This window comes from Enterococcus sp. 6D12_DIV0197 (genome assembly GCF_002174385.1).
GTDB classification, from domain to species: Bacteria; Bacillota; Bacilli; order Lactobacillales; family Enterococcaceae; genus Enterococcus_D; species Enterococcus_D casseliflavus.
Genome location: NZ_NIBN01000001.1, coordinates 3274283 through 3330738 on the forward strand (window position 1 = coordinate 3274283; position 56456 = coordinate 3330738).

Genomic DNA, 56456 nt, shown 5'->3' on the forward strand with positions numbered 1-56456 from the left:
TGGTCAATCAATTAAAGCTTTAGTAGGATCGCAAGGAGATGGAATGACTGTCTCTTATACACATCTAGATGTGTATAAGAGACATTTTGTAATATCTTCTTCTTTATTTGTTGAATTTTCTAATTCTTTTAGGAAATAAAATAAATTTATACCAAAATCAAACTCCTGACCTATAGTCATTGAACTTACATCAAATGTGAGATTTTTAACTGTGTCTACAGTTTCTTGTAAAACATTTAAAATTTCGTGTATTGAGTTCACACTATAATTTTGAATCAATTCATCAATTATTTCTTTACGAGCCTCAGCTTTGGTTTCAGATTTAATTTTCTTAATTTGCTCACTCGATAGCCTCCACTGAAGAAAGCCTACAAATACTAAAACAACACCTAATATACCTAAAAACCACATTAAATACATATCTTGTTTTTCCATCATTAAGGTTACAGTTTCAACATATTCATTGCTACTCAAAATAACACATCCCTTCAGTATATGATAATAACATTCATTGAAACCAAAATGAATACAGGATCTCTAAAACTCAATTTCATCCAACATATCAAAGGCATCATCGTAATCGTAGTCAATTATTTCATCAGCACGCCATAGGCAGTATTCAAACGCCTTGAAGCCGTCTGTCTTACGACGAACTTCTTCTTTTTTCTTATATGATTTATTCCCATCACCGTTAGTCTTAACTAGTACATTGTTTGTGTACCAGCGCATGAGAGGATTATCACCAAAGATAATGTGATTATTGGCAAATGCATCTTCAATCCTTGGCGCTAGTAAATTATCAGCTGCTGTTGGATTTCTAATCACTTCGATTTCAAATCCTTCCTCCAAAAACAATGGTCGCAATAAATCCATTCGGAAATTATCGGCTACTATTTTCGTTATGCCGTATTTTTCACGTTGTTCAACAAACCAGCCGACAACTGTTTTAGGATCGATTGTGGGCCCATCTATGACCGTCAGCAACCCTTTTTCTTCCCATTCCCTAATTGGTGCAAATTTTTCTTTTGTAGTTTCAGAAGCTTTACGAGAATACCCGTAGTAAATGTCCACAAATTGCTTTCTAACGAACGAATGGGTCTTGAATACATAATCATCCCCATCACGAAACAAAAGCCCACAAGCGGCGAAATCACGCAGACTGGCATAGTCTAAACCGCCAATGGCTTGTTTGCCGATTAGGTTTGTTGGGAATGGTCTGTTTGTTGCCAGAATCTCTTCACGACTAGCCACCGATCGTTCTAGGTCTGTGACAGGTAAATTCATACGTTTAGTCATGAACTCTTCTCGGTTGCTTGGGTCGTCTTCCAAATCCTCGTATTCTTCCATAACAGTTTCGTAAAGATTGTCCGCATATTCAGATAGTGGCTGATGAAACATAGGATTGGCTAATTCCCAGTTGTCAGGATCATTGACCTGCTCCTCTGAGTCCAGTTTGCAAATGAAAGGAAAAAGAGCATTGAAACGGACCGAACCGCTCAACACTCTTTTCGCTTTTTCTTTCATGTTGTCCAAGAATCCCTCACGAACATAACCGTCAGTCCCCACATAAAACTCCCTTGGGTTCGGACGTTTACCAAGCCCACTAATATGAACTTTTACATCTTTGTTCGATTCGTATCGATGGATTTCATCAAATGCTACTGCTCCGTCACGTAATCCATCTTTTGTATCGCCGTTACTAGTACGAAATTTTATCTTGCTTCCAGTCTTTTTGCTGGTGATCACTGACTTTCCATATTCAAAAGCTTTTTGTAACGTCTTATTCCGTTTGATTGTATTGTATATCTCTTCGAATGAAGTTTTCGCTTGATCCTCACTATTGGCAACGATTGAAACGTTGTAGTCCATGATGCCGTGCATTTCAGTCTGAAGGAAATTCAGCACGACTGATAACAATCCGTTTTTACCACCGCCACGACCAAACATCCAAAGAAACTTACGGTAAACATTCCGGTCATTCTTTTTTAAATAAAAAAAGATAAAAGCGATTAAGAACTTCTGGAATGGCTGCATTGGGAAATACCATTTCTCACCATAAGCAATGCACTTATCAATCATCGCATCATCGAAGTAAACATCATCCCGACTAAGAACATCACGTTCTAAATACTCAATTAAATATGCTCGCTCTTTGTTAAACTTTATTTTCCCTGATTTGAATTGCTCGATATAATAATCAACGTGTTTTTGATGAATCATGTTAGATCACTCTCATCGTAATCATCTTGATTATCAGTGACTACTTTACCGTTCAAATCATCAAGGTTAAGGTCTTTACCAAGAGCAATAATTGCACGAGAAATCGTAACTTTTTGAGCGATTGCTGGGTTAGTTTTAAGATACGTTTGAGTGCCGTTAAAGCCTTCGACAATTGGTCCGTATTGCTTAACAGCTTTATCCATTTTTCGATAAAGCCTAACTAAATCAAGGTATCTCTCAACTTTTTCAAGTTCCATCTGATCGTTTACGTCAATCTGTCTCAGCAACTGTTTCTTTAAATCTGACATCTTCAAAGGCTCTCACCCCCCTAGCAAAAAAAATTTAGTCATAAATTTGGACAGTTGACCCCTCCCACCGGTTCCCTAGATTGGGATTTTACCCCAAAATATTTCGACCGGGGGTGTGTTAGTCCCCACTTTGGTTTAATTTTCTATCCATTTTTGGGATTCTGTTTTCCTAGGTTGTCACTCACCACCATTCATCATCCCACTTTCTTTTCTTTGGTTTCCCACGATAGTTCATCCGATCATGTCGCTTGTTGTGACAGTCCTTGCATAATGTTCTTAGATTGTCTGGATCAAACGCCAACTCTGGATTTGTTTCTAACTCTTTGATGTGATCGACCTCCAGTATCGAATCATACTGTGTAGTCAGTCTGCCTTCGGCTTTACACCACAAGCATTCGTAGTGATCTCTCTCAAGTATCGCCTTCCTTAAGTTACGCCAATTGGTCGATCCATAAAACCTAGCTCGATCCGCTTTGGTTTTGACAACAGGTATCATTGTTCTTTGGCTAATTGCTCTGTGTAGATAGTGATCAACGCACGCTGCACTTGTAAGATTCCATCTACTCCAAGCTGAGTAACATCCAACTTCATTCGCTCTTTCAGAAGGTTTGCATTAACAGGCGCCTCAAGCGATCGCTTTATCGTGTAATAGTTCAGTGCTGCAAGTTCATCTACCTTCAGTCCGTATGCCGTAATGATCTTCCAGAACAGATCAGCAATAGCATCCGTGTCCTTCTCTTCTCGCAACTGAGTTAGTAACTTGATAAAGTCGTCTTGCTTTTCTGAAACAGATTTCTTTTTATGATCTTGTGGTTTCTTCATGTTGATCACTCCTTTTTTATGTACAAAAAAAGACCTACGAAAGGTCCTTAATTTGAGGTTCATATAGATATATATCTAGGTTTTCTTGATTGAGTTCCTGAATAAAGTCATCTAGGTTTATAGAGCCTTTCTCTTTAGATTTAAGCCCTGAAATTGAAGCTTGCCAACTTGACAAGAATACTGTTCTGTCTTCTGATGCTTTTGATATCTTTGAAATTAATTTTTCGAGTCTGCGTTTTTCATTCTCATCACCATAATATATCTTATTATTTTCTGTAACGAAAAAAATCTCTTGTTGATCTTTTGAAATCACAATAATTTTGAACCTCAAATTTTCTTTCAGCTTTTGTTTAATAAGTTCAAACTTAATAGAATCCTTTTTGTTTAACAGACTAATTATATCCATAATTTACAACTCCTTTTTATTAATTATAACAAAATCTTTTTCTTCGTATATATATTATATTCACATATGGTAGAATACGTAGTTATAATAGATATTACTTAAATCAAGAAAGAGGTAATTACACTGTCTCTTATACACATCTAGATGTGTATAAGAGACAGGGTTAATCCATTTAAAAATATTAGAAACCACTTTTTGGCTCCTGGTCAATCAATTAAAGCTTTAGTAGGATCGCAAGGAGATGGAATGATGAACCTTGTCGACTCAAGAAAAATAATTATTAATTACCATGACTTTAGTAAAAAGAAATATAAAGAGATATTAGAATTCGATGAATTAGAATGGTCAAGATTATTACAACACCCAAGAGTTAGTGTTAACCATTCTTCTAAAGATATGACTCAAGCCATTAAAAACTTAGAACAGACTATTTCTCATACTGCACAAGAAACAATTACACATAAACTTTAGGACCCAGTCAATTTAATAACTGAGCCCTAAAGTCAAAGAAGTTCCGCGATAAGGAGACTACCTCCTTTCGGTATTTGGATTAGTGTGAGTAGTCCAACAACCGGCTCTCCGTTTCTTCTACGCTATTACTATATCTTATAAAAATCAATATGTCGGCTTAAAATAGGTACAGTACTTTCATAGTACCTTTTATAAATCCATCATCACTGGATCTTGTATAGCTATCTTATATTTTAACTTTGTCTTATTGATAATATATTCATCTACAAAGGTAAGAGACTTCCTTAACTGAGAATGACGACTTTTAATATAGGAATAACTGTAGGATAAATCTTCAGATATCTCTTCTAATGTTTTCCCCTCAACGTATTTTAGTCTAATTATATCGTTATCCAGACCTCCGAATGATTCAATCAAAGTTGTTGTTTCCTTCTTCTGCTCAATAAGGAAGTTAATTTCCTTTTCCAATAACATTATTTTTTCTTCTAACTGGGCTGATCTTGAATTCTTCTCAAGGCGGATATTTGAAAGGTCCCCACTGACCCAGCGTTCTAACTCTAGTTTACTTTTGTTAAGATTCCACTTAAGGTAAAGTATTTGATTTTCTAACTCTTGGTAGTCTTTTAGCCATTGAAACCTCACAAACGCCACCCCTTTATGGTAAAATAGTCTTGTCACAGGTCACTTACCCAAAAAGTAGTGGCTTTTTTATTTTCCTTCTCTATCGTCCATCTTCTTTCCAACAATTACTGCAACGACCATTATCATTACGAATCCTGTGAACCCTAAAACTGCAACTGTCATAATCATCCTCCACTTTCCATCGCATCTCGTACCAGCGGATCATTGATAATAATCTTGTACTTCATCTGCTCATGCTGCAGCTGTTGTTCTAGATTTACGATTTGCTCTTGCTGGTTGATTATTGTATAGGATAGCCAACTTGTGGCTGAAATCGCTGCTAGTAATAATACAAGGATAGTTTTACGATTCATCGGCTTGCTCCTGCTTTAAATTTGCTACCAATTTATCAAAATCAATTGGTTCGCTATATTCATGAAATAAATCTAGTTGATCTACAATCGGTTCACTTTCTCTCCGGATTAGCTTTTCAAATTCCATTTGATCACGAGCCTTCTCGTATTTTTCATCAACTGGAATAAGTTCAACCAAATCCTGAAAGTTAACTCTCTTGTTTGGATCATAGCTTTCAAAAAACTCATTCCATGTAACCTTTACTCGTCTGCCGTTATCGTCTTTTACATAAACTAGGTAACCACGAGTATATTTCATGTAAAATTGTTCTTCTTCCATTATTTCACCTCTAAATGACGATCCTTTAAAACTTGATGTAGAACCAAGGACACTCGGTTTATCATGTCTTCGTCTTGATCTTCAAACCCGGCTTCATAAAAAATAGCGTGTGTCAGCTCATGTACAAAAGTTTGTTCTTTTCGAGATTCAGACAATGAATCAAGAACTTGGATGGTAGTCTCAGGATAGAGACAGACCCCTTGAAAGTTTCTGTCTCCATCAATTTCTACAAACGGCACTTCTTCAACTTTATATGTCATACCAGCTACTTTGATGCTATTTGGTATCATGTTTGCTAACCTCAAATCTTTTCCAAAGAAAATTGTCATCAACAACTAGTTTATGAATCAATTGACTTTCCGAACATACATCATGCATATCGATGTTTTCTAACTCTGTATTGTGCTTTTCTTCTAGATCAGTTACGTCGACTTTGTAGAGTTCGATTACATCCTCCAAATTTTCAATATCTTCAGTATCTAGAATGTTTTTAACTTTTACTGATGTTTCTATTTCTTTGTCGTAGTATCCGTGTACTGTTCGAATGTTGCCTTGCTGATGAATTAAGGAAAATCTGTATCTTGGATCAAAATCTATAAATGTCATTTTTATCCTCCATTCCTTTATCGCTGACGATTGCGGAGATAAAAATATTTCCACCTTGCAATACTGTAACGTTTGCTCACTTTTAATAGTACCGATATTCTTTTTGGTATATTCTTTATTGTGTCTCATCATTTCTCTTTTATTCAGTTTTTTTAGATTCGTATTTAGAAAAGAACCCTTTTATTCGACATTTAAGACAGTTTTTCTAAACTTATTTCTAGAGATTTTGAATCCTTTTAATTATCTGTTCTGATTAAAGCATTTCGTCGGATAACTGACTTGGTAAAATGTAAAATATGTTACAATACCTAAAAGGAGGTATTGCTTTGGGAACTTTTTTAGCTTTTATTTGGTATATTTTTATAGGATTTATGCTTTATGGAATCATCAGATTGGCAGTTAAACACGGAATTTCCGATTCCAAAAAAAATAATTTATGATTCTGTTGCTACTCTTTTAGGGTAGTTTTTTTATTTCCACAATTTTGGTGGATAGTAGAATAATTATGATAACCAAATTTCTTTGTATCGCCTTGATCCTTCTTCAACATAGTCATCTATAAATTGAATATCTTCAGCTTCAAAATACTTCAAAAAATCGGAACGTCTCAAATTAAATTCTTGAATTAGTTCTGCACCAGCACCATTGCCATAGTGTTCTATATCAAGTGACATAGCATCTCTCATTGCCGAAAAATATCCCTCGTCGAAATAGTGCTGTTCTTTTTTCGATCTCATAAATACATTCCTTGTATATTTAGATTACTCAATTAATCAGCTATTCCGTTTTAATTAGCTGTTATTTTACCTATAATTGAGTTAGGCGCTGTGGACTAGTACTACTTCCACCAGATTCCTTTGGAATACTGTTGTAGAAAGGCTCTAGCCACAGCTCTTTGTCAAATTGTTAATAAGTTTGTTAGCGCATGGCATCTGTCTGTGACGCTTGATTGATCACAAGGTTACATAGGCAAAGAGTAAGTGGAGCACAGCGTAAATTTAATCTGTCAGGAGTGGTTCTTATGTTGTACGTTGGAATAGACGTTGCCAAGCACAAACATGACTTAGCGGTCATTGATACTGAAGGAACGATTTTTGTCCGTCATCTTCAGATTGAAAATAATCGTGAAGGCTTTACGAAGCTTCAAATGACGCTTGCTAATTTGAAGAAATCTACCGGTGAAGACATTCAAATCGCCTTAGAAGATACCGGTCATTATTGCTTTAATATCTTACGCTTCCTTCGGACGCAAGGCTACCCCACCTACAGCTATAATCCGTACTTAATTAAAGAATATGCCAAAAATCAAAGCTTGCGTAAAACCAAAACCGATAAAAAAGACGCCATGACGATCGCTCGAAAACTACGAACAGATCTTGATAAACAATCATTTAGTGCTAACCCTTCAATGATTGAGTTGAAGTATTTAACTCGACATACAGCCAGATTGAAAGAGGATTGTACGCGAAAAAAAGTAAGCTACACACGCATTCTAGATATTCTCTTTCCGGAACTCGCCCCTTCTTTGGGTTCTTCTTCTGCGAAACACCAATCCTATGTGTACGCAATCTTGAAAGAATATCCTTCTGCTAAAAAGGTAGGAAATGCACATTTAACGAAGCTGACGAATCTTATTTCAGCGCACTCAAAGGGCCGCTTTGGAAAAGAACACGCGGTCAAGCTCAAAGCACTCGCGCAAGCCTCTATTGGCCAAGAGTCCCCTGCATTAGAATTTGAACTCCTTCAAACCATTGATACCATTCAGTATCTTACAACTATGCGAGACAAAGCAGAGAAGGAAGTTGCTCGATTAATGAGTGAAATCGATTCGCCTATTTTAACAATTCCTGGCATTGGCTATAAGTTAGGGAGTGTCCTTCTCGCCGAAATTCGAGATATTAAGAATTTTCGTTCGCCGAATCAGCTGCTTGCTTATGCAGGTGCAGAACCTTCCGTCTCCACTTCTGGAATGAATCAAACGGAAACTGGACGAATGGTCAAACGTGGCTCTTCGCAATTACGCTGGGCACTGCATGAGTCCGCCAGGCTCATGTCTATTTGGTCGCCGTCTATGCGTGTCTATTTCCAGAAAAAACTAGCAGAAGGAAAACACTACAATGTCGCTATTAGTCATGTTGTTCGAAAACTGGTGCGGATCATTTACCAACTACTGAAAGATAATAAACCCTATGAGGAGCAGAAAATGATCGTTAACTGATCTTTTCAAAAATTCCCTTTGCCTAGGGTTTCTTTGTCATGCCTTCAAATCACATCAAACTATGTTATTCAACCTTTTCATTTTTTGCTTGACTTAATATAGTTTGTCTTTCTAGTTTTCTATTTCTTCCGATTCTGGAATTATTTCAGGTCACTGGACTTAACAAAAACGCCGTTGACCATCTTTCCAGTCCGTCCTTTGATCTCGTCATAAGCAAAATTCAAACATTCGTATAAGTCCATATCATTTTGCATTGCCAAGATGATCAAGGTTACTACTACATCGCCAATACCATCTCTTAGTGCATCTCGATCGTTTCTTGCTAATGCAGCTGCAACTTCACCAGTTTCTTCGACAACTTTCAACATTTGTTTGCTAGAATCTGATTTATCCAATCCTTTTTCTTTTGACCATTGTTCTACTAATTCAACTAACTCATTCATGAATTTCCCTCCAATTATTTTGATTAATCGTAATCAACCACCTCGTCAATGGTTCCACTCCAATCCTTATAGCGGTATGTCCTTCCTTGTTTATCTTCATGACCATAACGTAATAAATCGCTCATCGTTCGATTTGCTTTTTTGCACTTCCGACATACGTCTTTCCGAGTGCCTGTGAAAATCACTTCGCCTTTATAAAGAACCTCTACAATTCGCAAATGGGATTGCTCCCCTCTCCAGAGTTCAACACGCAATGCTTCCCGCTCTTCCTCGCTTATTGGATCAATCTCTCGATCATCAAGGTTAGAAAGATAAAGCAATCGTTGTAGTTTAAAAGCACGTTCTCTGTGACGCTTCTTTTTTTCATGTTGTTTCTGCTTCATCGCCTGTTGGTTCTGTTTCATGTTGATCACCTCCTGCATCTGCTGGCTTATACACATATTCATAAGGTTCCCACTTCTTATTTCCGAGAAGGCGATAGTACTTCCCAGCAAGTGTAATAATAAAATGATAGGTATCTGCCTTTTCCGGAACGTAACATCTTGCATAGTATTGACGGTAATTCTTGGAATTGTTAGAAAAATACTCAACCGTCCATCCTCGTACCTCGCAAAACATAGTGAATTCGACACGTGCTACTTTGAAACTGGTTATTCTTTCATCCATAGGATCACCAATTCGTTTTTTTCAGAAAATCGATGTAGCCTGGCGTAGCAATCTGATATTCTTCCAACTCTTCTTCAAGAATGTACTGACGGCCATATTTTGCTTTCATGTTCTGCCAATCACTCCATGGGATAAACCCAACGGTCTTTTTGATCATGCAACAAACACCTGCCATCGCTCCTAATTTTTGATGAAGATCCAATAACGCCTCTTGATTTTGTGTGATCACTGATTTTTTTAATCGATCCGTTGTGGTCATCTTTGCTTCAAAAACAATGGCACGTCCATCCCATAGAGTTCCTTTGTAATCTGGTTGAGCTTTCCCGATCGGATAAACGATCATTCTGCCATCGCCGAGTATCTGCTTCACACGAAACGGTTCAGGTGTTTTTTCAATTAAAGCAATTTCTTTTGTTCTGTAGTACCAACAACCTTGATCAATCATTTTTTCAAAGATATCGCCCAAATCATTGTTGATTCTATTTTGGTAATTTCTTGAAGACATCATTTCTACCTACTTTCTGCATTAGTTCAGTAATAAATCCTTCTTTGTCGTTTTGTCCAAATGTATCTAAAGTTCTTCGGTAAATGCGCTCATAGTGTGCTTTATCTTCAAAGCAAACGAATTGTGAATACCGATCACTCTTAACTATTCCTGTATATGCTGACTGATCATTTAACTTGTTTGATGCAGCATCGCAAATTTGCTGATTTTGAAGAAATCGGATTTGCTTTTCTTCTGATTTGATTTCCAATGTTTTAATACATGGAGAAAATTTCCGTTTGTTTTGATCATCAATGTTTAACATCAAAAAGACTTCCTGCATCATGTCGATACAATCTGATTTATCAAAGCAGGCGACCAGATACGTTTGTTTACTTTCCATTTCTACCTCTTTCTCTATCCATCATCATTTCTGAACAGTTCGATTTTGAAATACCATCCACGATCCTCATCGTAAATTTTCAATATATCTCCTAAAATTCGGTATTGAGGAAACCTCTTAAGAATTTCCTCTGCTCCATCATCATTGGACATACCTAATTTATTTAGTTTTCTAAATGACCAATAATCATCGTTCGTTGTTTCGTGTGGCTCTTTAAGGTTTCGACTCTTGGACCATCGCTTTTGACCTTTCTTCCACTGGCGATTTTCCCATTTCTCTTGACCAGTTAAATAATTGACCAAGCCTTGCATCCCATCTGAATCGTATTGAATGTTTTGCACTTGCTTTCTACCAAGAGGCTGCTTCTTCTTTCCTCGCCCTTTAGACCAAACACTCTCGATTGCATCCCTTGATGGTCCATTGTTTAAAACAATATGGTGATGGATTCGAGTGATATAGCCTACTTCCTCATCGTATTGATAAGAGGTAAACCACATGTACTTGAGTTCGAACCCTTCTTTCTCATAGAGTCTTTTTAGTTTTTTCAAAGTGTTTTCTTGATCACGCTTGGCGTCAGCAGGCTTTTCAGGGAGAAACTGATCGGAGTAAGTGAAAGTGGCATAGTAATCTTTCTCTCCAAAATTTGCATATAGAAACAATGCAGCCTTTCTTTTACTTTGGGCTTGATTCCATCTTGCTTGAGATAAGCCAGTAACTTTTTTTCTCCTGCCTCTGGGTTCTCTACATTTTCGTTCCTGCTCGATCGTCCTACTATACAATCGAATTTCTTTATATGGTCCTGCTTCAACTCTGCGTTCTCTAACAAATGATTTCTTCATGACAAACACCCCAGAATTTTCTACGTCCGTTAAGTTAGTATCTAATACAAGGACGATAAAACGCCGAAATAGCAGCGTTTTTTGCAAAAATAGTCTGAGAATGGTATACTTATCTTGTCGGAGATAAGAAATACCATTCTCAGAAGTCGCCAAATTTGGCGGCTTTTTTTATTGTTCTGAAAACTGGAAAAGAACCTTTTCTTCGGTTTGTTTTCCAAGATGAAAAACATGGTGATACAGAGTCCTTCCACGCAGCTGAAACGTCTCTACTCTGCCTCGCTCAGTTTTCGCTTCAATACTGTATACATAATTCTCGCCACGTTTCCTCATACGAACCTGCATCACAATTGCAGGCATTTTTTCCAAGTAATCGATCGCCTTTGATAACATCTACATCACCTGCAGCTTTCACTCATCTTTGAACAAATTTATCTGCCCAGAATTATTGACATCAATTGGATAAACAACTGGTTCCAATTCTCGTTTCGGCAATCCATGATTTGATTCTGCATCGATGGTAATTCCTCGATGATCACTAGTGACTTTGATTCCAACCTTTATTGAGATCGTACGTTTTGCTTCAATATCTTTTTGAGTATCCTGTAAATCGTTAGTAATTGTTCGAACTTCTGCATCTAGCAAACTGTTGACTTTTGCCATCAACTTATCGGCTAATGTCAGTGCTAACTTGTCATTATTCATATTGAATTCCTCCTTTACTTACTAAATCCGGTAGCAACTTAGGGATGGCCATTTGTAACTTTTGAAACTGATCATCTGAAACAACGAAATATAACGCAATCGTAGGTGTCTCATCGCTATCAAATGAACGATCCTCTACTTCACATGTCGATTCAAACTTATTCCAGATAATCGACTTAATTTTTTGAGTGTATGGCTTAACATACATTCTATTAGTAGTGAAAATAATTTCTCTTTCTTTAAACATCTAGTTATCCTCCAATCATTAATAGGAAACAAATAGCTAACAAAATACCGTTTAACAATAAGCTGGCATAAGCAATCCCTTGTAATTGACGTGCTTTATACAATGGATTGTTATGAAGTGTAGCTAACCATTTTTTATTCATATAATCTTTCCTTTCTGTTGTATAATTTCCTTATCAGTCAGTGGTCGGCTGAATCATTGTTAAGGGGGAATTTAATTGGGAAAATTAGATTTGCTTACAAATGATGCCAAGTTTTTGCTGACATCAATGTACAAATCATATGTTGAGAAACGCAAAGCTGGTTCTTTAAAAAAAGATGCAATATACTTTGGCAATCTAGATGATTTACATCGAGATATTATGCCCGAATGGCCCAGGGAAGATGTAAAATCAACGTGTTTTGAATTAAGAAAGCATGAATTAATTACTGGTGTTCCTGCAGGAGACACGATAGTAAGAATTACTTTGCGCACTGAATCCATAGCCATTATGGAAACTAAATTTAAAGATAGAGTTGATTTAATTCTGGATTACGCAATCAAAATCAAAAGTTTAATTCCCTTTATTTAAACTAAATGGATTCTCTTGCAATTCACTAATTGTTTTTTCCATACCTTCAAGATTTTCCAATACCTCTATTTTCAAATCTATATTAGCCTTGGTATCTTCTGCCAAAATACTGAGGCTTTTTGCTGTACTTTCTAAAGCGATAGTTATACGTTCCAAATAGTTATCCACCTTCCTCACCTCACTTTCATCGTTCTATTTAAATGATTCTGATAAATTAACTCCTGATAACTTTGAAGTTCTCGAGTCGATAAATCTCGTTGTGTTTCGGTGAACGGTTTTTTGCGATCATTAAGTTGATCGTGTAAACTTCTAATTTTTTCTTTAATAAGATCATGTATCAGTAGTTCTTGGGATAATGTGTATTTCATTTGATTCCTCCTATTTCTACATGCTGGCGGGCATTAGATTTTTTTATTGTTTAGGAATCTTTTTATGTCCTCACGGTCAAATCTGGTTTCCTTACCAAAAGGTATTTGTGGTAATCCCTCAATGATCCATTCGTTAATCCGTTCTTCACCAATCCGGAGAATTTGTTTCACCTGCTTCTTCGTTGGATATGGTGGAAGGTCTTCAGCTTTGATCGATTCTCCTACCTTTTGAAGAACCTTAGCAGCAATAACTGCTGCTAATTCTTCCCCAAATGATTCTGGTATTTCTATTGGTGCTGAAATGATTGCCATATTAAATCACCTCAATTTATAATTGATTAATTATGTTTCTCTTGTAGCGTTTTTGCGACTTTACTGCCAAAAAAAATTTGAACTGCTTCCTCTCCAGATAATGGAACAACTGCTGTAATCTTCTGAGCTTCTTCTACTGAAAAACCTTTTCCCTCCCCTTTTAATTTTCTATAGAAAGTACTTCTATTTACACCAATTAACTCCGCTACTCTTTGCTTTGTGTTCCTTTGTTCGATAATTTCATCCAATCTTTCAACATCAACTGGCATGATTTCACCTCCTATTTTTGTCGCATTAATGCAACTCACACTTTTATCATACAAGCGACAAAAATATTTGTCAACACATTTGTTGCATTTATGCGATTAATCAGTTGCATTTTTGCAACACATCTGATAATATTTATTTAAAGAAAAATTTTGGAGGTATTCAAATGGAAGTGGGAGAAAGAATAAAGCAGAGAAGGAAGGAACTAGGATACAATGCTGATTACTTGGCATCTAAGTTAGGTGTTTCAAGATCAACCATCTTCCGTTATGAAAAAGGGGAAATAGAGAAACTTCCTACCGAAGTACTCGAAAAACTAGCGATTTCTCTGAATACAACCCCTGGATATTTAATGGGTTGGACAGAAAAACCTCAAGATAAATTGTTGAACATATATAACCAATTAGATAGCAAAAAACAAGATGAGGTTTATAACTTCGCCAAGTTCAAGCTTAACGAACAAAACAAGAAAATTTTTACTATAGCCGCTCATTCTGATGATCCAAATAAAGAAATAACTGTAAAAGAATTTGATGATCTTAATCGATATCTTGATGAGGCTGATAAAAATTTTGATGATAAGTAGGGTCGTGTATGAATGATTTTGAAAACCTTTTAGATAAAGTTAATTCTGAGGTACCAGTTATTGAGTTACCATTAGAAGAAGATACCGGATATACTGGACTTTATAGAAATAACCGTATCTACTTAGATAAAACTAAATCAGATAGAAAAAAGAAAGTTGTCTTGGCTGAAGAATTCGGACATCATAAAAGAACCATTGGAAATATTCTTAATTATAAAGACCCTGAGGCGTGGAAAGAAGAATGGAGAGCTAGAAGATATGGAATTGAACTATTAATAACTTTAGACGATCTTTTAGACTGTGCTTTAAATGGTTGTAATAATATTTATGAATGCAGTGAACACCTAAACGTAACTCCAGAATTCTTTGAAGATACTCTCCTTCATTACTTTAACAAGTATGGAAAATATCATTATCATCGTAACTTTAAGTTTACATTTGACAATGAATTTATCTTTGTTGAATCTCTAAAAGTATTTGGATAAAAAACAGCCTATAGAAGCGGCTACTTCTAATAGGCTAGCTCATTTCTGAGACATTACAAAATTATTATATCAAAGAAATGAGGAAAAGAAATGAAAAAAGTAGTAATAGGGTTATTACTTTCTACAATGTTTTTGGGCGCATGTACTTCAAATGCAAAAACTACAACAGAAAATAGTAGCACAATCAAAAGTTCTGAAAACAGCACTTCTGAAAGTACGACAGAATCAATAGCACTCTATGTATCACGTCCTGCTTATTATTTAGAAAACAACAATTTTCATTTAGCTGGAAAAGCAGATCCACAAAAGACTGTTACAATTACAACAAGTGGCGAACTAGTAAAAGAAATAACACCTAGTGAAGATGGAAGCTTTAGCATCACTGTTCCCTTACCTGAAACAGAAACTCAGGATTTTGAATTAACAGATGGCACCACAAATGAAAAGGTATCCATAAAATCTAAAGCTGAGCTTCAAAAGGCAGCTGATGAAGTTGAAGCGAAACGAAAAGAGCAAGAAAAACAAAAAGCTGAAGCTGAGAAAAAAGCTGCTGAAGAAGCAGCTGCAAAAGAACAAGCTGAAAAAGAAGCCGCTGAGAAAAAGAAAAAAGAAGCAGAAGAAGCTGCAAAAAAAGCTGCTGAAGAAGAAAAAGCTAGTTACGATACTGGTGTTACGTTTGAAAATCTCGCTCGTAATCCAGACACATATTTAGCAGAAAAAGTTAAGTTTTCTGGAAGGATTATTCAAGTTATTAAAGGTGATGATCAATCACAATTCAGATTTGCTATAGATGATAACTATGATCAAGTAATTTTAATTGAAATTTCCGAAGATCAGCTTTCGAATAATCGACTTTTAGAAGATGACTATATTACTATTCGTGGAGTATCTTTTGGAGAATATACTTATACTTCTGCTTTAGGTGGAGAAATTACAGTTCCTGCTGTAGTGGTGGATTCTTTTGAAATGAATAACTAAATAAAGGAGAAAATGAAATGGGATTATTTGATGGTATACTTGGCAATGCAACTGACATAAAACATGAAGAGGTAAAAAAAGAGTTGTCAGCTGTTCTTATGCCTAATGAAAATATTGATTTAGCTTTCAAATTAGTTAGGGACTTGATTGTGTTTACCGACTATCGCCTAATTGTAGTAGATAAACAAGGTATAACAGGAAAAAAAGTAGATTACAAAACATTCCCTTATAAAAGTATCTCAAGGTTTAGCGTAGAAACAGCTGGGCATTTTGATTTAGATGCAGAATTGAAGATTTGGATTTCAGGTGCTGTTGAGCCTGCTCAAAGCCTCCAGTTCAAAAAAGATAAAAGTATTACTCAAATTCAGCAAGCGCTAGCCACTGCTATACTGAAATAAAACAAACACGCCCCTCTTTCTTGGCAGACAAGGAGCGTGCTAACAAAAAACTGATGTTTATTTGTTGTACATAATTATACCAAATTGAAAGGAGTGATGCCACCTCGTTCTACATGCTGGCGGGCAAGAAAGGACGATAAATAATGATAAAAAAGTATAAGAAGAAAGATGGATCTACCGCCTATATGTTTCAGATATACTTAGGCGTTGACCCTATTTCTGGTAAAAAGAAACGAACAACGAAACGAGGGTTTAAAACACAGCAAGAGGCAAAGCTTGCACTTGCTCGTTTACAACTAGAATCAAAAGAACCTGATTTCATCACTGAAACAACAAAAACATTTGAAGAAGTATGCAATATGTGGTTAGAACAATACAGAAACACAGTCAAAGCTAGTACTTACACTATTCAAAAAGTTGCGATAGACAAACACATTCTCCCTTTATTTGGTCATATCCGAATGAGTAAGATTACTATTCAATTTTGTCAAAAACAAGTAAATCATTGGTTTAGTTACTATAAAAAATACTCAAACTTAATCGGTATCACGACATCAGTATTCAATTATGCTATCAATATCCGGTTACTCAATAATAATCCAATGGATGGTGTAATTCGACCTAAAAAACAGCAAAAAATAGATGAAGAGGACTACATCGCTCCTTTCTATGATCGTGAACAGTTGCTTACTTTTTTGTCGGTGGTAAAAGAAAATTATTCAGAACAATTATTTATGATGTTTCGAATTCTTGGGTATACGGGTCTTCGCAAAGGAGAATTGCATGCATTACGTTGGAAAGATATTGATTTCGATAAGAAAACTCTTACCGTCAAACAAACTCTAGCAACTATTCAGAATTGGGAGTTAGTTTTTCAGCCGCCGAAGACAAGAAAAAGTATTCGTACTATCTCTTTGGATGATGAGACGCTGGGTCTGATAAAAAAATGGAAATTACACCAACAAAAATTTCTTTTTCAGTTTGGCATAAACTCTTTATCTCAAGAGCAATTGCTCTTCCCTTCTACTGAAAACAAACCGCTTTATCTAGATTACCTGAACCATAATCTTTCGAAAATCCTGAAAGAAAATCGTTTGCCTAAAATGACTGTCCACGGATTTAGACATACTCATTGTAGTTTACTTTTTGAAGCAGGTGTTTCAATAAAAGACGTGCAGGAACGAATGGGCCATACTGATATTAAAACTACTATGAACATATATGCTCACGTAACTGAACAAAGAAAAGAAAAAACTGCTCATGACTTTGCAAACTTCATGGCAAACGGCAGCCCAGATCCAGATAAAAATACTAGGGGTAGTCAAAAGGGTAGTCAAATGTAAAAAAAGAGGTTTCCCTATAAATAAGAAAACCTCTAGAAAGCTGATAAGACAGCCCTTGGACAATATTTGTCTTATTCTGCAGCGTTTGTGTCTTTGAGACCGTATTTTTTGTTGAAACGGTCCACACGTCCGTCTGCTTGTGTGAATTTTTGACGTCCAGTGTAGAATGGATGTGAATCAGAAGTTACTTCGACACGGATCAATGGATACGTGTTGCCGTCTTCCCACTCAACAGTTTCTTGAGAATTCTTTGTAGAACCTGATAAGAATTTGAAACCAGTAGTTGAGTCCATGAATACAACTGGATGATAATCTGGATGGATATCTTGTTTCATTTCTTCTTCTCTCCTTTGCCCTGGCTCATTTGCTTCACCAGAGTTGATTTGTCGATTTTACAACATGACTATCTTACCATGTTTGGTTTTTAGATGCAATTATCTTTTTATATTTCTTTTTTGCCGTTTGTCTCCGAAATGGACATCATGAAAAGCCGCTAAAAACTCTTCATTGTTCTTTGTTTTACGCAAGAATTGAATGAATTGTTCTGTGAACTCCAAGGAATCCCCCAACATGTTGTTGCGTAAGCGCCAGGTTTCTTCCAATTGCTCGCTGCTCATCAGCAATTCCTCTTTACGGGTACCAGATTTCTTGATGTCGATCGCTGGGAAGATCCGACGTTCTGCTAAGCTGCGAGAAAGCTGCAGCTCCATATTGCCGGTTCCTTTAAACTCTTCATAGATGACATCATCCATGCGGCTGCCGGTATCCACCAGTGCGGTGGCAAGAATCGTCAAGCTGCCGCCTTCTTCAATATTACGGGCAGCACCAAAAAATTTCTTTGGTTTGTACAAAGCAGCTGGATCGATCCCGCCGCTTAGTGTACGTCCGCTTGGCGGTACCACTAAGTTGTAGGCTCTTGCCAAACGAGTGATACTATCCATCAGAATCACGACATCACGCTTGTCTTCTACCAAACGCATCGCCCGTTCTAGTACCAATTCAGAAACACGGGTATGGTTGCTAGGCTGCAGGTCAAAGGTTGAAGAAACAACATCGCCTTTGACACTGCGTTCCAGATCAGTCACTTCTTCTGGGCGCTCGTCGATCAAAAGAACGATCAATTCCACCTCAGGATAGTTGTCAGTGATTCCATTGGCAATTTCTTTCAAGATACTGGTTTTCCCAGCTTTAGGCGGAGCAACGATCAGTCCCCGTTGTCCAAAACCCACTGGCGACAGCATGTCGATCATCCGAGTAGAAAGGCGTCCTGACGTTGTTTCCAATTTTAAATGACGATTCGGATAAAGCGGCGTCAGCGCTGGAAAATGCGGACGCTCTTTGGCATCTTCTGGATCTTTGCCATTAACAGACTCAACGTGCATCAATCCATAATAGCGCTCAGATTCCTTGGGCGGGCGCGCCTTACCGGCGACTTTATCACCATTACGCAAACTAAACCGACGAATCTGTGACGAAGAAATATAGATATCTTCTGCACTCGGTCCGTAGTTGATTGGGCGTAAAAAACCGTAGCCTTCTTGGCCTACGATATCCAAGATTCCTTCCATATAAAAGAAGCCTTGTTTTTCCGCCTGCGCCCGTATCACAGCCAATGACAATTCTTTTTTATTCATTTGGCTGTAATAAGGAATTCGAAACTCTTTGGCAAAGGTGTAGATTTCTTTTAAGGTTTTGTTTTCCAACTCTGCCATCGTAAGATAATCGCTCATAATTACTCCTCTATCATTTGAATATCAGCTCCAAGAGCCGTTAGTTTTTCGATGATATGATCATAGCCGCGCAAAATATACTCGACATTAAAGACGCTGGTCGTGCCAGTCGCCATCAATCCGGCAATGACAAGGCAAGCTCCTGCTCGTAAATCAGAAGCGACAACTTCTGCTCCGTGCAATTGGCTCGGTCCGCTGACAAAAATCATGTTGCCTTCTGTCGTTGCTTGTGCGCCCATTCGTGCTAATTCAGGAATATGGTTGACCCGTTTGGCGTAAATCGTGTCCATGATCTCCGACGTTCCTTTTGCTTTTAGCAATAATGGTGTGATCGGCTGTTGCAGGTCTGTGGCAAATCCTGGATAAGGATAGGTTTTCACAGTCGCTGGTTTCAAGTCTTTTGAGGGATGCACATAGATTTCATCTTCGCTGATATCCATTCGTACGCCAATTTCTTCCAATTTCGCAATGTAGCTTTCTAAATGCTCATAAATCACATTTTTGACAGTAATGCCTTCCCCCGCTGCTGCGGCTAAAGAAAGGTAGGTTCCTGCTTCGATCCGGTCTGGAATGATGGAATGACGACAACCGTGCAATTCTTCCACGCCTTCGATACGAATTTCATTGGTACCTGCACCTCTGATTTTCGCTCCCATATTATTTAAAAGGGTCGCAACATCAATGATCTCAGGTTCTCGTGCGGCATTTTCAATGATCGTTTTGCCTTTGGCTTTTACTGCTGCCAGCATCACATTGATGGTTGCTCCGATGGAGACCATATCTAGGAAGATTCGTTCACCAGTCAAGCCTTCTTCTTCGGTACGCAAGTACATGGCACCATGTTCGTTGGTGACTTTTGCGCCAAGTGCTTCGAAGCCTTTAATATGCAAATCGATTGGTCGCGGGCCTAAGAAGCAGCCGCCAGGCAATCCAACGACGCCTTCACCAAACTTCGCCAACAATGCCCCCATGAAATAGTAAGAAGCTCGTAGACTGTTGATTTTTCCGTTAGGCATCGGGATCGAAACGATGTTTGTCGGATCGATCTCTAGCGTATTGTTTTCAAAATGGGTCTTCACACCCATGATTTCGATAATCTCAATTAATGAGTGCACATCTTGGATGTCAGGCACTCCTTCTAAAATGACCGGTGAATCAGCTAAGATCGCTGCCGGGATCAATGCGACTGCACTGTTTTTTGCGCCGCTAATGGTGACTTCACCTTTTAAGGGACGATTGCCGTTGATGACAATTTTTTTCATGGAATTCCACCTATACTCTTTTTTAATTTATGTGTATCATTCCAATTTTAGCACAGATCACTCAAAGAAAAAAGATGCAGGATATTTTTGATCCCCGCATCAAGAATATTTTCTTGGAAAACAAAAAAACTCTTAGAATCAGTGATTCTAAGAGTTTTGATCTTTGATTAAGATTAAGCTTTACCAGCTGAACCGAACCAGTCGATGTGTTCTTCTGCATCTTTAACGATTGCAGCAACACCTGGTGCTAATAATTTACGAGGGTCGAATCCTTTACCTTCTTTATCTTTGCCAGCTTCGATGTATTCACGAGTTGCTTTAGCAAATGATAATTGGAATTCAGTATTTACGTTTACTTTAGAAACACCCATTGAGATTGCTTTTTCGATTTGGTCTTGAGGAATACCAGAACCACCGTGTAATACTAATGGTACATCAGAACCTACTGCATCAGCGATTGCTTGTAAGTGGTCAAAAGCAAGGCCTTTCCAGTTTTCAGGGTATTGACCGTGAATGTTACCAATTCCGCAAGCTAGGTAATCAATACCAGTTGCAACCATTTGTTTACATTCTTCGATGTCAGCTAATTCGCCAGAACCGATGATTCCATCTTCTTCTCCGCCGATTGAACCAACTTCACACTCAACAGAAACGCCTTTTGCGTGTGCTTTTTCGACAACTTCTTTAGCCAATTTCAAGTTTTCTTCAAATGGTAAGTGAGAGCCATCAAACATAACAGAAGTGTAACCAACTTCGATACATTCCATTGCTGCATCATAATCACCGTGGTCTAAGTGGATTGCAACGGGAACAGTGATGTTCATTGAATCAACCAAGTTTGTAACGATGTCTTTAGCAACTTTGTATCCGCCCATATATTTGGCAGCACCCATTGAAGTTTGGATTAGAACTGGCGCTTTTTTCGCTTCAGCAGCTTTTAAAATCGCTTGTGTCCATTCTAAGTTGTTTGTGTTGAATCCGCCGACTGCATATCCGCCTTGACGAGCAGCTTTTAAGAATTCAGCTCCTGATACTACTGGCATAAAAAATTCCTCCTAAGTTTTGAAAAACTTTATTTGTTAAGCAATGCTTAACCGACAATGCTATTTTAGCAAAGATTTGCGGTATTTGCTACTAAAAAGAGGAATTTCTCTTTTCAAAAAAAGATTGCACAAATATAAAAATCCAGCATTTTCATCATCTTTTCTGAAAGTCTAGGATTCTGTAAGGTTTTGCTCTTCTGTCTGCGGTCGTTAGATAACAAATCGGCATGTGAAAATTCGAGAAAAATTTCACATATTTTTTCGTTATTTTATCATAATCTTCCAGCAAATCCTTTCCTCTTCTCTTTTGAGCATAAGAATAGCCTTGTGAAAGCGGCTATATTATTATGTAAAAAAGGAGGGATAAAATGAAAAAAGCGCTTATTGGATTTTTGACAGTCATCGGAGTTCTTTTCTTGGCAAGCTGTAGCTCGGGGGCCAAGGAAGAAACCAAAACATTCACAATGGATCAAAATGGGGTTTCGATGGAACTGGTCTTCACTTATGAAGGCGATAAAGTAAAAACTCAGACTGCGAACAATGTCATGCCTTATTCAGCGATCGGGGTAACGACTAAAGAAGAAGCACAAACCGTGCTTGATCCGATCGCTAAGAAGTATCAGCAAGTCAAAGGGTTGGACTATTCCCTCGACTATACAGATAGTGAAGCGACTGAATCCTTGACCATCAATTATGATGAGTTGGATTATGATTCAGCGAAACAATTGCCTGGGGTTAGTTTCGAAGGAAACACTGAAAATGGGATCAGCATGGAACGTACAGAGGAAATGCTCTTAGACCAAGGGTATAAGCTAAAAGAATAATCCTCTCTAGGCACCAGCAAATCAACATGGGTTTCCCGCTGGCGGATTTCATTCAAACTGTTAGCGAAAAAAATAATGCATCAGCCAGAAACTTCCGGTCGTTTTGACGGAAGTTTTTTGTGTGCAGAAACAGATACCTTCTACCAACGCTCTCGCAAGTTTCAACCTTTTACGGATTATTGGGATGGCGCAACTCAAAAAAACTCCCCATCTTGAGATGAGGAGTTTCGCACATTCATTCCTTGGTTTGCCGCTAGCGATTATTATGCTTGGCGGTTGTCTAATGAAGCTCCAACAAATGCTTTGATCAAGCGTTGTGGGCGAGTTGGACGAGAAATCAATTCTGGGTGGAATTGGCAACCCACAAAGAATTTGTTTTCTGGGATCTCAACGATCTCAACCAAACGATTGTCTGGTGACACACCTGAGAAGACCATCCCGTTTGCTTCAAAGATTTCACGGTATTTGTTGTTGAATTCATAACGATGACGGTGACGTTCTTGAACAACTTCTTCTCCGTCATAAGCTGCAGCTGTTTTGGTGCCTTTCTTCACTTTACATGGGTACAAGCCTAAGCGCAATGTCCCACCTAAGTTTTCGATGTTTTCTTGGTCAGCCATCAAATCAATGATGTTGTTGGCTGTTTCAGGATCTGTTTCTGCGGAATTGGCATTTTCCAAGCCAACGACATTGCGGGCATATTCCACACAAGCCATTTGCATCCCTAGACAAATCCCTAAGAATGGCACATCGTTTTCCCGAGCATATCGGATCGCTTCGATTTTTCCTTCAATCCCGCGATCACCGAATCCACCAGGAACAAGAATACCGTCTACTTCACCTAAGTAAGAATCCACGTTTTCTCGTGTGATTTCTTGGGCTTTGATCCAATCGATCTCGATGTCTGCATCAAAGGCAAAACCAGAATGTTTCAAGGCTTCGACAACTGATAGATAAGCATCTGGCAATTCCACGTATTTTCCGACTAATGCGATACGTACTTTTTTCTTCAAATTCAGTACCTTTTCTTCCAATGCTTGCCATTCAGTCATGTCAGCAGCTGGTGCAGTCAGTTTCAAATGATCACACACGATTTGATCCATGCCTTGCGCTTGCAGTGCCAATGGAATCGAATAAAGGGTCTCAACGTCACGAGATTCGATCACGGCTTCTGGTGCCACGTCACAGAATTGGGCCAATTTGTTTTTCGTTGATTGTCCTACGGGTTGTTCTGTACGAACGACCAAGATATTTGGTTGAATCCCTAAGCCGCGCAGTTCCTTCACACTGTGTTGGGTCGGTTTGGTTTTCATTTCGCCCGCTGCTTTCAAATAAGGAATCAGCGTGGTGTGGATGTACATCACATTGTCTGAACCTACGTCTGCTTTCATTTGACGCAAAGCTTCTAGAAATGGCAATGACTCAATATCCCCTACTGTACCGCCGACTTCTGTAATGATCACATCTGAATCAGTCATTTTGGCTGCCCGCATGATTTTTTCTTTGATCTCGTTGGTGATATGCGGGATCACTTGAACAGTTGCGCCTAAGTATTCTCCTTTACGCTCTTTCCGCAAAACTTCTGAATAGATTTTTCCAGTTGTTACATTTGAGTATTTGTTCAAATTGATATCGATAAAGCGTTCATAGTGACCTAAGTCTAAGTCGGTCTCTGCTCCATCATCGGTTACGAATACTTCACCATGTTGGTATGGGCTCATCGTTCCTGGATCGACGTTGATGTACGGATCGAATTTTTGAATCGTTACTTTCAAGCCGCGATTTTTCAACAGACGTCCTAATGATGCTGCTACGATCCCTTTACCAATAGAAGAAACCACACCGCCGGTTACAAAAATATATTTTGTCATAAACTGAAAAACTCCTTTAATCTATTTTACAGGAAAAGCATTTAGAAAATAATAAAAGCTCCCTATCCATAAATGAATAGGGAGCGAAAATTCTAAATCACTTTCTGACTCTTGTAAAGAGTGCCCAAACAGAATGATACATTCTCACCTAGCAAATGTCAAGAAAACTTTATTTGATTTTTTCAGAAAAAAACGAAGTTTCCAGACAAAGCGCTTTGCTTATCGATACAGCTGGTTCCTTCTTTTTCACGATTAAGTTCTATGGTTATTCTTTCTTAAACAACCTTCATGTTTTCTGCACAACTTTTTGCAAATTTTTCATTGCTTCTTACGAAATCGTTGAACTCTCTTTGGCATAATACAAAGTGTAGATGAAGTCTGGCGCTTTACTCGTTTTGGTAAAAATGATCGGAACGTATTTCTGGTTATTTTTGGCAAAGACGAGGTGCAGGTTCGATTCCTGCCTTCTACGCTAGTATAATTTTTCTTTTGCAGGATAGAGGCAGCTATCCTGCTATTTTTTTGTTATAAATCGTCACTGTCTTCTGAAAAGCATGTAATTCCCTTCAAAAGCTGATTGTTTTTTTCCGATTCCTTTGAGAAAATAAGCACAACTCAATCGATTAATTTAACGTTTTCTCGATTTTTTTCGATTTTTTTAGTTGAAAGATGTTCACTTTTTTTACTTTCAGTTGTTGTATTGTTAAGGAGGGGGAAAAATGCGTTTGGATGCTTACGAACATTATTTACTGCAGTTAACGAATGACTTGGTTCATTACCTGCAGTCCCTCGGCGCTTCACAACAGGATGCCGAAGATATTGCTCAAGAAGCAGTTGTTAAAATCCTTGAAATCGATTCGGTCTTATCCGCAGAAGCGATTCGTCCGTGGCTGTTTCGTGTGGGTATCAATGGTTACTTTACGTTGTATAAACAAACGAAGCGACGGCGAGAAATCGTCAGGCAGTATTCGCCAGTGACTGCTTCTAGTATCAACTGGCAAGAAACTGATGATGATCTTTATGAGGCACTTCAAGAATTACCCGTTTCTACCTCCACCCTTTTGATCATGAAGTACGCAGAAAATTTGAGCTTAAAAGAAATAAGCTTCTTACTGAATCGCTCGGAAGATAGTATCAAAACAGCATTATATCGAGGAAGAAAACAACTGAAAAAACGAATGGAGGAAAAGAATCATGGCTATTAAAGAGCAAGATTTTAAAAAAATCGTGAAAAAAGCTCGGCTAAAAAACACACGTAGGACAATTGTTATTGCTGTACTGTCTTTGTTCGTATTGATTGGTCTACCAGGGGGGCTTTATTTAAACTATTACAATTACGGTCCTTTTCGAGGAGAAAAAATAGCGGGTGTTCCAGATAATCATCTAGTTCAAGTCGAAAATCAAATGGATCTTTCCAGACTGTTATTTGATTTTGGCTCGCAGCTAAAATTTAATACCCAAGCTCAAGCGATGACGGTTTACTTTGATCACTATCACAAAGGTGAGAAAACAACCCACAAGTTGATTGCTTCCTTAATGACAGATACCAAAAGCAATTATAACGGTTATTTAACGATTGGCATTTCTAAAGGGGAAAAAAAGCTGCTCGTAAACTTATCTTCCAATGGCGGAGCATCAGAAACAACGACAGATCTTACGGCATTTCAATATATTTCTCTTGGAGAAGACAAAGATCTTCCCGGGGGAGCAATCTACCACATTGAAGAAGATCCCCTAGAAATCAAAAAAAATGTTGAGATTCCTTTGATTTATATTGCACAAGGTGGCGACCTAAAATTATATGATGTGATGGAAAATAACTTGTCCGAAGAAAATTTAAAAAGCGTTGAAAACGTCTATTACATTTACTTAATAGTAGAATAACGAAAAAAGACCAGTTCAGGATGCCTGAGCTGGTCTTTTTTCTGTCATACTGTCGATTAATTCCGACGGTTGTTATTACCGAATAAAATAATCAACCGTAAGAGCTGCAATAAGGTTGCTACGGCAGCTGCGACATACGTCAACGCTGCGGCAAAGAGCACTCTTCTTGCTTGTGGTACTTCATCTTCTGTTAACAAGCCGCCATCTGCCAAAATGCGGATCGCCCGTTTTGAGGCATCGAACTCGACTGGCAAGGTCACTAATTGGAAAATAAACGCCAATGAGAAAGCCAACAAGCCTAAGTTGATCAGAAACGATCCTCGTAACAGGACCCCAATCAAAATCAATGGGATCGAGATGCTGGTTCCGATATTAGCGATCGGTACGATCGCATGACGCAAACGCAAAGGAAAATAACCTTTGGCATCTTGGACTGCGTGTCCACACTCATGAGCCGCAACACCGATTGCTGCTACCGAAGTTGATTGTGCAGTGGATTGCGATAAACTCAGCATTTTGTTGCCAGAATTGTAATTATCCGTCAAATCACCAGCGATCGCTTGCACACCCACATTATTAATTCCTTGGCTTTGCAAGATGTACTGCGCCGCTTTTGTGCCGGTAATATTATTTTTACTTCTGACTTTGTCATATTTGTTAAAGGTACTTTTGACGTACGCTGACGCTGCTAGTGAAATCACCATACCGATAATTACAAGAATGAAAGTCGGGTCATAAAAAAAGCCGAACCCGTATCCGCCCATACCATACACGATAAAATTCCCCCTTTTAATCTTTGACCTTATTTTACCATTAAAGTGGTGAAAAAATTATGAAGATGACTGGAAGATTTTGTTTTTAACCTTTTTTTACAAATTCTGATTTTAGTTTCATTGCGCCGAAGCCATCGATCTTGCAATCAATGTTGTGGTCGCCTTCGACTAATTTGATGTTTTTCACTTTCGTTCCTTGTTTGATGGCGCCAGATGCGCCTTTGACTTTCAAGTCTTTGATGACCGTTACTGTATCACCATCGACTAAAATATTGCCGTTGGCATCTTTATATACGGGTGCTTCTTCCGCCGCTTGTTGCTCTTGCCATTCGTTTCCGCATTCAGGACAAACAAACAGCCCGCGGTCTTCATAAGCGTATTCAGATTGGCAATTTGGACAGTTAGGAATTTGAGTCATAGTGTTGCTCCTTTAAAATATAATTTTCGCTGTAAAAAAACAACTCACCATCAGCATACCGAAAAACCATTATCGGTGCAACCAAAAATCCGTGACCTGTAAGTAAAAAAAAATCGCTTCTGTAGAGTAATAACAGAAGCGATAGCTCAAGTGTATCCGAAAAGGAGCTACAAAGTGTTGGTTTTTATTTTGAGAAATGATTCGCACAAGCATCGCCGACCCACTGGATGATTTGTACCAGAAGAATCAGCAGGAGAATCACCACAATCAAAATCGCCGTTTCATAGCGATAATAACCATACTGAATTGCTAAATCGCCAATGCCGCCTGCGCCAATTGTTCCCACCATCGCTGAGTAGCCTAAAAGACTGATCAAAGTTAGCACAAATCCGCGAATCAAAGCTGGCAGACTTTCTGGTAAAATCACTTCGCGAACGATCTGTCCCGTCGATGCTCCAGAAGCGACGCTGGCTTCAAGGACGCCATAGTCGATTTCGGCAAATGCGGATTCAGCGATTCGGGCGTAAAAAGGAATCGCGGCAATCGATAAAGCAATCGCACCACCCGCTGGGGTATAAGGATCACCGATCAGCATCGCTGATAACGGAATCAGCGTAATCAATAAGATCAAAAATGGCAGCGAACGGATTGCATTGACGACAAAATCGGCCAGATGATGCAAGAAAATATTTTTATGAAAAAGGTTACTCCCGACTAAAAACAGGACTAATCCAATCAATAAGCCGAAAACTACTCCTATAATTGCTGAGGTCCCCACCATAAAGAATGTTTCCCATAGTGCTTGAGGCAGGTTTATTTTTAAAATCTCAATCGTTTCAACCATTTTTCTCACCTATCTTTCTTAGAGAAAAGACGTTCGCAGCTAAGTGTTCTCGGGCTTTTGCTGCTTCTTCGGCGGGTCCCGTCAAATAGATATACAAAATACCGATCACATCTTTTTTGATATACTCAATTTTCCCATGGATGATATTGATCGACACATCGTAGGCTTTCGCTACAGTCGAAATCAGCGGTTCTAACGTATACTCACCTTGGTAGCGCAATTCCAGCAAGTCGCCTTGCGTGAAAGATGCTAGAATCTCTTCAGGAAGCGTCAGATCCAAGTAGCGGCCTACCAGTTTTTTCGTAATAGGCTGTTTAGGCTGACTGAACAAGCCATAGGTCGTTTGTTCTTCAACGATGCGCCCCTTTTCCATCACTGCCACCCGATCAAAAAACTTACGGGCAACATCCAATTCATGAGTGATAAAGACGATGGTGATGCCTGTCTGTTCCTTGATTCGGATCAACAATTTCAAAATTTCTTCGGTCGTTTCAACATCTAACGCACTGGTAGCTTCGTCACACAACAAAATCTCAGGTTCGTTGGCAATCGCTCGTGCAATGCCGATCCGTTGCTTTTCTCCCCCAGACAAATTATTCGGATACTCGTGAATTTTGTGAGGCAGATCCACCATTTCCAACAGTTCCTTGATCCTCGCTTCTTGCTGATCTTTCGGATAATCACCAGCGCGCAAAGCAAAGGCTAAATTTTCCTTGATGGTTCGATTATGGATCAGATTGAAATGCTGAAAGATCATCCCGATTTTTTGTCGTACTTCACGCAAGTGTTTGCCTTTGGCTTGCGTGATGTCTTGACCATCAATCAGAATTTGACCGCTAGAGGGCACCTGCAGTAGATTCAACGTACGAACCAAGGTACTTTTCCCAGCCCCGCTCAATCCGACGATCCCGTATACTTCTCCAGCTTGAACGGAAAAATCAACGGAATCCACTGCTTTTTTGATTTGTTTTTTATGAGTGAATGTCACTGATACTTGTTTTACTTCTATTTTTGCCATAAGGTATGCCCTTCTTACTCAGTCCAAAATTTCGGTTGATCAAAGTTGCTGAACGGTGATTCGGCAATCGCTTCTTTAAATGCGTCACTTTCTAATACTTCCGTAACTGCCTTAGCAAAATCACTGTCTTCTTCTTCGGTGGTCACCACAAAGACATTTTTATATTCTTCTTTCAACGACTCCAACGCCAAAGCATCTGCAGGATCAAGAGAAGCCGCCCAAGCGAAGTTTCCTGGTACTAAAGCTAAATCGACTGTATCTAACGAACGAGCCAATTGGGCTGCGTCTAATTCTTTAAATGTCAGATTCTTCGGATTTTCTTCGATATCATTCACCGTTGCCTTCGTTTCGTCGATATTGTCTGCGATGGTGATCAACTCATTGGCAGCTAACAGTTGCAAGGTCCGAGCTAAATTTGAGGCATCATTGGCAATCGAAACAGTCGCCCCGTCTGCTAACTCATCCAAGCTGGACAGTTGCTTCGAATAGATGCCCATTCCCAATGTTGGCACTTTTTGTAATGCCGTAAGAGATAACTGGTTATCTGCCGAAAATTTTTCTAGATAGGCCGTATGCTGAAACAAATTGGCATCGATTTGTCCATTCGCCAAGGCATTGTTCGGCTGAATATAATCATTAAACACTTTGGTCGTTAGTTGATACCCTTTTTCTTCCAGTAATGGAGAGATCACCTCTGTCACCATATCCCCATATGGTCCAGGTGCCACTCCAACGACTTTTTCTTCCACTGCATCTACACTATTTTCACCAGACTGTGTATCCTCCGTGCTGCTAGTATTGCCACAAGCTGCCAATGTAATTAAGACAGCAGCAGCAACTAACCCAACGATTCCCTTTTTCAACTGTTTCATTTTTTAGTTCCCCCTTTTTATAATAAAAAAACGTCCTTTCTCCATCATAGAGAAAGGACGAAACAACCATGTTCGTGGTACCACCTTTAATTCATTGGCACAAGCTGCCAACCTTATCAGTTTATCAACTGCTTTGCTGTAACGGGCAATCCCGCTGCACGCTTGCTTTTGCTCACGTCCAAACGCTCCAAGGCCATCTTCAGTCAAACGGCTGTGCTCTTTCTCACCAATCCGAGCTCTCTGATTCAATCGAAACTGACTTACTCTTCTTATCATCGCGTGTTTTTAAGTTGTGTTTAACTATACGATAGCCTCAAATGAATGTCAATTCTTTTTTTCACGAAAACACCATCTTTTTACAATGGTTTTCACAGCGTTTACACAGTCAAATTCTCATCTAAAATCAAGCCTTCAGATACCATAACCGCATCGCCGATCAATTCTAATGCGCCCTGATCAACATCAACTTCTACCGTTAACTCGCCACCTAACACGTGCAGCAAGACATTCGCTGCCGCTTGCTGGTGACGTTTGGTCACGACATACGCAGTGGCACCAGAACCTGTGCCGCACGCATAGGTAAAACCTTCCACCCCTCGTTCATACGTGCGAACGATCAGATCACCCTTGTCATCTTCTTCATAGAAATTGACATTCGCCCCTTTTGGGAAAACTTCCCAATAGCGTATCTCTTTGGCAAGTTCAGCCAGCTGTTCCAACTCAGTTTCTGCCAGACCAGGATAGTGAACCACCGCATGAGGGATTCCTGGATCACCCAATTCCACATAGTCCACGAAAGAAACCATTGGATTCGGGTACGCTTGATCAAATGTAGTCACGGTCGGTGGATTCAAGGTTACTTTGTAGTGTTTTGCCGACAAGCGCCATGCGGGGACATCGCCAGCAACTGTTTCGATGGTCATCTGCTCGCCAGCAATTCCCTTCTCAAAGGCATAACGGGCAATACAGCGAGCGCCGTTGCCGCACATTTCTGCTTCGGTCCCATCAGCATTGTAAAACCGCATCCGAAAATCAGCGGTTCCTGTGGGAAAATCCACTGCCATGACTGCATCCGCGCCAACAGAAAATTTCCGATGGCAAACCTGAGCAGCAAATTGCGACAGTTGTTCATGGGAGAATTTCAATGTGCGGTTATCGATTACGATAAAATCATTTCCTGCACCTTGCATTTTTGTATAAGGAATCGTCATGTTGTCACCTGCTTTTCAAAATTTTACTTGCTGGAAGCTCCCTCTTTTAGAAACGAAGGAACCACTTCATTTTGCAGCATTTGCTCGTAGGACTGGCGTTTAACGGCTAATTCCGCTTGGCCGTTTTCCACAAAGACGACTGCAGGAATCTGTAAATTATTGTAGCTGCTGGCCATCGAATAGCCATAAGCTCCTGTTGCGAACGTAGCAAACAGATCCCCAGTTTCAACGGGCGGTAATGCAAGGTCTTTTACTAAGATGTCCGTGCTCTCACAAGCTTTACCAGAAATGGTGATCTTTTGTGTCGCAGCTTCGGAAGCGCGGTTGGCTAAGATCCCAGTGTAAGTTGCCTGATAAAGACCAGGACGAATATTGTCTGTCATGCCACCGTCAATGCTGGCGTATGTTCTGATTCCCGGCAATGTCTTGATACTGCCGATGGTGTGCAAACTGATACCTGCTTCTGCGACGATACTGCGCCCAGGTTCAATAACGATGGTCGGGCGTTCGCTCTGGTGCTGCGCATAAAAGGCGTCGATTTTTTCCATCACAGGATCTAAAAAGTAGCTGTAGGGTTGGCGAATATCTGCATCTGTGTATCGAACGCCAAAGCCGCCGCCAACATTTAGTTCTTTGATCCAATAATCAAAGCGTTCATGAATGGTTTGGACAAGGGCCAAAGCCGCATCAACTGCCGCTAGATGTGAGCGATTGTCCGACAATTGACTGCCGACATGAAAATGCAGGCCATAGAAATCCAATTCAGGTGCTTGAATCACTTCTTCCACTAACGGAAATAAGATTTCTTCATCTAAAGGAATCCCGAATTTCGAATCTTTTTGTCCGGTCGAGATAAATTGATGAGTACTGACCGAAACCTCGGGTGTGATGCGCAACAAAATTTTAGCAACGACTTGCTTTTCTTGACATAACGCGCGGATCAAGCCGACTTCTTGAATGCCATCAACGATGATCCGTCCTACGCCATAATCAAGGGCAGCTGCTAATTCTTCAATCGATTTATTATTCCCGTTAAACTCGATGTGTTCTGCTGGAAAATCAGCTTGGATTGCTGTATACAGCTCTCCACCGCTAACCACGTCTAATGAGAGTCCTTCTGACTTGATCACTTGCAGCATTGCTGTGGTGCAGAAAGCTTTAGCGGCATAGGCTGCCCGTGTCTTGCTGTAGCGCGTCAAAAACTGCGCCTGAATCTTTTGGCATTCTTCGCGAATCTCCGAAACGGAATACACGTAAAGGGGGGTTCCGAAGGTTTTTGCCAACTCAACGGTATCACAACCGTCAATGTATAAGTGATTGTTCTTGATTTCTTTTGCCATCGCTTTACTCCTTGTCTGTTGGCTCGTTCAACGCCTCGATCAAACGAACGTAGCATTCGATGCCTTGCAATAGATTTTTTTCGTCAAAATTCATTTTGCTGCTGTGTAAAGGGTGGACATAGCCTTTTTCTTCATTTCGGGTACCCACAAAGAAAAAGACACCTGGGATCTCCTTTTGGTACATCGAAAAATCCTCTGCCAACATATATGGTGGTGTTTCTCGGTAGCTCTCCCCGACCACTTTTTCCAACACTTCCACCATCTCAGGATCATTGTCCACGACACGATAAAGATGTTCGAATTCGACATCCGCCGTGCAATCATATCCTTTGGCGATTTCTTGTGCGACAGTGGTGATTCTGCGCGTCATCGTTTCATAGACTTCATCTTCAAACGCCCGCATCGTTCCTTTTAAAACGACCTTACCGGGAATGATATTTTCCGCATCTCCCCCATGGATCTTCCCAAAAGTGATGACCCCAGCAGAAAGCGGGCTGATATTGCGTGAAATGATCGAATGCAATCCTTGAATAATCGCAGCCGCGGCTAAAATGGCATCATGTCCTTGATGAGGCTGGGCACCATGGGCACTCGTGCCGTTGATCGTTAGATTGATCTCGCCGTTACGGGCCATCATCGGACCTTTCCGGCTCGCAATGACTCCTTCGGGAAAGTCTGGGAAGACATGCAGCCCCACGATTTTTTCCACACCAAAATCTCGTAAGATGCCTTCATCGATCATCAATTGAGCGCCACCGGGGCTTTCCTCGGCTGGTTGGAAAATCAAAACGATCGTTCCACGAATCACTTCAGGATGTGTTGCTAAATATTTAGCAAACCCTAGCATCGTTGCCATATGGCCGTCATGACCGCAGGCATGCATTTTCCCTTCATGTTTGGAAACAAAGGAAACACCTGTCTCTTCTTTGATCGGCAGTGCATCGATATCCGTTCGAAAGGCCAGCGTCTTTCCTGGACGATCGCTGCGAAAGACCGCAATCAAGCCGGTTTCAATCACTGGATAGATTTCTTTGATTCCAAAGGATTGCAACTGACGCAGCAAGTATTCCTTTGTTTTGAACTCAGTTAACCCTAATTCAGGGATTGTATGTAATTCACGACGAAAACGAACCACGTCTTCGGTTAATTCTTTGACTGCTTGCGATACTTGCATGTTAAAACACCTTTCTATTCATTCCTTTTAAAAATATCCATAAAAACCAACGAATATTCAGTTTTTCATTGATATTGTTTAATATTATAGTATATAATTCGAATAATCTATAGTATAAATTGTCGAAATGTTTCGATTTTTATTGAAAAATTTACCCCTCGTTTTGGTACACTTATACGTAGAGTTACGAAAAATAAATTGGTTGAAAGGATGTGTCGTAGTTTGACAATATTCAAAGGTTCTGGCGTTGCGTTGATCACCCCTATGCTTCAAGATGGTTCGGTGGATTTCGATAAGCTGAAGGAGTTAGCGGAGTGGCATGTGCAGCAAGGAACGAATGCAATCATTGCATGCGGTACGACCGGTGAAGCATCCACGTTAGACGATGAAGAACATATCGCGGTGATCGAAGCGGTGGTAAAACAAGTTGCTGGTCGAATCCCCGTCATCGGCGGAACAGGCTCCAACAACACCCAACATGGGATCCATCTTTCAAAAGAAGCACAGCGCGTTGGTGCTGACGCATTATTGGTTGTAACACCCTACTACAACAAAGCGACCAAGAAAAGTTTAGTCGCTCACTATGAAGCAATCTGTCAAAGCGTTGAACTGCCAGTGATCTTATACTCCGTCAGCTCAAGAACCGGCTTAAATTTAACACCTGAAGCTGTGGCAGAACTGAAAAAAATCCCTAATATCAAAGGCATCAAAGAAGCCAGCGGCGACATTTCGCAAATCGCAGAAATCGCTCGTCTTGCGGATGATGACTTTGCGATCTACTCAGGAAATGACGATCAAGTAACCCCAATTCTAGCTTTAGGTGGCTCTGGCGTGATTTCAACGATCGGCAATATCGCTCCGAAACAAACGGCACAACTCGTTGCTGATTTCTTAAATGGTGATGTAAAAGCCGCCATCAAAGAGCAATTGCGACAAAAACCGTTGATCGATGCGATTTTCAGTGAAGTAAATCCTGTGCCGATCAAAGCAGCGGTCTCCTTGCTAGGCAAATGCGAATTGCATTATCGTTTGCCTTTGGGTGTCCCAGAAGATGCGACCCTCGTTCATTTAGAAGAAGAAATGACCAATTACGGATTGCTGTAAGGAGGAGTTTTTGGTGAAACAGATTTTATTAAGCGGTGCAAACGGTCGCATGGGCAAAGTGTTGCAAAGCCTGATCGCGAAGCACCCTCAGTTAGAAGTGGCTGCCGGCTTGGATCGTACCGAGCAATTAGATGGTCCCTTTCCGATCTATGATCGTCCAGAAAAAATCACGCAGCCGATCGATTTGGTGATTGATTTTTCTCATTATAGCAATGTCCCTGCCTTATTGAACTATTGTGTCGAACAGCAGCTGCCTATCGTTGTTGCTACAACTGGTTTGACGGAAGACACGCAGATGATGCTGCCGTTGGCTGCTAAAGTGATCCCAGTTTTCTATTCTGCCAATATGTCGTTGGGGATCAATGTACTGATCAAAGCACTACAAAGTATCACCCCCGCATTAGAAGCTGACTTTGACATTGAGATCATCGAAAAGCATCATAATCAAAAACTCGATGCACCAAGTGGTACAGCTTTGCTGTTGGCAGATAGTATCAATGACAGCTGCGAAACGAAAAAAGAGTATCTCTACGGGCGTGAAGGCAGTGATCTAGTAAATGACCGCAAGCAGATGGGCATCCATGCCGTTCGCGGCGGAACGATTCCTGGAGAACACATTGTCATCTACGCTGGGCAGGATGAAATCATTGAATTAAAACACACAGCGCTCTCCCGCGAAATCTTCGCCAATGGTGCGCTAAAAGCAGCGGAATTTTTAGCCAACCAACCAGCTGGTTTTTATTCCATGCAAAATCTAATCGACAAGTAAAGGTGGTCTCTCATGACAGAATTACAATTTTCCGATCCTTATCAATTAGCAAAATACATCAAAGAAGCAAATAAACAAACACCTGTAAAAGTCTATATCAATGGAGATCTTAGTAACGTCCAAGCAGATGGCATCCAATTGTTTGGTAACGGCACCTTCTATTTCGTGGTTGGTGACAGTCAAAAAGTGGCTGAGTTTTTAACCGCGCACCAAGACAAAATCACCGATCACTATCTGGAAAATGATCGCCGCAACTCAGCGATCCCTTTATTGGACTTGACGAAAGTCGATGCCCGTATCGAACCAGGTGCCTTTATCCGTGACCAAGCCATCATTGAAAAAAATGCCGTTATCATGATGGGGGCCGTGATCAACATTGGTGCCGTCGTTGGTGAAGAAACCATGATCGACATGGGTGCGATTTTAGGCGCCCGAGCAACCGTGGGGAAAAAAGCCCATATTGGCGCTGGTGCTGTCTTGGCTGGCGTTCTTGAGCCACCTTCAGCAAGCCCAGTCATCATTGAAGACAATGTTTTGATCGGTGCAAATGCCGTCGTCCTTGAAGGCGTCCGTGTCGGCGAAGGTGCAGTCGTCGCTGCCGGTTCTGTGGTAACGGAAGATGTCCCTGCTGGAGCAGTCGTTGCTGGCTCACCAGCCAAAGTCATCAAAATGAAAGACGAGAAAACGAAAAGCAAAACCGAATTTTTAGACGATCTACGGGGCTAAACCGCGCTTTTCTCAAAAATAAACAAAAAAACGCAGTGCGGGTTCAGTGATGAGCCTGCGCTGCGTTTTGTCTAAAAAAGGGCGTGCCAAAAGCTTTTGGCACGCCCTTTTTCTATTGGCAAATGTTCTTGTAAAAGTGTTTATTCTGCTTGAAATTCTTTGATCGCTGCTTGGATCTCTTGATAGATCACGGCAACTTCTTCAAGGTCTTTTGCGTTTGCTCCACTGGCAAGGGGATGTCCGCCGCCATGATGGCGTTTGGCGATCTCATTGATCACTGGACCTTTCGAACGCATCCGCACCCGATAATAGCCTTCTGGTTGTTCGACAAAGATCGCCCAAGCCATCACTTCGTCGATTTTCCCTGGTAAGGAAACGACTGCTGAGGTTTCCGAATCCACTACGCCAAAACGCTGCTGCAATTCTTGTGATAGGATCACTTTGCCAGCACCAATCTCATCGATCTCGATGTTTTCGTAGACATACCCTGAAAGGCGAGCAACACTGCGAGAGACTTGATCCAATTGCCGATTGATCTTCGCTGCATCAAAGCCATAATCCAATAGTTCAGCCGCTAAGCGCAGCGTTGTCGCTGTCGTTGCCGGATATAAAAACCGTCCAGTATCACCAACGATGCCCGCATACAGCAGACGAGCCGCTTCTTGCGTCATCGTCAGCTCGTTTTGAAACATTTGCCAAAATGAAACGATCATCTCACTACAGCTGCTGGCTTTCGTATTGACCCAGACCAGCTCTCCGTAAGGTTCATCATTAGGGTGATGATCGATTTTGATCAATTTCGCCCCTTGATCATAGCGTTGGTCACTGACCCGTGGAGCATTGGCCGTATCTGTAACGATCACTAGTGCCCCTTTATACAAATCATCAGGGATCGTCTGCATCAGCGCCAAGTAATCCAATCCTTCAACGGGTCCGCCGACTTGATAGATTTCTTTTTTAGGAAAACTAGCTCGTAAAATTTCTGCCAATCCCACTTGTGATCCTAATGCATCTGGATCAGGGCGCTGGTGCCGATGGATAATGATTCGGTCGAATGCTTTGATTGTTGCAAGTATTTCTTCTTGTACCTTCATGAATGGTCTCAACTTTCTCTCTAAAATTTTTCCATAAGTGCCGTTTTCGATGATTTATGGGCGTTCCATTACTTGGCATACCACGATCGCTTTTGCCACTAAGGAATTTTCGATCGATACTTCGATATCGATTTTCGCCGAACGTCGCCCCAGTTCTAGAATCTTCGGTTGAATGATGATCTCGCTTTCTAATTGGATCAAACGGAAGTAATGCAGATTGACTTGCTCGATCCAACTATTGCGCCGTTGATTCAACTGCATCGTTCGTTTCGCCGTATTAGCAATCACTTCACTCAAGACACCAAAAGAGATCGTTCCGACTTCATTGACCATTTGAGGCGTCACCGCAAAGCTGAAATGTGGCTGCGGCAATTTGTTCCCTTCAAAATCTTGTTCGATGACTTGCATCTGTCCCGAGATTTGGTCTGAAATCGTATCTGAAATTTGTGTTTGTCGTTGGACCATCTGCATCGCTTTCATGATGTCTTGGCGTGTAACGATCCCAATCAAAGAAAGGTCATCTGCTACGACGGGCATCACTTCTAAGCCATCCCAAATCATCTGATGGCTGGCAGAGGCCACACTCATCTCTTTTTTTACGACCCGTGGTTCCCGGGTCATGATTCGTTCGATGATCTGCGTGTCAGGCTTTTCTAGGACATCTTTGGCTGTGATGATCCCAACGACCCGCATATTCTTGTTGACGACTGGATAGCGGGAGTGGTTGGTAGACTCCGAAAGCAGTTTGTAATCCTTGACCGTATCAAAGGTGTGCAGATACTTGGTTTTTTCCAATGGCATATAAATGTCACTCACCAGCATGATGTCCTTTTTGATCAGCTGGTCGCTCAAGGCACGGTTGATCATCGTTGCCACGGTAAAGGTGTCATAGGTCGTTTGTAAAATCGGCAGCTCCAATTCGTCTGCTAAGCGACAGATTTCCTCTGAGGTTTCAAAGCCCCCCGTGATCAAGACGGCTGCGCCATCTTCCAGTGCCAACTTGTGGACTTCGTTACGGTTTCCGACGATCACTAAGGAACCAGGCGTGATGTAGCGTTCCATTGCCGATTCCTTCATGGCGCCGATAACAAATTTGTTCAAGTCTTTGTCTAAACCGGCTGCGCCGCCCAAAACATCGCCTTCAATGATTTGGACGACTTCGCCGAAAGTTAGTTTTTCAATGTGTTTCTTTAGTTTCCGTTCAATCCGAATGGTTCCCACACGTTGGATCGTTGAAACCAAGCCGATATTTTCCGCATCTTTGATCGCCCGATAGGCTGTTCCTTCACTGACATTCAAGTCTTTTGCGATTCCCCGCACCGAGATGCGATCGCCTACAGGCAGATTCTCGATATGCGCTAAAATCAAGTCGTGTTTTGTCGCCATAATTATCCCCTATTCCTACTACGAATCTTCCTGTTGCTTAAACTTCTAATGTCTCACCGACTGCAAGGATCTGGCCCACACCTGCCGGCAATAAATTCACGAAGGTTTGCGGATCTTGCTTGATCATTGGAAACGTATTGTAATGGATTGGTACTACTTTGCTCGCGTTTAAAAGCGCCGCTGCTGTTGCAGCATCTTGAACGCCCATCGTAAAATTATCCCCGATCGGTAAAAACGCCACATCGATGTCGAAACGTTCACCGATCATCGCCATATCGCTAAAGAGGGCAGTATCGCCAGCGTGGTAGATGGTTTTGCCTTCTGCTTCTAAAATGATCCCCACTGGATTGCCCATATAGATCATCTTTCCGTCTTCTTCAAGACCAGAGCTGTGTTTCGCTTCCACCATTGAGATTTTGCCAAACGGGAACTCAAAAGAGCCTCCCATATTCATGCCATGCGTCTCAGTAACGCCTTTGCGGGCTGCATAGCGGCAAATTTCAACGACACTGATCACTGGTGCTTCATTTCTTTTGGCGATCGGCACCATGTCCCCAATATGATCGCTATGACCATGCGTGATCAAAAGCCAATCGGTTTCCACTGTGTCTGCATCCAAATCAGTCAGAGCATTTCCAGTAATAAAAGGGTCAAACAACAATTTTTGGCCATCTGCTAATTGGATAGCAAGCACCGAGTGTCCGTGATACGTAAGTTTCATACAACATTCCCCTTTCCATCTAAGTAATACAGTCTAATATTTTTCATTATAACAGATAACGCCAGAAATCCAAAAGCACAAATTCTGGCAGCTTTATTACATCCGTCCTTTTTCTGGTTCTTGTCAAGAAAAATAAAAAAACTGTTCTACCCTTTCTGAATAAGGAATAGAACAGTTCGACCAGATGACTTCAAGCGATCATAGCGTTTTCTTACGTCCGCCTTGTTTATAGATGCGCCAGACTGTTAAGAATAACGCCGTGATACAAAGAAGGAACGCCCCAAAGAAGGTGATTTTCATGCCATAGGCAAAAATATCTGCCCGACCTGCGATATAGGTCGTCACATGCTTCCCATAGGCTTGACTCATTGCGGCATAAAGAATCGTCGTTGCTAAGGATATCCCTAAGACCATGCCCAAGTTACGGGCAAAGGAATTTAGACTACCTGCCACCCCAAGATTTTCTTTGGTGACGCTGCTCATCACCATCGTATTGTTGGGGGATTGGAACAACGAATTGCCTAACCCCATGATGGCAGTAGCGACGACATAGTACCAAATCGGCGTATGCTGATTCATAAACATATACATCAGCTGAGTGATGGACAGCAACGCTAAGCCAGCTAAGACCAAGATCTCCGGTCCTACACGGTCCGTCAAATAGCCGCTAAGTGGTGAACCGATGACCATCATCAAAGGAAAGACCATCATCAGCATTCCTGCCACACTCGGCGTTAAGCCTCGGGCACTTTGCAAGTAAAAGGGAATCACGACATTGACAAAAAAGTTTGCAGAAAAGATCAGCAACGCCGTGATCAGGCTCATGGTGAAAATTTTATTACGAAAGATCCCAAAGGTAATCAGCGGTTTGCTCACACGCGCTTCTACTCGCAAAAAGACGATGAATGCCACTAAGGCGATCCCCACCAACAGCATCGGCAGCCACGTTAGAAAGCCACGCTCTTGTCCAAGAAAAATGCCGCCGAAGAAGCTGATAATTGCAATTGAAAACAGCACAAACCCGGTTTTATCGATGGAATCATGACTCATGGTGATATCTTTTGGCAACACCTTTTCTCCAGCAATCATTGTCAGAATACCGACTGGAACATTGATCCAAAAAATAAACGGCCAAGAAAAATGCGCCAAAATCACTCCGCCCAATCCAGGACCGGCGATGGAGCCTAACGAAACAAAGGCACCAATCATCCCTAAGGCGCGTCCTCGTTCACTCATAGGAAAGACTTCAGTAATGATTCCGGTATTCGTCGCCATCGTCATGCTGGCTCCGATCGCTTGCACGACTCGGGCAAATAGCAGAAATGCTAAGGAATGATTAAACCCGCATAACAGCGAACCGATAATAAAGATCAGCATCCCCAAGCGGAATACTTTGATCTTACCCCAACTATCGCCTACCTTACCGAATAACAAAAGGCAGGCACAAACGATCATCAAGTAGACGGATACGACCCACTCCGCTTGATTCATAGGGACACCCATATCTGCCGAGATCGTCGGCAAAGCGATATTTACGATACTCCCATCCAGTGTTGACATAAAGGTAAACATCGAAACAGCAATGAGAATCCACCACTTTCTCTGTTGTACTACGGGATTTTCTTGATAACTATTCACAAATCGACCATCCTCTCTTTGCTTGTTTTGTTCCTCTAGTCTTAGGGGGACAACTTTGTATTATTGATCGAAATCCATTCGCCGTCAATCCTTATCTGCTCATCACGACCAAAACAAGGGGCATTTTGTAAAAAAACCGCCGCCTGTTTCTTTCATAAAAAAAGACAAAAGCTGCGGTGAAAAGAAATCGGCCGTCAAACGGCTATTCTTTCACCTGCTTTTGTCAGTAGGTCAAAACGAATTATTTACGGTTGCGATTTCTTTGGCTTGATTCCATGATGACCGGCAAGATGACGGGACGGCGTTTGGTTTGTTCAAACAAGAAACGACTCAAACGATCACGGATATCTTGTTTCAATTTGCTCCATTCAAACTCTTCATCATGAAGGTGTTTTTCTACGATTTCTTCCACGATCTCGCCACTTTCACGAATCAGATCGCGACTAGCTTTCACGTAGACGAATCCGCGAGAAGTGATTTGTGGTGCAGAAATAATTTTCTTTTCACGACGATTGATCGTCACTACCGCAACGAAGATTCCGTCTTCAGATAAGACTTTGCGGTCTCGCAGGACGATATTCCCAATGTCACCGACACCGATCCCATCGATCATGACGTTTTCAGCTGGGACCGCACCTGCGGCAAGCATTTCGCCTTTTTTGTATTCTAACACATCTCCACGAGCAGTAATGAAGATATTTTTCATCGGAATCCCGACTTCTTGCGCCAAGTCCACATGGGCGGCTAATTGGCGGTACTCGCCTTGAATAGGGATAAAGTACTTCGGTTTCATCATATTCAACATCAGCTGCAGATCATTCGGGTTGGCATGACCAGAAACACGGAAATTATCCGAGATCTGTTTCACGGTACCGCCAGCGCGATAGATGATATCTTCCGTTTTCGCAACCACAGTTTCCATTGCCGTTGTCGGCGTTGTTGTGATGTAAACAAGATCTCCTTCTTTGATGCGCAGCGTCCGGTGAGAGCCGTTGGCCATTTTTTGCAACGCTTTGATTGGTTCACCCATACGACCTGTTTCTAAAATCAGCAACTGTTCGTCTGAGTATTTTTTCATTTCTTTTTGGGTGATCAGCAAGTCTTCGGCAGGTAATTTTAATTTCCCTAACTTCATGGCCGTTTTGATGATCCGACCAAAATCTTGCCCGGTCAAAACGACTTTGCGATCAGAACGAAACGCAGCATCTAATACTTGTTGCACCCGTTGCAAATTGCTGGCAACACTAGCGACGATGATTCGACCTTCCCAATAACGGATATTGTCGTAAACTTCATCTTGGATCGTCAATTCAGAAGCGATCGGCGTTGGATTTTCGGCATTTGAAGACGTGCTTAGCAATGCTAAGACGCCTTCTTTTCCAATTTCTGCTAAGCGGCCAAAATCGGTTTGATACATAGGGATCGCTGTTTGGTCAAACTTGAAATCTCCTGTATAAACGATATTGCCAGCTTCTGTTTTGACGCTGATCCCAACAGAATCAGGGATGGAGTGGGTCGTACGGAAAAAGCTGATGGTCGCATGACCAAAGTCGATCTCCGAATGTTCATCGATCACATGAAAATCTTTGAAGCGCTTGGTAGCTTCATTTTTATTCACGGTCAATTTTGCTAGTTCGATCGTTAACTCGGTCCCAAAGACCGGTACTTGGATATTCTCCAAGAAATAAGGCAATGCACCAATCGCATCTGCATGCCCATGGGTCAAGAAGACACCCGCCACACGGTCGGCATTTTCTTCTAAATATGTGAAGTCTGGAATCACTGTATCGATCCCTAATAATTCATTTTCTGGATAACGGACACCGCAATCCAGCACAAATATATCCTCGCCAACTTCAGCAATGTACATGTTCTTTCCGTTTTCGCGTACACCGCCAAGAGGAATGATTTTTATCGTTTCCACTTTTATTCACCTCTTAATTTTTTTCTACTGTATTATTTCCCAAGCATAAGCCGTCCCTATTATTATACAACAAAAAAAAGAAAAGCGTGGCATTCACCACACTTTTCTGAAAAACTTATGGTTTACACATGAACTAATCCTTGCTGATGCAGGCTTTCGGCGATTTGAACGGAGTTCCATGCCGCACCTTTCAGCAAATTATCAGAAACGACCCATAAATGCAAGCCGTTTTCGACATCCAAATCTTTGCGAATCCGACCAACAAAGGTTTCTGTTTTGTCCACACTGGTCAAAGCTTGCGGGTACACTTGTTGACTCGGATCATCTTGCAAGACAGCTCCTGGCGCTTCGCTGATCCACTGTCTGACTTCCTCAACACTAGCATGGTCTTTGGTCTCGATATAAATCGACTCCGAATGACCGCTAAACACAGGGATCCGCACACACGTAGCTGCTACTTTGATCTGCGTATCTTCCATGATCTTCTTCGTTTCATTGATCATTTTCCACTCTTCGTAAGTATAATCCTCTTCGGCGAAAACATCGATTTGCGGCAAGGCATTAAACGCGATTGGGTAGTGCTTCTTGTCGCTGCCTGCTGGTAAAATCTCAGGGTTTAGTTCATCAGCGGCTTTGCCAGCTAATAATTCTTGAGATTCGCGAGTCAATTCAGCCAAGGCTTGGGCGCCAGCACCTGAAACTGCTTGATACGTTGAAACCAAGACCCTCGATAAACCGACTTTTTGACGAATCGGTTCTAACGCCACCATCATTTGAATCGTTGAACAATTCGGATTGGCAATGATTCCTTTATGTTGCGCTAATGCATGAGGATTCACCTCAGGAACGACTAGAGGAACATTCGGGTCCATCCGAAAATGACTGGTATTGTCGATCACGACTGCACCGTGTTTGACTGCTTCTGGAGCAAATTGTTTTGAAATGCCGCCACCGGCACTGAACAATGCAATATCGACGCCTGCAAAGGAATCTGCGGTCAGTTCTTGAATAACGAGCGGTTCATTTTTGAACACAAGGGTCTTCCCAGCAGAACGTTTGGATGCCAACAACGTTATTTTTTTGATCGGCAACGTGGTCTTCTCCAACATCTCAATCATTTTTGTTCCTACTGCGCCGGTAGCCCCGACAACTGCTACGTGATACCCTGTACTCATCAAATCACTCCTCGAATAAAAATACATTTTTACTAGTTTATCATATCTTGTAAAAAAGAAAAGACCTTTCGTGGAAAGAAGCGCAAAAAGAAGGCAATACTGTCTAAATTTTCAATCTTTTCCCCCTTTGCAGAAAAAATCTACCTATATTTAAGGGTTATCATTTGTCACATTCAGGTGTTATAGGATATAATACCGACAGAAGGAATTTTGGGGAAGATTCTTTCCAACGTGCATGGGGAAATTAAAAATACCCAAAACATTGAATGAGGCAAGAATTGCATATGCAATTCTTGCCTCATTTTTATGCTTCATTCGATTCTTCGTTGTTTACTTTGACGATAGCAAAGCCTTTGTTATCAATAATCATCGTTTCATCTTCCAGTTGGACAAACTGTTCCATCAGGATCGAATCAGGACGAGAAAGGGTGATTTGATCATCGCCCGTATTGAAAATACCGATGATCCGCTGTGCCCCTAACTCTCGTTCGAAAATAATCAGTCCATCCTCTTCCGAAACCCAGTTCCAACTCAAGGAACCTTCTGATAAGACTTTCTGGTTGTCTTTGCGAATGCTGATCAATGAGCGAGTGAAATGCAGGAGATCACGATCTTGCTTTTCTTCTTCCCAAATCATACATTTACGACAATCAGGGTCCATATCGCCGGTCAAACCGATCTCATCACCGTAATACAGGCAAGGAACGCCTTGTTGCAGATACGTAAAGGCCATCACTTGGCGCATCAAGTCTTTGTCTCCTCGAGCCAAAGTTAACAAGCGCGGGGTATCATGGGAATCCAAGATATTGAACTGTACTTGGTTGGTTTGCTCCCGATACAACATCAGCTGGTTATTTAATTCCGAGACCATTTTCGTCATGGAGATCTCGTCTTTGACAAAATATTCAATGATTGCATCCGTAAAGGCGTAATTCATTACTGCATGAAACTCGTCGCCTTGTAACCACCGTTGAGAAGAGTGCCAAATTTCCCCAAGGATATAAAAATCATCTTTGGCATCATCACACACTTGGCGGAATTTTTTCCAGAAGTGGTGACTGACTTCATTGGCAACGTCCAAGCGCCAAGCATCGATATCAAACTCTTCGATCCAATAACGAGCGATCTTCAACAAATAATCTTGCACGTCGGGATTTTCTGTATTGAGTTTTGGCATATGCGGCGTAAAGGCAAAAACATCATAGGTGATGTCATAAGCATCTTCAAAGTTTTCCCCTTCTTTGTAGTTGACAGGAAACTCATTGATGTGGAACCAATCAGCAAAGGGCGAATCTTTGCCGTTTTTGATGACATCTAGCCATTGATGCGAAGTATCCCCCATATGATTGAACACAGCATCTAGCATGACTTTGATACCGCGTTTGTGGCATTCCTCCACTAAGCGTTTAAAGGTGTCGTTATCCCCAAACGCTGGATCGATGGCTAAATAATCGATGGTATCATACTTGTGATTCGAATAGGCCTCAAAAATCGGACAGAAGTAGATCCCATTGATGCCTAGATCGACGAGGTAATCCAAATGATCGATGACCCCCTGCAGATCCCCGCCGAAAAAGTCTTGGCGATCGGGATTTTTTGAACCCCAAGGCAATACACCTTCTGGATCATTTGATGGGTCCCCATTTGCAAAGCGTTCAGGGAAGATTTGATACCAAACGGTTTCTTTTGCCCACTCGGGAATTTTGAAACGATCGGCTTCTTGGAAGTAAGGCATCCGAAAATAATTGTTGTTCATTTCTAAATATTGCTGCTCAAAAGGATAGACCCCGTGGTCTCCATAAAAGACATGCAACCCATCGTAACTTTCGATGGAAAAGCCGTAAGACAAACGGCGGAATTCTGCTCCGACCGATACTTGCCAATAATCATGCAAGTCCGTGGAAAGAATTTTTTTCATTTCAATTCTTTGCTGGTACCAAGCTTCTTTATACAGTGTGTAAGGATCACCGCAAAGCAGCTGGACATGGCGGACGTCTTGACGGGCGGTACGCAAACGGATATGCATTTTATCCTTCTCGTACAAATACGCAAATTCACTTTCGGGACGATGATAAATGGCAGTAGTATTCATAGCAGACTCCTTTGACTTGTTTGATATACTCATTGTCGCACAAATCAGAAGTCAAAACAAGAGAAAAACGCAATCGGTTGCTTTATCTAAAAAATCGATAATATAAGTTAATATGAAATTAATTCAGTAATTAAAAAGCAAACGATTGCTTCGCCTTTTTTTAATCAAACGGCGTATTTTTCTCACATTGATTGCCAGTCCGTAAAATGTCATATTTCCGCAAGATCCCCACTGCTTCCGTCAACGACTGACTCAAATGCTGGATATCTTCTGCAGCCATTTGAGCGGTTTTGGCATTCAAGCGGTCTTCCACTTGTTTTTTCTTTTGGACAAACAACTGCTTCCCAGCTTCTTCCAAATAAACATTGACGTTGCGGCGATTGACGCCGTTGGTTTTGCGGACCACAAAGCCAGCCTTTTCTAACCCCGAGATCGAACGACTGATTTGGACTTTTGACGTACCGATTTGCTGGGCCAACTCGGACATCGTGATTCCTTCATTACTAGAGATCACCACGAGTTCCAAGATTTCCATTTTGGTCAATTTTAAATCTTCCAGACCGATTTCTTCAAACAATATGTTTCCCATCAGCGAAAAGATTTCCGCAAATACCGCCATATTGAATGTTCCTAACGCTTTTTCCATACTCTCCCTCTTTTCTGTCTTTAGTTTAGTATAAATTATTTGTTTAAACAATGATAATCGTTGATTTTTGTTAACCATTATGATAGCGTGGTTACATAATGAAAATAATCGTGAAAACGGCAAGAAAAGAGTGACAGCATGTTAGAATTAAAAGATATCAAGAAGTATTATACGGTTGGCGCCAGTACTACAAAAGCCCTCGATGGTGTCTCCGTCGCCTTTCGTAAACAAGAGTTTGTTGCCATTTTAGGACCAAGCGGCTCTGGGAAAACAACCATGTTGAACGTGATCGGCGGCTTAGATAATTACGATTCTGGTGATATGATCATCAACGGCAAATCAACGAAATCCTTTAAAGATCGTGACTGGGATGCGTATCGGAACAATTCGATCGGCTTTGTCTTCCAAAGCTACAATTTGATCAGTCATTTAGGCATCATCGACAACGTCGAGCTTGGAATGACCTTGAGCGGTGTGTCAAAAGAAGAAAAACGCGCAAAAGCAACCGATGCTTTGACGCGTGTGGGCTTAGCTGAGCATATGCACAAAAAACCAAATCAGCTTTCTGGTGGTCAAATGCAGCGGGTAGCGATCGCTCGTGCCTTAGCAAATGATCCTGATATCCTTCTTTGTGATGAACCAACAGGTGCCTTGGATTCAGAGACCAGTGTCCAAATCATGGAACTGATCCAAGAACTATCAAAAGAAAAATTGGTCATCATGGTTACTCATAATCCTGAATTGGCGCACAAATACGCTGGACGGATCATTGAGTTCAAAGACGGACGAATCATTAAAGATTCGAACCCTCATGTCGAAGGACAAAAGAAAGACCAATTCGAATTAAAGCACACAAAAATGAGTTTCATGACTGCCTTACGTTTGTCGTTTAACAATATCCGCACCAAAAAAGGGCGCACCTTCTTGACAGCCTTTGCTTCTAGTATCGGGATCATCGGAATCGCCATTGTTTTGTCACTGTCAACGGGATTCCAAAAACAAATCGACAATACCCAGTCAGAAACATTAGCTCGTTTTCCGATCACGATCTCGCAAGTAGCCACTGAACAAGATCCATCAGCGATGGGGACGCGGGATAAATCGGAAGATTTCCCTTCAGATAAAGAGGTCACTGCTAAATTAAGTGATGCGGATCGTGCAACCCATATCAACAAAATCGATCAAGAGTTTCTCGATTACATCAACGACATTGATCCTGAATTAAGCAACAATATCGGCTACACTCGTTCCACTTCCTTGAACCTTTTCCGTAAGATCGATGATACTGTGGAACAAGTCAGCTTCTCCAATGCATCACCTGACAATGAACAGACCAATGCCATGATGTCTGCCATGAGTGCCTCCACCGGGATTGGGGTTTCGACTTTCCCCGAGCAGTTATCAGAGGATAACGGCAATTTCTTAAAAGACAACTACGACCTTTTAGAAGGCAGCTACCCAAGTGCTAGCACAGATGTCGTTTTGATCGTCGATGAAAACAACGTAACGAATGTCAATGCATTGATCAATCTCGGTTTTGACATTGAAGATGGCGACAAGGTGTCCTTCGACGATATCGTGGGAACAAAAATCACATTGGCGTCTAATGATGCCTTTTACACCGAATTACCAACTGGAAACTTCATTCCAAATCAAGATTTAAATGACGTTTTCGATAACAGTAACAACAAAGAATTAACGATCAGCGGAATCTTACGTATCAAGCAAAACTCTACGATGAACTTGCTGTCAACTGGCATTGCCTACAGTGATGCCCTCGCGCAAGAAGTCATCAAAGAAAACCAAGACTCAGCGATCGTCCAAGCACAAAAAGACAGCGACACCAACGTGATGACGAATGAACCCGTTGACGAAAGTGCTAAAGATTCATTGATCGCTTATCTTGGCGGCAGTGATTTACCAAACAGCATTATGATCTATCCGAATGATTTCAGTGCCAAAGAAAAAATCCTTGATTACTTGGATGACTTCAACAAAGGCAAAGACAAAGAAGACCAAATCGTTTATTCCGATTTAGCGGGTACGATGACTCAATTGACTGGTGGCTTGATGGATGCCATCACTTACGTCTTGATCGCTTTTGCAGGGATCTCCTTGGTAACTAGCATGATCATGATCGGTATCATCACTTATACCTCTGTACTTGAACGTACGAAAGAAATTGGGGTCTTAAAAGCTTTAGGTGCTCGTAAAAAAGACATCACCCGCGTCTTTGATGCCGAAACCTGTATTTTAGGGATCGCTTCAGGAGCTTTAGGTGTCCTGATTGCTTGGTTAGCCACATTCCCGATCAACGCAATCTTATATAGTATGACTGATCTCGAAAATGTTGCTCAATTAAATCCGGTCCACGGCCTGATCTTGATTGCTGTCAGCACCGTCCTAACGATGATCGGCGGCCACATTCCAGCTCGAATGGCAGCGAAAAAAGATGCAGCGATCGCTTTACGCGCCGACTAATTTTATAAGAAAACCCAACAGACAGCAGCCATTCCTTTGGCTGCTGTTTTTTTGCTCTTTCCTTCTGACGTTCAAAAGGTTTCTCTTGAAAAATTCATAAATGAGGAATACAATAGATTTGTTTTTAGGTACACCTAAAAAGATAGGACGTGAAACGATGAATGAAGAAAAAAAATTGATCCAAGCGGCCAACGGTCCTAGCTTGGAAGAAATAAATAATACAGTTGCCATTCCAAAAAACGGCAGCTTTTGGCGCAATCTCTTAGCGTTCTCTGGTCCTGGGGCATTGGTAGCCGTGGGCTATATGGACCCAGGAAACTGGATCACCTCGATCGGAGGCGGTGCTGAATATGGCTATCTCTTACTTTCTGTGATTTTGATTTCCAGTTTGATCGCTATGCTGCTGCAATACATGGCAGCCAAGCTAGGGATCGTGACCCAGATGGACCTTGCGCAAGCAACTCGTAAACACACCAGCAAAGGCTTAGGCTTTGTCTTGTGGATCGTCACCGAATTGGCTATCATGGCAACGGATATCGCGGAAGTGATCGGAGGAGCGATCGCTCTCAATCTACTATTCGGCTTACCTTTATTAGTTGGGGTCATCTTAACGATTTTCGATGTACTGCTTCTGCTCTTTTTAATGAAATTGGGTTTCCGAAAAATCGAAGCGATCGTCATGACACTGATTTTGGTCATTATGCTGGTCTTTTGTTACGAAGTCATTATTGCTCAACCAAATTTGCCTGCTGTCTTGCAAGGCTTTATTCCCCAAAAGCAAGTCTTGAACCATGGGCAGCTGACAATGGCGTTGGGGATCGTTGGTGCGACTGTGATGCCGCATAATCTCTATCTGCATTCTTCGATCTCCCAGTCACGAAAAATCGATCGCAGCGATACCCAAGAAGTGGCAACGGCCGTGCGGTTCGCTACTTGGGATTCCAATATCCAATTATCCGCTGCGTTTTTGGTCAATTGCCTGCTTTTGATCTTAGGAAGTGCCTTGTTCTTTGGTCATAGTGAAGAAGTCGGCACCTTCTCCGCGCTGTTCGATGCTTTGCAAGATTCCTCCATTGCTGGCGCTGTCGCCAGTCCAGTCTTGAGCGTTCTGTTTGCCGTGGCGCTCTTGGCATCTGGTCAAAATTCAACGATCACTGGGACACTGACAGGGCAAGTCGTGATGGAAGGATTTATCCATATGAAGATCCCTACTTGGGCGCGACGTCTGATCACCCGTGGCTTATCGGTGATCCCCGTCTTGCTTTGTACGATTTACTTTGGCGGCAACGAACAAGCCTTGGACGATCTGCTGATTTATTCGCAAGTCTTTTTAAGCATCGCCTTACCCGTTTCGATGATTCCGTTGGTTCTTTTTACCAGCTCAAAAAAAATCATGGGGGAACGCTTCAAGAATCCGCTATGGGTCTCTACCTTAGGCTGGATCTGTGCCATTGCACTGACGGTCTTGAATGTCCGCTTGATCATCGAAACACTCGGCAGCTTCTAATAGAAAAAAAGCTTACGAGGTAGCCTCGTAAGCTTTTTTTGGTTAATTCGTTTCTAAATCATGTAAAAACAGACCGCTCAACAGTTTTGGTTCAAACCAAGTTGATTTTGGCGGCATAATTTCTCCCGCATCGGCGACTGCCAAAAGATCGGCCATTTGCGTTGGATACATGGAAAAGGCCAATGTCCATTCTCCGCTATCCACCAAACGTTCCAATTCTTCTGGACCACGAATTCCGCCGACAAAATCAATGCGTTTGTCTGTCCGCACATCTTGGATCGCGAAAATATCAGCCAGCACGTATTGTTGTAAAAGCGACACATCCAGCTGTCCTACCGCATCTTGCGGCACAGCTTCCGGTTTGATGGTCAACTCCCACCACGCATGGTTTAGGTACAGATGAATCGAACCACGTTGCGCTGGTTTCTTCCTTGTAGTTTCTCGAATCGTAAAATGCTGGGCTGCCTGCTCAAAAAAGGTATCTGGCACTGGTACCCGCAAAACCCGATTGTATTCCCAAATCGCTAATTCATTTTCTGGGAATAAAATCGCTAAAAAGCGGTCGCTTTCTTGACTGCTTTGGCCATCGGCTCGCTTTTGCAAGCCGACTTTGACTGCTGACTCTGTGCGGTGATGCCCATCCGCAATATAAAGGGCATCTACAGCTTGAAACTGCTGGGCAAAAGAGGCGACTAGCGCTGGATCATCGATCAGCCAAACACGATGTTGCACTTCATGATAGCTGACAAAATCATAGATTGGTGCATGCTCTGCTTGCCACGCATTGATCGCTTCTTTGACTGCTGCTGGTTGGCGATAGCTCAAGAAAATCGGACTTGTATTGGCATCACATGCCAGAATATGATTGATCCGATCGATTTCTTTTTCTGGACGGGTAAACTCGTGTTTCTTGATTTTCCCAGCGACGTAATCATCGATCGAGGTACAGGCGACAAGCCCAGTTTGGCTTCTACCAGCCATCGTCAATTCATACAAATAATATGCGGGCGCCGTTTCTTGAATCAACCAGCCTTCTTCTTGAAAAGATGCAAGATTTTCCGCCGCTTTTTGATACACCTGTGGATCATAAGGATCGATTCCTGGCAAGTCGATCTCCGAACGGTCGACGTGGAAATAGCTGTAAGGATTGCCTTGCGCAAACGCTGCGGCTTCTTGTGAATTGACCACGTCATACGGTAGCTCGGCCACTTTTTCTGCCAATGAGGCTTCTGGACGAATGGCTTTAAACGGAAATACTTGAACCATTAATACCCAACCTCCTGATTCTTGATGACCCGTACACGAACGATATTTTCGTTCTCCCGCAGTTTATCGGCTAATTGATTCAATAAGGCTTCATCTTCAGAAGCGACATCGGCTAGGGTGTAAGCAAAGTCTTCCCGTCCACGATTCAGCATATTGTCGATATTGATTCCAGATTCCGCAATGATCGATGAAATCTGACCTAACATATTCGGTACATTGCGATTGATGATCGTCAGACGATAAGGCGAATGAAAAGCCATCTCAACAGTTGGAAAATTCACTGAGCGCTTGATGGTCCCAAATTCCAAGAATTTTTTCAATGTTCGGGCTGCCATCTTGGCACAGTTGACTTCAGCTTCTTCTGTTGATGCACCTAAATGCGGCAAGACGAGGACTTTTTCATTGTGCAGCAATTGTTCATCCGCAAAATCAGTCGTATAGCCCGCTAAACGGTCGGCTTTTAACGCACGTAAAACGGCATCTGTATCGACGATTTCTTTACGAGAAAAGTTGAATAGCTTCGTTGTAGGTTTCATTTTCGCAAGTTCGGCTTCCCCGACGAGATGATGCGTGTTTTCCATTAGCGGCACATGAACCGTAATAAAATCACAGGTTGAAAAGACTTCCGCAATATCATTGGCACGCTTGACCCGACGAGAGATCGTCCAAGCAGTATCCACTGACACGTAAGGATCATAACCGACTACTTCCATCCCTAGACGATAAGCATCGTTAGCGACCATCGCTCCAATAGAACCAAGGCCGATGATTCCTAACTTTTTGCCTTCTAACTCTGTTCCAGCAAATTGACTTTTTTGCGCTTCTGCTTGTTCTTCCACATTATCACCGCTCAAGGTTTGGACCCATTGGGCACCTCGTAAAATCGGACGGACACTTAAGAGCAGACTAGCGATCACTAATTCTTTGACCGCATTGGCATTGGCGCCTGGCGTATTAAAGACGACGATCCCTTTTTCAGTACATGCTTTGACGGGAATGTTGTTGGTCCCAGCCCCTGCACGGGCAATACCTAAGACACTTTCAGGAAAAGCGTAATCGTGCAATTTCTGGCTGCGCAGCAAAATCCCTTGCGGTTGGTCGCTTTCGTTGATGGCATACTTTTCTTTTTCTAAACGCTGTAATCCTTCTGGTGCGATCGCATTGAATGTTTTAATTTGGAACATTTATTTGACCTCCGCTTCAAATGATTTCATAAAGTCGACTAACGCTTGAACGCCAGCTAATGGAAAGGCATTGTACAAGCTTGCTCGCATTCCTCCAACGGAACGATGCCCTTTCAAGTTCTCAAAGCCAGCTTTGACAGCTTCTTCATTGAAGCGCTGATCTAATGCTTTATCCCCTGTCACAAAAGGAATATTCGTTAGTGAGCGGCTGTCAACAGCCACAGGACTACTGTAAAGAGCAGAGGCTTCGATCGTTTCGTATAAAAGCGCCGCTTTTTGACGGTCTTGTTCTAAAATTGCAGGAATGCCGCCTAATTCTTCCAACCATTCAAACACCAATTTAGCAATATAGATAGCATACGTTGGTGGTGTATTGTACAATGAGTCATTTTTAGCCTGTAGACGATAATCCAGCATTGGAGCGAAGACAGCATCATCATTGAGTAAATCTTCTCGGATGATCACTACAGTCAACCCTGCAGGACCAATATTCTTTTGGGCCCCAGCATAAATCACACCGAAGTCTTCTACGCGATAGTCATTGGCTAAAATATTTGAGGACATATCCGCTACGATCGGCACGTTGCCAGCCTGCGGAATCGTTTGAAAGGCCGTCCCTTCAATGGTATTGTTCGTGGTGATATGCAAATAAGCCGCTTCTTGATCGATCGCATCTTCTGAAATTTCTGGAATATAGGTAAAGTTTTGATCCTCACTAGAGGCAACGACTTCCACCGTCACGTTTCCAAGCGCTTTTGCTGCTTCAATAGCTTTCTTCGACCAAGAACCGGTATTTACGTATAAGGCTTTTTTGTTTTGTGCAAGATTTAAAGGGATCATACTGAATTGGAGACTCGCGCCGCCTTGTAAAAACAGTACCTGATAGTTTTCAGGAATTCCCATTAATTTTCGTAAAAGTGCTTCTGCATCTTTAATGATCGCTTCAAACAAGGAGGACCGATGACTCAGCTCCATAACGGACATCCCACTTCCGCGGTAATTCAAAAGTTCGGATTGTGCTTTCTCCAATACGGGACGGGGCAATACGGCAGGACCAGCTGAAAAGTTATAAACTGTCATACAAAAAATCTCTCCTTTATGTTAGATGTGAAAATCATTATAACAGATAGCCGAAAATGAAAAAAGCCTTAAAAGAGAAAATAATTTTGAATTTTCAGAAAAGACTACCAATTTCTTAACGTTCGTCATTTCGGCATTTTTTCAAACAGCCAGCGAGAAATTTCATTGTAAACGATCTCGCGGTTGCGCTCATTCAAAATCTCATGACGTCCCTGCTCAAGCAAATACATCGTCACGTCAGCATTTTGCTTCAGCTGCTGAGCCAATTGGCGGACGCTTTTGCCATAGTGCCCCACAGGATCATCTGCACCTGAAATCAAGAGCAGCGGCAATTCTGGATCAATCCTGCGCAGTTGATCCGGATCACTGGCAGCTTGCGTCAATGTAAAGAGATCCTTGTAAGCCGCTAAGGAAAAATGAAATTGCGTGTAAGGGTCCTTCAAGTAGCGATCCACTTGTTGCGGATCACTGGTCAACCAATCCTTGGCGGTCCGATTGGGACGAAAACGCCGGTTGTGCTGGCCAAAAACCAGCTGTTCCATTACGTGATAAGGCCATTGCTGAGCGGCAAACGGGCGCAACAAGTTCGTGACAAGTTTGCCTCCTTGCATCAGCACGGCTTTTTCCATCGTGGTGCCCATGATGATCGCTCCTGACAATGGATGTGGCTGACTAAACAAATAATTCCGCAACACCAGCGACCCCATACTGTGCCCTAAGATAAAGTATGGTCGGTCTGGGTAGCAAGCAGCTGCGTACTGATGGACCACTCCCACATCTGCCACTAAATAGTTGGCGCCCTCTTTTTCACCAAAATGCCCATAGGCCTGTGTTTCTTTCACGGATTGCCCATGCCCTAAGTGATCATGACCGACCACCGCATAGCCTTGCGTAGTCAAACATTCCGCAAACTCGTGGTAACGTTCAATGTGTTCGATCATTCCGTGAACGATTTGCACGACTGCTTTCGGCTGTTCTTCTGGCAGCCACGTTTTGACAAAAAGCTGATCCTTCCCATTTGATGAAGTCAGCTTCTCTTGATTCATCCTCATAGTTCGCACCTCTTTTGCTTTTTCTTTTCCCTTCGCCAAATAAAACGGTCGTTTTCTTTATTATACATGGAATTTTAGGCTATGGCGGTAGGAGTTGGGAATTTTCAAGGATAAAAAAATCCTGCCACATTGTCTAAAGACAAAGTAGCAGGAGTCAAACGATCATCACCCGTCGCTTGGATTAAAAAAACTTCCTCATTATTCTTTATTGGAATTTGACGATTTCTAAACGATCAATACTTAGCGTGTCAACCCCAATCTCAGACGAAAGGGTGATTTCCTGCGGTCCTTTCGGTAACTTCATGCGGACTTGTAGCGGTTGATAATATTCGGAAGGATAGACATCCACCACGTGACTTGCTTGTTTCGTTTCAATCTTGACCTGAATTGGGTCATTTAAGGAGAGATAATCAGTGGTTTTGACATAGGCAATCACCAGAAATTCATCTGATTCTTCAATCTGAGGGGTAAAGATAATTTTGTCAGTCGTTGATTCAAAGCCTTGGACGACTTTCTTAGAGAGTGCTGCCTCATCTTCGACAAGCGCTAAATCGCCTTCCAACAAAGCACGGCTAGCAGTTAATCGCAGTCGATTCGGCTCAGCTTTTGGCAACGCTTGAACATGCCACTCATCCAAAGGAGCTTCCAGTAGGACTTTATCCTCTTGATCCCAACCAAACTTTTGCAAGCGGATTGAACGGTCCCAGCCCGAATGATCCCACCGAGCAGCGTGATAAATCAACCAGTCTTCAGAACCATCTTTTGATTTGGCAAATCCATTATGACCAGGTCCATAGACAGTGTTTGTCTGTTGGAAAATCGGCTCTGGTTCCTTTTGCCAATTCGCTCTTTCTAGGGGATCATCAGCTACATCTAGGGTCATAAGACCA

The 56456-nt window shown here is 41.5% G+C and carries 66 protein-coding genes and 1 other annotated feature (1 of these 67 cut by a window edge); of the genes, 16 read left to right on the forward strand and 50 right to left on the reverse strand.

Features of this window, described 5'->3' with window-relative positions; translation table 11 throughout:
- Positions 1–54: 54 nt before the first annotated feature.
- From A5867_RS15315 to A5867_RS15340, 6 genes are all read right to left on the reverse strand, one after another.
- The gene (locus A5867_RS15315) at positions 55–474 is read right to left on the reverse strand and encodes a hypothetical protein (protein WP_087627967.1); all 420 of its coding nucleotides are present in this window, start codon (positions 472–474) and stop codon (positions 55–57) included.
- A 63-nt stretch (positions 475–537) separates the two neighbouring features.
- Complete coding sequence (locus A5867_RS15320; protein WP_087627968.1) at positions 538–2220, reverse strand: terminase TerL endonuclease subunit; 1683 nt, start codon at positions 2218–2220, stop codon at positions 538–540.
- Complete coding sequence (locus A5867_RS15325; protein ID WP_010736761.1) at positions 2217–2528, reverse strand: P27 family phage terminase small subunit; 312 nt, start codon at positions 2526–2528, stop codon at positions 2217–2219. The genes A5867_RS15320 and A5867_RS15325 overlap by 4 nt, the downstream gene beginning before the upstream one ends.
- 181 nt (positions 2529–2709) lie before the next feature.
- Positions 2710–3024 carry an HNH endonuclease gene (locus A5867_RS15330; protein WP_087627969.1) on the reverse strand — a complete coding sequence of 105 codons (315 nt, stop codon included), beginning with the start codon at positions 3022–3024 and terminating at the stop codon, positions 2710–2712.
- The gene (locus A5867_RS15335; RefSeq protein ID WP_087627970.1) at positions 3021–3350 is read right to left on the reverse strand and encodes a hypothetical protein; all 330 of its coding nucleotides are present in this window, start codon (positions 3348–3350) and stop codon (positions 3021–3023) included. Before A5867_RS15335 ends, A5867_RS15330 begins: the two co-directional genes overlap by 4 nt.
- A gap of 34 nt (positions 3351–3384) precedes the next feature.
- Positions 3385–3756 carry a hypothetical protein gene (locus A5867_RS15340; RefSeq protein ID WP_087627971.1) on the reverse strand — a complete coding sequence of 124 codons (372 nt, stop codon included), beginning with the start codon at positions 3754–3756 and terminating at the stop codon, positions 3385–3387.
- A gap of 249 nt (positions 3757–4005) precedes the next feature.
- Between A5867_RS15340 and A5867_RS15345 the strand changes: the two genes are divergently transcribed.
- Positions 4006–4227 (forward strand): hypothetical protein, encoded by a 222-nt coding sequence (locus A5867_RS15345; protein WP_087627972.1) that lies wholly within the window; start codon positions 4006–4008, stop codon positions 4225–4227.
- Between the two features lie 189 nt (positions 4228–4416).
- Here the strand turns inward: A5867_RS15345 and A5867_RS15350 are convergent, their stop codons facing one another.
- From A5867_RS15350 to A5867_RS15380, 6 genes are all read right to left on the reverse strand, one after another.
- On the reverse strand, positions 4417–4869 hold the full coding sequence (locus A5867_RS15350) for a hypothetical protein (RefSeq protein ID WP_087627973.1): 453 nt from the start codon (positions 4867–4869) through the stop codon (positions 4417–4419).
- 164 nt (positions 4870–5033) lie between these two features.
- Entirely contained in the window at positions 5034–5222 is a 189-nt protein-coding gene (locus A5867_RS15355; protein WP_087627974.1) for a hypothetical protein, read from the reverse strand.
- On the reverse strand, positions 5212–5541 hold the full coding sequence (locus A5867_RS15360) for a hypothetical protein (protein ID WP_087627975.1): 330 nt from the start codon (positions 5539–5541) through the stop codon (positions 5212–5214). Before A5867_RS15360 ends, A5867_RS15355 begins: the two co-directional genes overlap by 11 nt.
- Entirely contained in the window at positions 5541–5831 is a 291-nt protein-coding gene (locus A5867_RS15365) for a hypothetical protein (RefSeq protein WP_087627976.1), read from the reverse strand. Before A5867_RS15365 ends, A5867_RS15360 begins: the two co-directional genes overlap by 1 nt.
- The gene (locus A5867_RS15370; protein ID WP_087627977.1) at positions 5818–6147 is read right to left on the reverse strand and encodes a hypothetical protein; all 330 of its coding nucleotides are present in this window, start codon (positions 6145–6147) and stop codon (positions 5818–5820) included. Before A5867_RS15370 ends, A5867_RS15365 begins: the two co-directional genes overlap by 14 nt.
- Positions 6148–6650: 503 nt before the next feature.
- Positions 6651–6884 (reverse strand): hypothetical protein, encoded by a 234-nt coding sequence (locus A5867_RS15380; RefSeq protein ID WP_016612496.1) that lies wholly within the window; start codon positions 6882–6884, stop codon positions 6651–6653.
- A 284-nt stretch (positions 6885–7168) separates the two neighbouring features.
- On the opposite strand from A5867_RS15380, the gene A5867_RS15385 reads away from it, so the two are divergent.
- Complete coding sequence (locus A5867_RS15385) at positions 7169–8365, forward strand: IS110 family transposase (RefSeq protein WP_087627979.1); 1197 nt, start codon at positions 7169–7171, stop codon at positions 8363–8365.
- 140 nt (positions 8366–8505) lie between these two features.
- On the opposite strand, the gene A5867_RS15390 is transcribed toward A5867_RS15385, so the two are convergent.
- The 8 genes from A5867_RS15390 to A5867_RS18015 all read right to left on the reverse strand — a co-directional run bounded on the left by A5867_RS15390 (position 8506) and on the right by A5867_RS18015 (position 12291).
- Positions 8506–8808 (reverse strand): MazG-like family protein, encoded by a 303-nt coding sequence (locus tag A5867_RS15390; RefSeq protein ID WP_087627980.1) that lies wholly within the window; start codon positions 8806–8808, stop codon positions 8506–8508.
- A 23-nt stretch (positions 8809–8831) separates the two neighbouring features.
- A complete protein-coding gene (locus A5867_RS15395; protein ID WP_249270061.1) occupies positions 8832–9212 on the reverse strand; it encodes a hypothetical protein in 381 nt (126 codons plus the stop codon).
- Positions 9213–9478: 266 nt separating this feature from the next.
- On the reverse strand, positions 9479–9982 hold the full coding sequence (locus tag A5867_RS15405; protein WP_087627981.1) for a Holliday junction resolvase RecU: 504 nt from the start codon (positions 9980–9982) through the stop codon (positions 9479–9481).
- On the reverse strand, positions 9954–10361 hold the full coding sequence (locus A5867_RS15410) for a hypothetical protein (protein ID WP_087627982.1): 408 nt from the start codon (positions 10359–10361) through the stop codon (positions 9954–9956). The genes A5867_RS15405 and A5867_RS15410 overlap by 29 nt, the downstream gene beginning before the upstream one ends.
- A 14-nt stretch (positions 10362–10375) precedes the next feature.
- Positions 10376–11200 carry a hypothetical protein gene (locus A5867_RS15415; protein ID WP_249270062.1) on the reverse strand — a complete coding sequence of 275 codons (825 nt, stop codon included), beginning with the start codon at positions 11198–11200 and terminating at the stop codon, positions 10376–10378.
- 408 nt (positions 11201–11608) lie between these two features.
- Positions 11609–11902 carry a hypothetical protein gene (locus A5867_RS15425; RefSeq protein ID WP_087627985.1) on the reverse strand — a complete coding sequence of 98 codons (294 nt, stop codon included), beginning with the start codon at positions 11900–11902 and terminating at the stop codon, positions 11609–11611.
- Positions 11895–12149, reverse strand: a complete 255-nt coding sequence (locus A5867_RS15430) for a hypothetical protein (RefSeq protein ID WP_087627986.1) — start codon at positions 12147–12149, stop codon at positions 11895–11897. The genes A5867_RS15425 and A5867_RS15430 overlap by 8 nt, the downstream gene beginning before the upstream one ends.
- A gap of 4 nt (positions 12150–12153) precedes the next feature.
- Positions 12154–12291, reverse strand: a complete 138-nt coding sequence (locus tag A5867_RS18015; protein WP_170927549.1) for a hypothetical protein — start codon at positions 12289–12291, stop codon at positions 12154–12156.
- Positions 12292–12366: 75 nt separating this feature from the next.
- Here A5867_RS18015 and A5867_RS15435 point away from each other — a divergent pair, with 75 nt between their 5' ends.
- Positions 12367–12720 carry a hypothetical protein gene (locus A5867_RS15435; RefSeq protein ID WP_087627987.1) on the forward strand — a complete coding sequence of 118 codons (354 nt, stop codon included), beginning with the start codon at positions 12367–12369 and terminating at the stop codon, positions 12718–12720.
- Here the strand turns inward: A5867_RS15435 and A5867_RS17845 are convergent.
- Genes A5867_RS17845 through A5867_RS15450 form a run of 4 tightly spaced genes read right to left on the reverse strand, consistent with a single transcriptional unit; the run spans position 12703 to position 13669 of the window.
- The gene (locus A5867_RS17845; protein WP_140397116.1) at positions 12703–12888 is read right to left on the reverse strand and encodes a hypothetical protein; all 186 of its coding nucleotides are present in this window, start codon (positions 12886–12888) and stop codon (positions 12703–12705) included. The two genes, A5867_RS15435 and A5867_RS17845, sit on opposite strands and share 18 nt — an antisense overlap.
- Positions 12889–12893: 5 nt before the next feature.
- Positions 12894–13088 carry a hypothetical protein gene (locus tag A5867_RS15440; RefSeq protein WP_087627988.1) on the reverse strand — a complete coding sequence of 65 codons (195 nt, stop codon included), beginning with the start codon at positions 13086–13088 and terminating at the stop codon, positions 12894–12896.
- A 33-nt stretch (positions 13089–13121) separates the two neighbouring features.
- On the reverse strand, positions 13122–13400 hold the full coding sequence (locus A5867_RS15445; protein ID WP_087627989.1) for a helix-turn-helix domain-containing protein: 279 nt from the start codon (positions 13398–13400) through the stop codon (positions 13122–13124).
- A gap of 26 nt (positions 13401–13426) precedes the next feature.
- Positions 13427–13669: a helix-turn-helix transcriptional regulator gene (locus A5867_RS15450; protein ID WP_170927550.1), complete on the reverse strand. Its 243-nt coding sequence runs from the start codon at positions 13667–13669 to the stop codon at positions 13427–13429.
- Between the two features lie 164 nt (positions 13670–13833).
- Here A5867_RS15450 and A5867_RS15455 point away from each other — a divergent pair, with 164 nt between their 5' ends.
- The 5 genes from A5867_RS15455 to A5867_RS15475 all read left to right on the forward strand — a co-directional run bounded on the left by A5867_RS15455 (position 13834) and on the right by A5867_RS15475 (position 17457).
- Positions 13834–14253, forward strand: a complete 420-nt coding sequence (locus tag A5867_RS15455; protein ID WP_087627991.1) for a helix-turn-helix transcriptional regulator — start codon at positions 13834–13836, stop codon at positions 14251–14253.
- A gap of 8 nt (positions 14254–14261) precedes the next feature.
- Positions 14262–14738, forward strand: a complete 477-nt coding sequence (locus A5867_RS15460; protein WP_005233983.1) for an ImmA/IrrE family metallo-endopeptidase — start codon at positions 14262–14264, stop codon at positions 14736–14738.
- A 90-nt stretch (positions 14739–14828) separates the two neighbouring features.
- Positions 14829–15716, forward strand: coding sequence for a hypothetical protein (locus A5867_RS15465; protein WP_087627992.1), 888 nt, complete (start codon positions 14829–14831; stop codon positions 15714–15716).
- A 17-nt stretch (positions 15717–15733) separates the two neighbouring features.
- Complete coding sequence (locus tag A5867_RS15470; protein WP_087627993.1) at positions 15734–16114, forward strand: PH domain-containing protein; 381 nt, start codon at positions 15734–15736, stop codon at positions 16112–16114.
- A gap of 143 nt (positions 16115–16257) precedes the next feature.
- Positions 16258–17457 (forward strand): site-specific integrase, encoded by a 1200-nt coding sequence (locus tag A5867_RS15475; protein ID WP_087627994.1) that lies wholly within the window; start codon positions 16258–16260, stop codon positions 17455–17457.
- A 71-nt stretch (positions 17458–17528) separates the two neighbouring features.
- Here the strand turns inward: A5867_RS15475 and A5867_RS15480 are convergent, their stop codons facing one another.
- From A5867_RS15480 to A5867_RS15495, 4 genes are all read right to left on the reverse strand, one after another.
- The gene (locus A5867_RS15480; protein WP_005233979.1) at positions 17529–17792 is read right to left on the reverse strand and encodes a type B 50S ribosomal protein L31; all 264 of its coding nucleotides are present in this window, start codon (positions 17790–17792) and stop codon (positions 17529–17531) included.
- Positions 17793–17891: 99 nt separating this feature from the next.
- On the reverse strand, positions 17892–19187 hold the full coding sequence (gene rho / locus A5867_RS15485; RefSeq protein WP_005228301.1) for a transcription termination factor Rho: 1296 nt from the start codon (positions 19185–19187) through the stop codon (positions 17892–17894).
- Positions 19188–19189: 2 nt separating this feature from the next.
- The gene (locus tag A5867_RS15490; protein WP_060791464.1) at positions 19190–20449 is read right to left on the reverse strand and encodes a UDP-N-acetylglucosamine 1-carboxyvinyltransferase; all 1260 of its coding nucleotides are present in this window, start codon (positions 20447–20449) and stop codon (positions 19190–19192) included.
- Positions 20450–20622: 173 nt separating this feature from the next.
- Positions 20623–21492 carry a class II fructose-bisphosphate aldolase gene (locus tag A5867_RS15495; protein WP_005228297.1) on the reverse strand — a complete coding sequence of 290 codons (870 nt, stop codon included), beginning with the start codon at positions 21490–21492 and terminating at the stop codon, positions 20623–20625.
- Between the two features lie 368 nt (positions 21493–21860).
- Here A5867_RS15495 and A5867_RS15505 point away from each other — a divergent pair, with 368 nt between their 5' ends.
- Complete coding sequence (locus A5867_RS15505; RefSeq protein WP_087627996.1) at positions 21861–22316, forward strand: YehR family protein; 456 nt, start codon at positions 21861–21863, stop codon at positions 22314–22316.
- 263 nt (positions 22317–22579) lie between these two features.
- Here A5867_RS15505 and A5867_RS15510 read toward each other — a convergent pair whose 3' ends face one another.
- Positions 22580–24187 (reverse strand): CTP synthase, encoded by a 1608-nt coding sequence (locus A5867_RS15510; RefSeq protein ID WP_005228290.1) that lies wholly within the window; start codon positions 24185–24187, stop codon positions 22580–22582.
- Positions 24188–24906: 719 nt separating this feature from the next.
- Here A5867_RS15510 and A5867_RS15515 point away from each other — a divergent pair.
- Together A5867_RS15515 and A5867_RS15520 are read left to right on the forward strand one after the other, a co-directional pair.
- Entirely contained in the window at positions 24907–25392 is a 486-nt protein-coding gene (locus A5867_RS15515; RefSeq protein ID WP_087627997.1) for an RNA polymerase sigma factor, read from the forward strand.
- A complete protein-coding gene (locus A5867_RS15520) occupies positions 25382–26071 on the forward strand; it encodes a hypothetical protein (RefSeq protein ID WP_087627998.1) in 690 nt (229 codons plus the stop codon). Before A5867_RS15515 ends, A5867_RS15520 begins: the two co-directional genes overlap by 11 nt.
- 56 nt (positions 26072–26127) lie before the next feature.
- Here the strand turns inward: A5867_RS15520 and A5867_RS15525 are convergent, their stop codons facing one another.
- From A5867_RS15525 to A5867_RS15565, 8 genes are all read right to left on the reverse strand, one after another.
- Entirely contained in the window at positions 26128–26844 is a 717-nt protein-coding gene (locus A5867_RS15525; protein ID WP_010749971.1) for a zinc metallopeptidase, read from the reverse strand.
- Positions 26845–26929: 85 nt separating this feature from the next.
- On the reverse strand, positions 26930–27262 hold the full coding sequence (locus A5867_RS15530; RefSeq protein WP_005228268.1) for a zinc ribbon domain-containing protein YjdM: 333 nt from the start codon (positions 27260–27262) through the stop codon (positions 26930–26932).
- A gap of 184 nt (positions 27263–27446) precedes the next feature.
- On the reverse strand, positions 27447–28106 hold the full coding sequence (locus A5867_RS15535) for a methionine ABC transporter permease (RefSeq protein WP_087627999.1): 660 nt from the start codon (positions 28104–28106) through the stop codon (positions 27447–27449).
- Positions 28099–29124, reverse strand: a complete 1026-nt coding sequence (locus tag A5867_RS15540) for a methionine ABC transporter ATP-binding protein (protein ID WP_015510321.1) — start codon at positions 29122–29124, stop codon at positions 28099–28101. Before A5867_RS15540 ends, A5867_RS15535 begins: the two co-directional genes overlap by 8 nt.
- A gap of 14 nt (positions 29125–29138) precedes the next feature.
- On the reverse strand, positions 29139–29996 hold the full coding sequence (locus tag A5867_RS15545) for a MetQ/NlpA family ABC transporter substrate-binding protein (RefSeq protein ID WP_087628000.1): 858 nt from the start codon (positions 29994–29996) through the stop codon (positions 29139–29141).
- A gap of 50 nt (positions 29997–30046) precedes the next feature.
- Positions 30047–30281, reverse strand: a binding site (T-box leader).
- 92 nt (positions 30282–30373) lie between these two features.
- Complete coding sequence (gene dapF / locus A5867_RS15555) at positions 30374–31207, reverse strand: diaminopimelate epimerase (protein WP_005228261.1); 834 nt, start codon at positions 31205–31207, stop codon at positions 30374–30376.
- 23 nt (positions 31208–31230) lie between these two features.
- The gene (gene lysA / locus A5867_RS15560) at positions 31231–32547 is read right to left on the reverse strand and encodes a diaminopimelate decarboxylase (RefSeq protein WP_010749977.1); all 1317 of its coding nucleotides are present in this window, start codon (positions 32545–32547) and stop codon (positions 31231–31233) included.
- A 4-nt stretch (positions 32548–32551) separates the two neighbouring features.
- Entirely contained in the window at positions 32552–33721 is a 1170-nt protein-coding gene (locus tag A5867_RS15565) for a M20 family metallopeptidase (RefSeq protein WP_005228259.1), read from the reverse strand.
- A 222-nt stretch (positions 33722–33943) separates the two neighbouring features.
- Between A5867_RS15565 and dapA the strand changes: the two genes are divergently transcribed.
- Genes dapA through dapD form a run of 3 tightly spaced genes read left to right on the forward strand, consistent with a single transcriptional unit; the run spans position 33944 to position 36320 of the window.
- Complete coding sequence (dapA, locus tag A5867_RS15570) at positions 33944–34825, forward strand: 4-hydroxy-tetrahydrodipicolinate synthase (protein WP_008380503.1); 882 nt, start codon at positions 33944–33946, stop codon at positions 34823–34825.
- Between the two features lie 13 nt (positions 34826–34838).
- Positions 34839–35594: a 4-hydroxy-tetrahydrodipicolinate reductase gene (dapB, locus tag A5867_RS15575; protein WP_015510324.1), complete on the forward strand. Its 756-nt coding sequence runs from the start codon at positions 34839–34841 to the stop codon at positions 35592–35594.
- Between the two features lie 12 nt (positions 35595–35606).
- Positions 35607–36320 carry a 2,3,4,5-tetrahydropyridine-2,6-dicarboxylate N-acetyltransferase gene (gene dapD, locus A5867_RS15580; RefSeq protein ID WP_005228253.1) on the forward strand — a complete coding sequence of 238 codons (714 nt, stop codon included), beginning with the start codon at positions 35607–35609 and terminating at the stop codon, positions 36318–36320.
- Positions 36321–36460: 140 nt separating this feature from the next.
- Here dapD and A5867_RS15585 read toward each other — a convergent pair whose 3' ends face one another.
- The 8 genes from A5867_RS15585 to A5867_RS15620 form a co-directional block, all read right to left on the reverse strand.
- Positions 36461–37414, reverse strand: coding sequence for a bifunctional oligoribonuclease/PAP phosphatase NrnA (locus A5867_RS15585; protein WP_087628002.1), 954 nt, complete (start codon positions 37412–37414; stop codon positions 36461–36463).
- A 54-nt stretch (positions 37415–37468) separates the two neighbouring features.
- On the reverse strand, positions 37469–38800 hold the full coding sequence (locus tag A5867_RS15590) for a DRTGG domain-containing protein (RefSeq protein WP_005228249.1): 1332 nt from the start codon (positions 38798–38800) through the stop codon (positions 37469–37471).
- A 37-nt stretch (positions 38801–38837) separates the two neighbouring features.
- Positions 38838–39521 (reverse strand): metal-dependent hydrolase, encoded by a 684-nt coding sequence (locus tag A5867_RS15595; RefSeq protein WP_087628003.1) that lies wholly within the window; start codon positions 39519–39521, stop codon positions 38838–38840.
- Positions 39522–39719: 198 nt separating this feature from the next.
- Positions 39720–41159 (reverse strand): MFS transporter, encoded by a 1440-nt coding sequence (locus A5867_RS15600; RefSeq protein WP_087628004.1) that lies wholly within the window; start codon positions 41157–41159, stop codon positions 39720–39722.
- A gap of 241 nt (positions 41160–41400) precedes the next feature.
- Complete coding sequence (locus A5867_RS15605) at positions 41401–43083, reverse strand: ribonuclease J (protein WP_010749981.1); 1683 nt, start codon at positions 43081–43083, stop codon at positions 41401–41403.
- A gap of 122 nt (positions 43084–43205) precedes the next feature.
- Entirely contained in the window at positions 43206–44258 is a 1053-nt protein-coding gene (locus A5867_RS15610; RefSeq protein ID WP_015510328.1) for an aspartate-semialdehyde dehydrogenase, read from the reverse strand.
- A gap of 304 nt (positions 44259–44562) precedes the next feature.
- Positions 44563–46350 (reverse strand): glycoside hydrolase family 13 protein, encoded by a 1788-nt coding sequence (locus A5867_RS15615; protein WP_005228237.1) that lies wholly within the window; start codon positions 46348–46350, stop codon positions 44563–44565.
- A gap of 160 nt (positions 46351–46510) precedes the next feature.
- Positions 46511–46996 (reverse strand): MarR family transcriptional regulator, encoded by a 486-nt coding sequence (locus tag A5867_RS15620; protein ID WP_087628005.1) that lies wholly within the window; start codon positions 46994–46996, stop codon positions 46511–46513.
- Positions 46997–47134: 138 nt separating this feature from the next.
- On the opposite strand from A5867_RS15620, the gene A5867_RS15625 reads away from it, so the two are divergent.
- Together A5867_RS15625 and A5867_RS15630 are read left to right on the forward strand one after the other, a co-directional pair.
- The gene (locus A5867_RS15625) at positions 47135–49477 is read left to right on the forward strand and encodes an ABC transporter ATP-binding protein/permease (RefSeq protein ID WP_081117862.1); all 2343 of its coding nucleotides are present in this window, start codon (positions 47135–47137) and stop codon (positions 49475–49477) included.
- 157 nt (positions 49478–49634) lie between these two features.
- A complete protein-coding gene (locus tag A5867_RS15630) occupies positions 49635–50984 on the forward strand; it encodes an Nramp family divalent metal transporter (protein WP_087628006.1) in 1350 nt (449 codons plus the stop codon).
- 42 nt (positions 50985–51026) lie between these two features.
- On the opposite strand, the gene A5867_RS15635 is transcribed toward A5867_RS15630, so the two are convergent.
- The 5 genes from A5867_RS15635 to A5867_RS15655 form a co-directional block, all read right to left on the reverse strand.
- On the reverse strand, positions 51027–52250 hold the full coding sequence (locus A5867_RS15635) for a DUF1015 family protein (RefSeq protein ID WP_087628007.1): 1224 nt from the start codon (positions 52248–52250) through the stop codon (positions 51027–51029).
- Positions 52250–53434, reverse strand: a complete 1185-nt coding sequence (locus tag A5867_RS15640; RefSeq protein ID WP_016609459.1) for a phosphoglycerate dehydrogenase — start codon at positions 53432–53434, stop codon at positions 52250–52252. Before A5867_RS15640 ends, A5867_RS15635 begins: the two co-directional genes overlap by 1 nt.
- Positions 53435–54514, reverse strand: a complete 1080-nt coding sequence (gene serC, locus A5867_RS15645) for a 3-phosphoserine/phosphohydroxythreonine transaminase (RefSeq protein WP_005228215.1) — start codon at positions 54512–54514, stop codon at positions 53435–53437.
- Between the two features lie 125 nt (positions 54515–54639).
- Positions 54640–55566, reverse strand: coding sequence for an alpha/beta hydrolase (locus tag A5867_RS15650; RefSeq protein WP_087628008.1), 927 nt, complete (start codon positions 55564–55566; stop codon positions 54640–54642).
- Positions 55567–55771: 205 nt separating this feature from the next.
- Positions 55772–56456 carry the end of a glycoside hydrolase family 43 protein gene (locus tag A5867_RS15655; protein WP_087628009.1) on the reverse strand. The gene runs 722 nt beyond the window's last position, so the window shows 685 of its 1407 coding nt (coding positions 723–1407); its start codon lies beyond the right edge, outside the window; its stop codon occupies positions 55772–55774.

Bases quoted from the DNA above. Each gene is read 5' to 3' on its own strand.
- A5867_RS15505 (WP_087627996.1), top strand. From the start codon at position 21,861: ATGAAAAAAGCGCTTATTGGATTTTTGACAGTCATCGGAGTTCTTTTC.
- A5867_RS15475 (WP_087627994.1), top strand. From the start codon at position 16,258: ATGATAAAAAAGTATAAGAAGAAAGATGGATCTACCGCCTATATGTTT.
- dapD (WP_005228253.1), top strand. From the start codon at position 35,607: ATGACAGAATTACAATTTTCCGATCCTTATCAATTAGCAAAATACATC.
- A5867_RS15495 (WP_005228297.1), bottom strand. From the start codon at position 21,492: ATGCCAGTAGTATCAGGAGCTGAATTCTTAAAAGCTGCTCGTCAAGGC.
- A5867_RS15615 (WP_005228237.1), bottom strand. From the start codon at position 46,350: ATGAATACTACTGCCATTTATCATCGTCCCGAAAGTGAATTTGCGTAT.
- A5867_RS15590 (WP_005228249.1), bottom strand. From the start codon at position 38,800: ATGGCGACAAAACACGACTTGATTTTAGCGCATATCGAGAATCTGCCT.
- A5867_RS15620 (WP_087628005.1), bottom strand. From the start codon at position 46,996: ATGGAAAAAGCGTTAGGAACATTCAATATGGCGGTATTTGCGGAAATC.
- A5867_RS15390 (WP_087627980.1), bottom strand. From the start codon at position 8,808: ATGAATGAGTTAGTTGAATTAGTAGAACAATGGTCAAAAGAAAAAGGA.
- A5867_RS15470 (WP_087627993.1), top strand. From the start codon at position 15,734: ATGGGATTATTTGATGGTATACTTGGCAATGCAACTGACATAAAACAT.
- A5867_RS15640 (WP_016609459.1), bottom strand. From the start codon at position 53,434: ATGTTCCAAATTAAAACATTCAATGCGATCGCACCAGAAGGATTACAG.
- A5867_RS15515 (WP_087627997.1), top strand. From the start codon at position 24,907: ATGCGTTTGGATGCTTACGAACATTATTTACTGCAGTTAACGAATGAC.
- A5867_RS15630 (WP_087628006.1), top strand. From the start codon at position 49,635: ATGAATGAAGAAAAAAAATTGATCCAAGCGGCCAACGGTCCTAGCTTG.
- A5867_RS15360 (WP_087627975.1), bottom strand. From the start codon at position 5,541: ATGGAAGAAGAACAATTTTACATGAAATATACTCGTGGTTACCTAGTT.
- A5867_RS15440 (WP_087627988.1), bottom strand. From the start codon at position 13,088: ATGAAATACACATTATCCCAAGAACTACTGATACATGATCTTATTAAA.
- A5867_RS15335 (WP_087627970.1), bottom strand. From the start codon at position 3,350: ATGAAGAAACCACAAGATCATAAAAAGAAATCTGTTTCAGAAAAGCAA.
- A5867_RS15370 (WP_087627977.1), bottom strand. From the start codon at position 6,147: ATGACATTTATAGATTTTGATCCAAGATACAGATTTTCCTTAATTCAT.
- A5867_RS15480 (WP_005233979.1), bottom strand. From the start codon at position 17,792: ATGAAACAAGATATCCATCCAGATTATCATCCAGTTGTATTCATGGAC.
- A5867_RS15465 (WP_087627992.1), top strand. From the start codon at position 14,829: ATGAAAAAAGTAGTAATAGGGTTATTACTTTCTACAATGTTTTTGGGC.
- A5867_RS15380 (WP_016612496.1), bottom strand. From the start codon at position 6,884: ATGAGATCGAAAAAAGAACAGCACTATTTCGACGAGGGATATTTTTCG.
- A5867_RS15635 (WP_087628007.1), bottom strand. From the start codon at position 52,250: ATGGTTCAAGTATTTCCGTTTAAAGCCATTCGTCCAGAAGCCTCATTG.
- A5867_RS15320 (WP_087627968.1), bottom strand. From the start codon at position 2,220: ATGATTCATCAAAAACACGTTGATTATTATATCGAGCAATTCAAATCA.
- A5867_RS15340 (WP_087627971.1), bottom strand. From the start codon at position 3,756: ATGGATATAATTAGTCTGTTAAACAAAAAGGATTCTATTAAGTTTGAA.
- A5867_RS15450 (WP_170927550.1), bottom strand. From the start codon at position 13,669: ATGCCAGTTGATGTTGAAAGATTGGATGAAATTATCGAACAAAGGAAC.
- A5867_RS15405 (WP_087627981.1), bottom strand. From the start codon at position 9,982: ATGATGTCTTCAAGAAATTACCAAAATAGAATCAACAATGATTTGGGC.
- A5867_RS15510 (WP_005228290.1), bottom strand. From the start codon at position 24,187: ATGACAAAATATATTTTTGTAACCGGCGGTGTGGTTTCTTCTATTGGT.
- A5867_RS15365 (WP_087627976.1), bottom strand. From the start codon at position 5,831: ATGATACCAAATAGCATCAAAGTAGCTGGTATGACATATAAAGTTGAA.
- A5867_RS15585 (WP_087628002.1), bottom strand. From the start codon at position 37,414: ATGAAGGTACAAGAAGAAATACTTGCAACAATCAAAGCATTCGACCGA.
- A5867_RS15345 (WP_087627972.1), top strand. From the start codon at position 4,006: ATGAACCTTGTCGACTCAAGAAAAATAATTATTAATTACCATGACTTT.
- A5867_RS15625 (WP_081117862.1), top strand. From the start codon at position 47,135: ATGTTAGAATTAAAAGATATCAAGAAGTATTATACGGTTGGCGCCAGT.
- A5867_RS15565 (WP_005228259.1), bottom strand. From the start codon at position 33,721: ATGCAAGTATCGCAAGCAGTCAAAGAATTAACCGAAGACGTGGTTCGT.
- A5867_RS15385 (WP_087627979.1), top strand. From the start codon at position 7,169: ATGTTGTACGTTGGAATAGACGTTGCCAAGCACAAACATGACTTAGCG.
- A5867_RS15395 (WP_249270061.1), bottom strand. From the start codon at position 9,212: ATGAAACAGAACCAACAGGCGATGAAGCAGAAACAACATGAAAAAAAG.
- A5867_RS15650 (WP_087628008.1), bottom strand. From the start codon at position 55,566: ATGAGGATGAATCAAGAGAAGCTGACTTCATCAAATGGGAAGGATCAG.
- dapF (WP_005228261.1), bottom strand. From the start codon at position 31,207: ATGACGATTCCTTATACAAAAATGCAAGGTGCAGGAAATGATTTTATC.
- A5867_RS15455 (WP_087627991.1), top strand. From the start codon at position 13,834: ATGGAAGTGGGAGAAAGAATAAAGCAGAGAAGGAAGGAACTAGGATAC.
- A5867_RS15445 (WP_087627989.1), bottom strand. From the start codon at position 13,400: ATGGCAATCATTTCAGCACCAATAGAAATACCAGAATCATTTGGGGAA.
- A5867_RS15330 (WP_087627969.1), bottom strand. From the start codon at position 3,024: ATGATACCTGTTGTCAAAACCAAAGCGGATCGAGCTAGGTTTTATGGA.
- A5867_RS15410 (WP_087627982.1), bottom strand. From the start codon at position 10,361: ATGGAAAGTAAACAAACGTATCTGGTCGCCTGCTTTGATAAATCAGAT.
- rho (WP_005228301.1), bottom strand. From the start codon at position 19,187: ATGAGCGATTATCTTACGATGGCAGAGTTGGAAAACAAAACCTTAAAA.
- A5867_RS15520 (WP_087627998.1), top strand. From the start codon at position 25,382: ATGGCTATTAAAGAGCAAGATTTTAAAAAAATCGTGAAAAAAGCTCGG.
- lysA (WP_010749977.1), bottom strand. From the start codon at position 32,547: ATGGCAAAAGAAATCAAGAACAATCACTTATACATTGACGGTTGTGAT.
- serC (WP_005228215.1), bottom strand. From the start codon at position 54,514: ATGACAGTTTATAACTTTTCAGCTGGTCCTGCCGTATTGCCCCGTCCC.
- A5867_RS15490 (WP_060791464.1), bottom strand. From the start codon at position 20,449: ATGAAAAAAATTGTCATCAACGGCAATCGTCCCTTAAAAGGTGAAGTC.
- A5867_RS15610 (WP_015510328.1), bottom strand. From the start codon at position 44,258: ATGAGTACAGGGTATCACGTAGCAGTTGTCGGGGCTACCGGCGCAGTA.
- A5867_RS18015 (WP_170927549.1), bottom strand. From the start codon at position 12,291: ATGAATAAAAAATGGTTAGCTACACTTCATAACAATCCATTGTATAAA.
- A5867_RS15425 (WP_087627985.1), bottom strand. From the start codon at position 11,902: ATGAATAATGACAAGTTAGCACTGACATTAGCCGATAAGTTGATGGCA.
- A5867_RS15325 (WP_010736761.1), bottom strand. From the start codon at position 2,528: ATGTCAGATTTAAAGAAACAGTTGCTGAGACAGATTGACGTAAACGAT.
- A5867_RS15355 (WP_087627974.1), bottom strand. From the start codon at position 5,222: ATGAATCGTAAAACTATCCTTGTATTATTACTAGCAGCGATTTCAGCC.
- A5867_RS15545 (WP_087628000.1), bottom strand. From the start codon at position 29,996: ATGAAACAGTTGAAAAAGGGAATCGTTGGGTTAGTTGCTGCTGCTGTC.
- A5867_RS15540 (WP_015510321.1), bottom strand. From the start codon at position 29,124: ATGGCAAAAATAGAAGTAAAACAAGTATCAGTGACATTCACTCATAAA.
- A5867_RS15595 (WP_087628003.1), bottom strand. From the start codon at position 39,521: ATGAAACTTACGTATCACGGACACTCGGTGCTTGCTATCCAATTAGCA.
- A5867_RS15530 (WP_005228268.1), bottom strand. From the start codon at position 27,262: ATGACTCAAATTCCTAACTGTCCAAATTGCCAATCTGAATACGCTTAT.
- A5867_RS15415 (WP_249270062.1), bottom strand. From the start codon at position 11,200: ATGAAGAAATCATTTGTTAGAGAACGCAGAGTTGAAGCAGGACCATAT.
- A5867_RS15460 (WP_005233983.1), top strand. From the start codon at position 14,262: ATGAATGATTTTGAAAACCTTTTAGATAAAGTTAATTCTGAGGTACCA.
- A5867_RS15535 (WP_087627999.1), bottom strand. From the start codon at position 28,106: ATGGTTGAAACGATTGAGATTTTAAAAATAAACCTGCCTCAAGCACTA.
- A5867_RS15430 (WP_087627986.1), bottom strand. From the start codon at position 12,149: ATGTTTAAAGAAAGAGAAATTATTTTCACTACTAATAGAATGTATGTT.